The organism is Knoellia locipacati (genome assembly GCF_007992835.1).
Lineage (GTDB): Bacteria > Actinomycetota > Actinomycetes > Actinomycetales > Dermatophilaceae > Knoellia > Knoellia locipacati.
Genome location: NZ_BKBA01000012.1, coordinates 1 through 57,671 on the forward strand (window position 1 = coordinate 1; position 57,671 = coordinate 57,671).

Genomic DNA, 57,671 nt, shown 5'->3' on the forward strand with positions numbered 1-57,671 from the left:
ACCACCTGATTTCCCCCGAGGAGACTCTGCGTACCGCTGGTGTCGTCCGCGTGGGCCTGGGCGGAGAAGAGGATCCCCCCACCGACCACGAGGGAGATCTGGAGCCCTCGTCTCATGTATGCGTGCATGGTCGTTCCTTTCCTGGTTGATGCGTGGACGCCCGCAGGTGCGGGCACTGCTCGGACGGCGCCACGAGAGGCGCCGGAGCGGCATCAACCAGGTCGGGAACCCGGCTCCAGGACGGGGCCGGTCGGGAGTGAGAGCGCGCGCGACGGCGCTGCGGGACAACGGCTGTGGGGCAGAGCGAACACCTCAGGCGTCAGGGCGACATCCACGCCGCCGCCGGAGGACCGGGTGGACGCAGAGCCACCGGAGACACCCGTGAGTCCGGGAGCCGGCCCGGGCGCGAACGGCCCCGGGCCCGGGGCTCCGGCCGGCGCAGTCGACGGGGAGGCGTCGACCGCGCCGGCACGACTGGGCGTCGGCACGTCGCTGACCGCAGCTGACGCGTCCTCGACACCGACAGTCGACGAAGGCCCGGCGGCCACGCTGCCGCCCACGGTGGGCGCAGCCACGACACCCGGGAGGTCGGTCGCGACGACGACGTGCGGCGCCCACGGCTCGGCCGCAGCCACGGGGGCTGCGGGAACGGGCACCACCGGCGCCGCGGGAGCGATGACGTCGAGCACGTCGTCGACGACAGGGACCTCCAGGGACGTGTCGGCGTCCGACGTCCCGAGGACGGGAGCCACGACCGCGGCGACCGGCTCGAGCACCGGGCTCGTGACCGGGGCTGCCTGCTTCACGGTGCTGACGACGCGAGAAGTGGTGTGCGACAACGCTTTGCGGGTCGACGTCACCGCTGCCTGAGCAGTCACGTCGACCACTCGCGCGGGCTTCGCGACCACGGCCGCGACCTCGACGACGGGCTTCGTCACGACCTCGGCCACCGGAGATGCCGGCGTCGCGGCCGTCGTCCCGGCCACGGTCGTCGTCGCGGTCTCGAGCACCCGCTCGACCGTCGGGACCGACGTCGTCACCGCCCCCAGCAGCCCTCGGTCGTCGGCACGGGCACTCGTCCAGGACGCGAGGACGAAGCCGCAGGCGATGAAGCCGGCGCACAGCAACAGCCTGGTCAGGCTGACGCGACGGGACCACGCGATCATCGACTTCACCCCCCTACAGAACTAGTCCAAGACTGGTTCCTCCCCACTTCAGCGTAGTCAGGACCGCCGCGGCTATCCCCCGAACGGGTGGTTTCTCAGCACTCGGGTCATGATCCGCACCGTGAGCACCGCTCAACGAGAGACGCCGGTATGCCGTGGCTCACGGCATACCGGCGTCGTGGTCTGTGCGACGGGTCTCGCTACTTCACGAGCGACCGAAGGACGTACTGGAGGATGCCACCGTTGCGGTAGTAGTCGGCCTCACCGGGAGTGTCGATGCGCAGGACGGCGTCGAACGAGACGTCCTCACCACCCTCCTTGGACGCGACGACCTTGACCGTCTTGGGCGTGCGGCCCTCGTTGAGCTCGGTGACGCCGGTGACCGAGAAGGTCTCGGTGCCGTCGAGGCCGAGCGACTCGGCGTTCTGACCCTCCGGGAACTGCAGCGGCAGGACGCCCATGCCGATGAGGTTGGAGCGGTGGATGCGCTCGTAGCTCTCGGTGATGACCGCGCGCACGCCGAGGAGTGCGGTGCCCTTGGCGGCCCAGTCACGCGAGCTGCCCGAGCCGTACTCCTTGCCGGCCAGGATGACGAGCGGGATGCCCTCGGCCTGGTAGTTCGCCGACGCGTCGAAGATCGTGCTCTGCTCGCCGCCCTGGGTGAAGTCGCGGGTGAAGCCACCCTCGACCCCGTCGAGCAGGAGGTTCTTGAGGCGGATGTTGGCGAACGTGCCGCGGATCATGATCTCGTGGTTGCCGCGTCGCGAGCCGTAGGAGTTGAAGTCCTTGCGCTCGACGCCGTGGTCGGCGAGGTACTTGCCGGCGGGGCTGTCGGTCTTGATCGCGCCAGCAGGGCTGATGTGGTCGGTCGTGACCGAGTCGCCCAGCTTGGCGAGGACGCGGGCGCCCTCGATGTCGGTGACCGGCGTGGTCTCCATCTGCATGCCGTCGAAGTACGGAGGCTTGCGGACGTAGGTCGAGCCGGCGTCCCAGTCGAAGGTGTTGCCCTCGGGGGTGGGCAGGCCCTGCCAGCGCTCGTCACCGGCGAAGACGTCGGCGTAGTCGTCGGTGAACAGCTTCTGGCTGATCGCACCGGCGATGGTCGCCTCGACGTCGTTCGGGCTGGGCCAGATGTCCTTGAGGAAGACGTCGTTGCCGTCGGTGTCCTTGCCCAGCGAGTCGGTCTCGAAGTCGAAGTCCATCGTGCCGGCGAGGGCGTAGGCGATGACGAGCGGCGGCGACGCGAGGTAGTTCATCTTCACGTCGGGGTTGATGCGTCCCTCGAAGTTGCGGTTGCCCGAGAGGACCGAGACGACGGCGAGGTCGTTGTCGTTCACGGCCTTGCTCACCTCGTCGATGATCGGGCCCGAGTTGCCGATGCACGTCGTGCAGCCGTAGCCGACGAGGTGGAAGCCGAGCTTCTCGAGGTAGGGCCACATGCCGGCCTTCTCGTAGTAGCCCGTGACGACCTTGGAGCCCGGCGCCATCGACGTCTTGACCCACGGGGCCACCGACAGGCCGCGCTCGACGGCGTTCTTGGCGAGCATCGCAGCCGCCATCATCACCGACGGGTTGGACGTGTTGGTGCACGACGTGATCGAGGCGATCGCGACGATGCCGTGGTCGACCTCGGTCGCCTGGCCGTTGATCGTCAGCGCGACCTTCTTGGTCGGACGGTCGGAGCCGCTGCCCTGGTAGGCCGGCTTGTCCCCACCGTTCTGACCGTCGGGCGAGCCCTGCGGCGTGGGGTCGCTCGCGGGGAACGAGCTCGCCGTGCCGTCGTCACCCTCCTCGTGCGAGACGTAGGTCGGGAGGACCTTGCGGAAGGACTCCTTGGCGTCGGACAGCGCGATGCGGTCCTGGGGACGCTTCGGGCCGGCGATCGACGGGACGACCGTCGACAGGTCGAGCTCGAGACGCTCGGAGTAGCGCGCCTCGGGCTGGTCGGGGCCGGCGTTGAGCCACAGGCCCTGCTCCTTGGCGTAGGCCTCGACGAGGGCCACCGACTCCTCGGAGCGACCGGTGAGGCGGAGGTACTCGAGCGTCACGTCGTCGATCGGGAAGATCGCGCAGGTCGAGCCGAACTCGGGGCTCATGTTGCCGATCGTGGCGCGGTTGGCCAGCGGGACGGCGGAGACGCCCTCGCCGTAGAACTCGACGAACTTGCCGACGACGCCGTGCTTGCGCAGCATCTCGGTGATCGTGAGGACGACGTCGGTCGCCGTGGCGCCCTGGGGCACGGACCCGGAGAGCTTGAACCCGACGACGCGCGGGATGAGCATCGAGACGGGCTGGCCGAGCATGGCCGCCTCGGCCTCGATGCCGCCGACGCCCCAGCCGAGGACGCCGAGGCCGTTGACCATCGTCGTGTGGCTGTCGGTGCCGACGCAGGTGTCGGGGTAGGCGACGGTGCGACCGTCGACCTCGCGGGTCATGACCGTGCGCGCGAGGTGCTCGATGTTGACCTGGTGCACGATGCCGGTGCCCGGGGGGACGACCTTGAAGTCGTCGAACGCCGTCTGGCCCCAGCGCAGGAACTTGTAGCGCTCGTTGTTGCGCTGGTACTCGATCTCGACGTTGCGCTCGAAGGCGTCCGAGCGACCGAACACGTCGATGATCACCGAGTGGTCGATGACGAGCTCGGCCGGCGCGAGCGGGTTGATCTTCTCCGGGTTGCCGCCGAGGTCGGCGACGGCCTCACGCATGGTGGCGAGGTCGACGACGCAGGGGACGCCGGTGAAGTCCTGCATGATCACGCGACCCGGCGTGAACTGGATCTCGGTGTCGGGCTGGGCGTTCTCGTCCCAGCCGCCGAGGGCGCGGATGTGGTCGGCCGTGATGTTGGCGCCGTCCTCGGTGCGCAGGAGGTTCTCGAGGAGAACCTTGAGGCTGTAGGGAAGCGTCTCGCTCCCCTCGACCGCCGCGAGGCGGTAGATGTCGTAGGCCTTGTCGCCCACCTGGAGTTCGCCGTGTGCCTTGAAGCTGTCAGTGCTCGTCACGAGCCTGCTCCCTTCCGCGCGTCATCGCGTGTGTCGGTCCACCGAGTTATCTTGACGTCAAGATACTAGTCGAGGAGTCCTGCTGTCCAACCTTCCCACGCCGCATCCGGTAGTGGAGACGCAGTGCCCGCGCCCTCCCGACGCGCAGCTCGTGGTCGGTCCTCAGCTCGCCGCGGTCGTCGACGTGGACGACGAACTCCTCGTGGATCGGCACGCGGGCGGCCCAGGCCTCACCCCGTGACCCGTGGACGACGACGTAGGCACCGTCACGGCCGAACGCCCGGCTCGCGGACGACAGGACGAGGGCTCCGTCGGCCCGCACCTCGGGCCGCAGGAAGACCTGCACGTTGCCCTTCTCGAGCGGGAAGGTCACGTGCACGCTCGGGCGAGCGGCGCCGGGAAGCGAGCGGACGGCATACGCACCGCTGAAGAGGAACTGGCCAGTGCGGCGGAGGCGACGCAGCCACGCGGCCGAGACCTGGCGACCCTGTCCGTCGACGATCCCGACGATCTCGCTGTCGATCCCGTGGCTCACGTCCAGCGGCTGGACCGGCAGGGCGAGCTGCTGGAGCCGGCGCCCGAAGAGGTGCTCGACGAGCATGCCCCCGGGCTGGAACAGCGGAGACCAGCTCGACCACGCGTCCATCGTCCACGCGCCGGTCCGCTCGTAGAAGTCACGGACGTCCGGCGCGAGGTCGTCCGCCGAGAAGCCGGGTCCGTCGAGCGCCGCGAGGTCAGGAACGAGGCCTCTCTCGCCGCCGCGCTCGACCGTCCCGGACACCGCGGCGGCTGCCGCGTCGAGCCACGACGGCCCGATGACACCTGCCTCGGCGGCCGGGGCGCGCAGCCACGCGTGCTCACCGTCGAGGTCGACCCGGCGCCCCACCGTGCGCCACCACGCACGCGTGCCGGCGTCGAGGACGCGGTAGGCCCTGTCGGCGCTCACGCAGGCGCCGGCTCGAAGATCGCGACGCACTCGACGTGGTGCGTCATCGGGAACGCGTCGAAGGCTCGCAGCGAGGTGAGCGCGTAGCCCCGCTCCATGAGGTATGCCGTGTCCCGGGCGAGCGCTGCCGGGTCGCAGGCGACGTAGGCCAGGGCGCGCGGACGCAGGGCGACGACGGCGCCGACGACGGCCTTGCCGGCGCCGGTGCGCGGCGGGTCGAGGATGACGAGGTCGGCGCTGGGCGGGAGCTGGCCGTGCGGCCGCCGCGGCGCGCTGCGGCGCCGGCCCTTGCGCGAGCCTGCGACCCGACCGGTCGACTCGACGCCGAAGACGTGGTCGACCTGGCCCTGGATGTAGTGCACCCACGGGGTGCGCTCGACGTTGAGCCCGGCCTGTGCCACGGCGACCGCGTCGGACTCGACGGCGACGACCTGACCGGACGGGCCCACGGCCTCGGCCAGCGCGGAGGCAAACACGCCCACGCCGGCATAGAGGTCGAGGCAGCGCTCCCCCGGCTGAGGCTGGAGACCGTCGATGACGGCGTCGACGAAGGTCGCGGCGGCACCGGGGTGGACCTGCCAGAAGCCGCGCGCGCTGACGTCGAACTCGCGCGAGAGGTTCTGTGCCGCAACGGTCTCGGTGACGACAGGTGCGACCGCCTCGTCGGAGGGCACCCGCACGACGACCGCGGGACCGTCGGTGGGCGCGACGACGTCGACGGCCTTCTCCCCGGGCCAGTGGCCCTGCAGGACACCGGTGCCCACGACCTGCTCGTTCGCGATGAGGCAGTCGTCGACGGGGATGAGGTCGTGGCTGCGGTGCCGCCGCATGCCCGCGCGACCGGACTCGTCGACGGCGAACTCGGTGCGGGTGCGCCAGCGCAGGCCGTCGACGTCGCCCGGCACCGGCTCGACGACGACGTCACGCTCGACGTGGGCCAGGCGGCGCAGCTGCTCCTCGACGACGGCGGCCTTGAGCCGTCGCTGCTCCGGGACGGCGACGTGCTGGAAGTCGCAGCCACCGCAGAGGCCGGGACCGGCATACGGGCAGGGAGGTTCGACACGTGCGGGCGACGGCTCGAGGACCTCGACCGCGTCCGCACGCAGGAAGCGGTCGCCGGGACCGCCCTCGGTGACGCGGGCGCGGACCCGCTCCCCCGAGATGGCGTGCCGGACGAAGAGGACACGGCCCTCGTGGCGCGCGACGACGAAGCCGCCGTGCGCGATCGGCCCGGCCTCGACGACGACCTCGTTGCCCACGGAGAGCTCGTCCGCCGCGACCGGGGGCTGGGACTCGCTCATCCCTCGCCGCGCCGGACGTCGCCGGCCACCGGTCCGTCGAGGCGCTCCTCCATGCCCGCCGAGGACGCGAGCTGCCAGGGCACGCTCGACACCATGACGCCGGGCGTGAAGAGCAGGCGGCCCTTGAGGCGCAGCGCGCTCTGGTTGTGCAGGGCCTGCTCCCACCAGTGGCCGAGGACGTACTCGGGGATGTAGACGACGACGATGTCGCGCGGGCTGCCCGAGCGGATCGACTTGACGTAGTCGACGACCGGCCGGGTGATCTCGCGGTAGGGGCTGTCGAGGGCCTTGAGCGGGAGCGGGATCTGGCGGCGGTCCCACTCGGCCTGCAGCGCCTTGGTCTCCTCGGGGTCGACGTCGACGGTGAGGGCCTCGAGGATCGAGGGTCGCGTGGCCCGGGCGTAGGCGAGGGCGCGCAACGTCGGCTTGTGGATCTTGGACACGAGCACGATGGCGTGCACACGGGAGGGCAGCATCTGCTGCTTGGTGTCGGACTCCTCGACGCGCAGCTCGTCGCGGACGCGGTCGTAGTGCTTGCGGATGCGCGTCATGAGGAGGAAGAGCACGACCATGGCGGCGATGGCGTATCCGGCGCCGTGGGTGAACTTCGTGATGAGCACGACGACGAGGACGGTGCCGGACATCGTCGCGCCGACGGCGTTGATCGCCCGGCTGCGCATCATCCGGGCCCTGGCGACGGGCGACTTCTCGAGCCGCAGGTCGCGGTTCCAGTGCCGGACCATGCCGATCTGGCTCAGCGTGAACGAGACGAACACGCCGACGATGTAGAGCTGGATGAGCCGCGTGACCTCGGCGTCGTAGAGGACGACGAGGCCGGCGGCGGCCGCGGCCAGGATGATGATGCCGTTGGAGAAGGCCAGCCGGTCGCCACGGGTGTGCAGCTGGCGCGGGAGGAAGCCGTCGCGGGCGAGGATCGAGCCCAGCACCGGGAAGCCGTTGAACGCCGTGTTGGCGGCGAGCACGAGGATGAGGCCCGTCGTGATCGACACGAAGAGGATGCCGAGGTCGAAGCCGGAGAAGACCGCCTTGGACACCTGGCCCATGACCGTGTCCTGGACATAGCTGTCACCGACCGGCACCCCGTCGCGCAGCAGCTGGCGGGAGGGGTCCTCGGCGAAGTGGACGTCGGTCCAGCGGGACAGCGTGACCATCGAGATGAGCATCGTGATGGACATGGCGCCCATGAGGACGAGCGTCGTGGCGGCGTTGCGGCTCTTGGGCTTCTTGAACGCGGGGACGCCGTTGGAGATGGCCTCGACACCGGTGAGGGCGGCACACCCCGACGAGAAGGCGCGCAGCAGGAGGAAGACGAGGGCGATGCCGCCGATCGTCTCGTAGCCCGGCTCCGGGGCCAGCTCGAGCGGCGCGCTCTCGGCGCCGGGCAGCGTCCCGGTGAGCTGGCGGTAGAGCCCGACGAGCGCCATGCCGAGGACCGCCACCATGAAGAGGTAGACGGGGATCGCGAACGCGGCACCGGACTCGCGGACCCCGCGCAGGTTCATCGCCGTGAGCAGTCCGATGATGACGACGGCGACCACGGCCTCGTGCCCGCGGACGAACTCGAAGGCGGAGGCGGCGTTCTGGACCCCGGAGGAGACCGACACCGCGACCGTGAGGACGTAGTCGACGAGCAGGGCGCTGCCCACCGTGAGCCCCGCCTTGGGGCCGAGGTTGACGCTGGCCACCTCGTAGTCGCCACCGCCCGACGGGTAGGCGTGGACGTTCTGCCGGTAGCTGAGGATGACGACCACCATGACCGCGACGACGGCGAGGGCGATCTTCCACGAGCTGGTGAGCGCCAGGGCCCCACCTGCCATCCCGAGGGTGAGCAGGATCTCGTCCGGGGCGTAGGCGACGGACGAGAGCGCGTCGCTCGCGAAGACGGGGAGGGCGATGCGCTTGGGGAGAAGGGTCTCGCCCAGCCGGTCCGAGCGCATGGCCCGGCCGAGGATGACGCGTTTGACCACGCGGCCAGAGGAACTCACGGCGCCACTCTATGCACCCGCGCGCCCCCTCGCGGCCACGGTGAGCCGGTGTAGCGTCTGATCGTGCATTTCGTCATCATGGGCTGCGGCCGCGTCGGCGCCTCACTGGCCAGGGCTCTCGAGCGAGCCGGCCACGAGGTCGCCATCATCGACCAGGACGAGTCGGCGTTCCGCCGGCTCGGCGCCTCCTTCGAGGGACGCCGTGTCGTGGGGGTCGGCTTCGACCGCGACACCCTGCGCGAGGCCGGGATCTCCGGTGCGTACGCCTTCGCAGCGGTCTCGAGCGGTGACAACTCCAACATCCTCGCGGCCCGGGTGGCGCGCGAGAAGTTCGGCGTCGAGAACGTCGTCGCCCGCATCTACGACCCGGGCCGCGCCGAGATCTACCAGCGCCTCGGCATCCCCACCGTCGCCACGGTGAAGTGGACGAGCGACCAGGTCCTGCGCCGCCTGCTCCCCCAGGGCCACGTGCCCGAGTACACCGACCCCAGTGGTCGCGTCGTCATCGCCGAGATGCCGGTCAACCCCGCGTGGGTGGGTCGCCGCGTCATGGAGATCGAGGAGGTCGTGGGCGGACGCGTCGCCTACGTGAGCCGCCTCGGCGAGGGCATGATCCCCACCCGCGACACCGTCTACCAGGACGGTGACCTCATCCACTTCTCGCTCGACCGCGCCCGCCTCGCCGAGGCCGAGCGAACCCTCGACGCCGCTCCCCCGGCGCACTGACCTCACGACACCCAAGGACAAGCACATGCGCGTCGTCATCGCCGGGGCCGGGAGCGTGGGCCGCTCCATCGCCCGCGAGCTCATCCGCAACGGCCACCAGCTGCTCCTCATCGACCGCGAGGCCGACGGCGAGCGGGTCGCCAAGGTCCCCGACGCCGCCTGGCTCCAGGCCGACGCGTGCGAGCTCACGGCCCTCACCGAGGCCGGGGTCGCCGACTGCGACGTCGTCGTCGCCGCGACCGGTGACGACAAGGCCAACCTCGTCGTCTCGCTGCTCGCCAAGACCGAGTTCGGCGTGCCGCGCACCGTCGCCCGCGTCAACAACCCCAAGAACGAGTGGATGTTCGACGACGCGTGGGGTGTCGACGTCGCCGTCTCGACGCCGCGCCTCATGACGGCCCTCATCGAGGAGGCCGTCTCCGTGGGTGACCTCGTGCGGATCTTCGAGTTCCAGCAGGGTCGCGCCGCCATGGTCGAGATGACACTGCCGGCCGGGAGCCCGTATGCCGGCACCCGGGTCGGCGACATCGCCTTCCCTCCCGACACGGTACTCACCGGCATCATCCGCGGCGGGCACCCCATCGCGCCGAGCCGCGACGACGCCCTCGAGCCGCTCGACGAGCTGCTCTTCATCACGACGACGGACGGCGAGTCCGACCTCGAGTCGATGCTCAGCCCCGGCACCCGTCAGAAGCGCGAGATCGACGACTGATTGCCCCACCGGGAGGCCCCTGGCTCTGCAACTGATTGCCCCACCGGGAGGCTTCGCCTCCCGGTGGGGCAATCAGTTGGAGCGACCGGGCTCGCGGTGGGGCAATCAGTTGCGGCTGGTGGTCAGTCGGCGTCGGAGGCGCGAGCAGCCGTGTCGCGGACGGCCTCGAGCTCCTGGGGCGTGTTGCCGCGGACGAGCAGCCAGCCCATGACGGCCACGCCGCCGATCCACAGCGGCCAGCCGAGGACGATCTTGGCGACGCCGAGAGCCTCCACCTGGGCGGCGAGGTAGAGCGGGACCTGGATCGACAGGCGCACGGCATACAGCGCGACGAGGACCCAGGTGAGCCGCGAGCAGACCCGGACCATGCCGGAGTCGCGGCGCCAGCCGAACGGGTCCTCGGCGGCGCGGGGGTCACCGGCCCCGACGAGGAAGCCGACGACCGGCCAGCGCACGAGGATCGAGACGACCGTGCCGACGAGGTAGCCGCCCGAGAGCAGCATGCCCGGCAGGAAGGCGTCCTCGGCCTTGCCGCTGCGCATCGCGAAGAAGGCGGCCAGCGCGGTGGCGAAGACGGCTCCGAGCACGTGCTGCAGGCTCGAGCGCTGCACGAGGCGGGCGATGGCGAGCACGACGGCCACGCCGACCGCGCACCACACGGCGAGCTTGAGGTCCTGTCGCCACGACCAGACACCGATGAAGGCGATCGTGGGCAGGGCGGTCTCGACCGAGCCGCGCCACCCACCGAGCGCCGTCGACAGGCGGTGCCGGATGAGCTCCTCGACCGTCTCGTCGCTCGTGCGCTCGGTCGGCGTCACCTCGGGGGTCGCGTCGCGGCTCACTTGGTCGGGACGATCTGGTAGGTCGGGTTGAAGATCGTGGGCTGGCCCTTGACCTTGGCGATCCGGCCCTCGGCCGTGAGGAAGACACCGGGGTCGATACCAGCGATCCGGCGCCGGCCCACCCACACGAGGTTGACCGAGCGCTCACCATCGAAGAGCTCGGCCACGAGGACCGGCACGCTCTGCTTCGGCGGGATCGTGATGCAGCGGATGCACCCGGCGACCTTGGCGGGGCGACGCTCGACGAGCTCACCGGCACAGGCCACGGCGGCGTCGGGGTCCGACAGCGTGCGCTCGCGGATCTCGGCCGCCTCGAGCTGCGCGTCGGTCCGGGTCAGGTCGCGGATGCGCTCCTTGAGGCCCATCACCTCACCTCGGTGATCTCTGGTCCGCGTTCGAAGGGGTTGAGGTCGTCGGTCGACGTGGGACCGGCGTCCGGTGCGCCCGGCGCCTCGGGCATCGGGGTGGCCTCCTCCTGCGGCAGGCGCAGCGGGAGCAGCTCGCGCGGAGCCATCGGGTCGCTGCCGCGGACGACGACGGTCTCGCGGAACACCTCGAGCAGCGGGGCGGCGGCGTCGTCGTCGATCGCGCCGCGACCGGAGATGACACCGCGCAGGAACCAGCGCGGGCCATCGACACCGAGGAAGCGCGCCGGGGCGAAGACCGTGCGGCCGTCGGGGCCGGCGCTGGGCATGCGGGTGCGGAGCTCGGTGCCGAGCGGGCCGTCCTCGAGGTCGGCGGTGCCGCCCTGCGTCTCGATGGCGGCGCCGATCTCGGTGCGGATGTCGGCCCAGACGCCACCGGAGCGGGGTGCCGCGAAGGCCTGCAGCTGGAGGGCGGACTCGCCGAACACGGCGGTCGCGGCCACGACGTGCTGCTGCTCCTGGTCGATCTCGAGCCGGAGCTCCATGCCCTCGGCGCCGCGGATGCGCAGCGAACCCAGGTCGAGCCGGCCGTCGTCGTCCTCGACCTCGGTGGCGTCGTAGGGACCGGAGGTGCGGTCGACGGGCGCGTCCGGGGTCACCTCGGGCGCGTCGGTGTCGACGTCCTCGGCCCCGTCGACGACGTCGAGCTCGGTGTCGGTCCCGGCGTCTGCCGCGGTCTCCGCATCGGCCTTGCGCCGGCGAAAGATGCTCACTGCGTGGTCACTTCCTCAAAAGGGTCAAGTGGGGTACTCGTTCCGAATCCCCCGGTGGATCCATGTCCAGTGTCCCCCCGGACGCTCTCCGGGAGCGAGTCGGCCTCGGAGAACTCGGCGTGGAGGTATTCCTGCACGACGAGCTGGGCGATCCGGTCGCCCACCTCGACGGTGAAGTCCTCGCGCGGGTCGAGGTTGACGAGGTTGACGAGGATCTCTCCCCGGTAGCCCGAGTCCACCGTCCCCGGCGCGTTGACGACGGTGATCCCGTGCCGCGCCGCGAGGCCGGACCTCGGGTGGACGAGCCCGACGGTGCCCGCCGGCAGCGCGATCGCGATGCCGGTCGGGACGAGGGCCCGCTCCCCCGGGGCGAGCGTCACGCTCGCCACCGCGGTGAGGTCCGCCCCGGCGTCACCATCGGACGCGTATGCCGGGATGCGGGCTTCCGGAGTGAGCCTGCGGAAGGTCACCGGAATGCGAGAAGGGCCAGTCACGGGGACTGACCCTATCTCGGTCTCAGGCCCTCGCGGACCGCGTGTCTGCACCGCTCAGGCGGCGCACTCGCTGCAGATCATCTGGCCGTTCTTCTCGGACGCCAGCTGGCTGCGGTGATGCACGAGGAAGCACCGCGAACACGTGAACTCGTCGGCCTGACGCGGGATGACCCGCACCGACATCTCCTCGCCCGAGAGGTCGGCGCCCGGGAGCTCGAAGCCCTCGGCCTGCTCGGTCTCGTCGACATCCACGCTGGAGGATCGCTTGTCGTTGCGACGAGTCTTGAGCTCCTCGATGGAGTCCTCGGACAGCTCGTCGTCGGTCTTGCGTGGCGCGTCGTAGTCAGTCGCCATTGCGCTCCTTTCCAAAGTCCTGTGGTCAGTTCCGGAGGCAGTTCCGGGACACTGACGGTCCTGCTTCGCCCAGTCAACGCATGGACCGGCGATTTTGTGCCCGTGCGAGCGGCGATTGTGCACCATCGGCGAGTTTCCCGCCACGGCGGGGCTGAGACTAGCCCTCCAGGTGCCGCCGCGTCCCCGTTTCGACGACGTCCGGGAAGGCGTCGGCGAGCCCGGGGGCGCAGGCCCACGTGAGCGCCTCGCCCGGCCCGTCGAACCCGCCGACGTGGACGCCCGCCTCGAGGGCGACGAGCCACCCGGCGGCGAGGTCCCAGGGGTTGAGCCCGGTCTCGTAGTAGGCGTCGACCCGACCCGCGGCCACGGCGCACAGGTCGAGGGCGGCGCTGCCCGCCCGGCGGATGTCGCGGATCTGCGGGAGGAGGTCGAGCACGAGGCGACCCTGACGCTCACGGCGCTCCGCGGCATACCCGAACCCCGTGGCCACGAGGGCCTGGCCGAGCGAGTCGCAGGCGGTCGGCGCCAAGGGGCGCTGGCTCTCGCCGACGACGAGGCGTGCGCCGGCTCCCGCGCGGGCGCTGAAGAGCTCGTCGGTCACCGGGTTGAAGACCACGCCCGCGAAGGGACGCCACCCACCCGGGACGGACGGGTCGCCGACCACGGCGGCGACGGACACGGCATACGCAGGTATGCCGTAGAGGTAGTTGACGGTCCCGTCGATCGGGTCGATGACCCAGGTGATGCCGGAGGTGCCGGTCGCTCCCCCGTCCTCCTCGCCGAGGACCGCGTCGTCGGGGCGGGCCTCGCGCAACCGCGCCAGGAGGTGGTCCTGCGAGGCCTGGTCCATCGCGGTGACGACGTCGGTGGCGGTCGACTTGGTCGCCGCGACCTCGACGGCGTCGGGCCGTTCGTCGACCACGAGACGGCCGGCGGAGCGGGCGACGTCGGCGGCGAGGGCCTCGAGGGCGGCCGCGAGGGTGTCGTCGGGGAGCGTGAGGTCCATGTCAGTCCCGCCCGCAGAGCGCCGGCTTGGCGGCGCGCAGGTTCGGGCAGCAGCCGCCGGCGCAGATCGAGGGCCGCACGTCGCCGCCGTCGGCCTGGGCGGGCACCACGAGCTCGTCGCGGGCCTCGGCGGCCCGCTCGTGGACGAGGTCGACGAGCGCCTCGACGAAGAGCGGGTGGGTGCCGGCAGTGGGGACCCGGGCGAAGCGGACGTCCACGCGGTCGGCCGTCTCCTTGGCCTCGCGGTCGAGGTCGTTGACGACCTCCATGTGGTCGGAGACGAAGCCGATCGGTGCGACGACCACGGTCCGCACGCCCTCGGCGGCGAGCTCCTCGATGCGGTCGTTGACGTCGGGTTCGAGCCACGGCGTGCGCGGGCTGCCGGAGCGCGAGCAGAAGACGAGCTCGTGCTCGAGCGAGGTGCCCGTGCGCTCGGCCAGCCCCTGCGCGACGAGACGGCCGGTGCGCAGGTGCTGCTCGACGTAGAGGTTGCCGTCGCCGTCACCCGGGCCAGAGGTGTCGTCCATGGCGTTGGGGACCGAGTGCGTGACGAAGAGCAGCCGGGTCGTGGCGGGGTCGAGGTCGGGGATGGCCTCGACGGTCTCGACGAGGTGCTCGGTGTTGACGGCGACGAAGCCGGGGTGCAGCGCGTAGGGCCGGATCTTGTCGATGACGAGGTCGGCGGCGGCGATGCCGAGCTCGTCGGTCGCGGCGGCGAGGTCCTCGCGGTACTGACGGCAGCCGGAGTACGACGAGTAGGCCGACGTCACGACCACGCACAGGCGCAGCAGGCCCTCGGCCCGGGCCGCACGGAGCGTGTCGGTGACGAACGGGTCGCTGTTGCGGTTGCCCCAGAGGACCGGGACCGCCGAGCCGCGACCGGCGATCTCGGTCTCGAGCGCGGCGAGCAGGGCGCGGTTCTGGTCGTTGATCGGGCTGCGGCCACCGAAGTGGTGGTAGTGGGTGGCCACCTCCTCGAGGCGCTCCTCGGGGATGTCGCGCCCGGCGGTCACGCGACGCAGGAACGGCATGACCTCCTCGGGCGCCTCGGGGCCACCGAAGGAGAGCAGGAGGACGGCGTCATAGGGGGCGAGGGCGTCCTCGTCGGACTGGATCGGCATACCCACAACCTAACGAGCCCCGGATGAGGAGTGGCGCCCGGCGTGGGCTGCTTTGGAACAGGGGTCGAAGGTGGCACAGTCGAGGGTGTCCAGACCACAGCCCGGGAGATCACTGATGAAGGACCTTCGTCTCATCGGCGTCCACGAGGACGGCGACCACGTCCTCCTCTCCGACGTCGAGGGCCAGCGCTACCGGGCACCCCTCGACGAGGCCATGCGCGCGGCGGCCCGCCGCGACCGCCCCCGTCTGGGGCAGCTCCAGATCGAGATCGACGGCGGCCTGCGTCCCCGCGACGTCCAGTCCCTCATCCGCTCCGGCCTCTCGACCGAGGAGGTCGCCGACCGCGCCGGCTGGACGGTCGAGAAGGTGCAGCGGTTCGAGGGCCCTGTGCTCGCCGAGCGCGAGTACATCGCCAACCAGGCCCGCGCCTGCGTCATCGGCACGGTGCGCCTCACCTCGGGTCCGAGCGCAGGCACGGTCACCGAGCAGACGCTGGGCTCACGGGCCGACGAGCGCTTCAAGGAGCGCGGCGTCCCCGGCGAGCTCGTGCGCTGGGACTCGGCCCGGCTCGACGACGGTCGCTGGACCGTCACCGCGACCTTCCCCGCCGGTGGGCGTGAGCGCGCCGGCGCCTGGACCTTCGACCCCCGGCTCAAGTCGCTGCTGGCCACCAACGACGAGGCCCGCTGGCTCAGCGAGGAGGCACGGAGCGACTCGGCCATCCCGACGCCGCACATCGCGACGACCGCCAACCCGGCGAGTGCCGTCTTCGACGTCGAGGCCGAGGGTGGCGTCGACGACCCGCGCCCCGCCCGCAAGGACTCGGCACGCGAGCCGATCGACCTCATGGCGGCGATGCGCGAGCAGTCCAGCCGCTCGCGCCGTGGCCGTGGCCGCACCCGGTCCACCCCGACCCGCACCCCGGGCGACGAGGCTCCTCGCGAGGACGCCCTGCCGCTCGAGGAGCTCGTGGGCGACCCGGCCGAGGCTCCGGAGCCCCCTGCGGCCCGCGGCGCCCACCCCATCGCCGCCCACCTCGACGAGCGCGCCGGCACCGTCACCGAGGACGACCTCGTCCACCTGGCCCGCATGGACGCGCTGCACGACGTCGAGTCCGACGAGGACCTGCCCGAGGAGCCCGCCGACGAGGCGGAGGACGAGGTCGAGGACGAGGTCGAGGACTCCACGCCCGAGCCCACCCCGGCACCGGCCCCCGCTCGCAGGAGCACGGGACGCAAGAGCGGTCGCAAGAGCGTCCCGAGCTGGGACGACATCATGTTCGGCGGAGGACGCGGCGGCGCCTGAGCCACCCACCACCCACGGCTGACACGTGCGAGAGGGCCCACGCCCCAGCCGAGCTCAGCCGCGGGGCGGCACCGGGCAGACGTCGAGGTCGTCGAACGGCAGCACGTCCGGCGTGGTCGACGCCAGCCGTGCAGCGTGGCTGCTCATCCGCCGCATGTAGTGACGCCGGCAGAGCACCTCGTACTCGACGAGCGTGTCGCTCGCGGTGGCCGTGTCGCCGACGACGACCTGCTCGCCCTCGACCACCATGACGCCGTCGATGATGCGGGCGTTGTGGGTGGCGCGGTCACCGCACCAGCACAGGGCCGCGACCTGGAGCACCTGGACGCGGTCGGCGAGCTCGAACAGGCGCTTGGACCCGGGGAAGAGCTCGGTGCGGAAGTCGGCGGTGATGCCGAAGCAGTTCACGTCGATGCCGAGCTCGTCGACGATGCGGGCGAGCTGCTCGATCTGGGCGGCGGTGTAGAACTGCGCCTCGTCACAGATGAGGTAGTCGACCCGCTGGGCGTGGGTGAGGTGCTCGACGACAACGTCCCAGAAGTCGAGGTCGTCACCGACCTCGTGGGCCTGGGTGGAGAGGCCGAGCCGCGAGGACAGCACCGACTCGCCCATCCGGTCGAGCTTGGTGAAGATCAGCCCGACCCGGGAGCGCGCCCGGTGGTTGTGGTCCATCTGGAGGGCAAGGGTCGACTTGCCACAGTCCATCGTTCCCGAGAAGAAGACGAGCTCAGCCACGAGGCGACACCTTATGTCGACCGCGCCGCGACGTGGAACATCGGCACGGGCACCTCGTCGTCGGTGAGCGACCCGTGCAGCCCGATGAGGGCGAGGAGCTCGGGTCGGTGGTGGCGTGAGTCGACGACGGCGTGGTCGTCCCGCATCGCGACGACGACGTCGCCGATGCGTGCCAGGTGCTCGTCGTGCACCGCTCCGAACAGGCCTTCGGCCACGGCCTGCTCCCGGGACAGCACCCACGCGAAGCTCCCGATCCGCGCCTGCCACGTCGCGAGGACGTCGTCGGTGGCTCCGGGCTCGCAGTAGAGCTGCGGAGCCCGCGGCTCACCACCGGAGTGGCGCACCCCGGCGGCCAGCTCCGTGTCGTGGGCGAGGTCGAGGCGGTTGGCCATCGGCACGTCGACCATGCCGTGGTCGGCGGTGATCGTCAGCGAGCAGTCGTCGGGCAGGCCCTGGGCCAGCCGCGCCAGGGCCCGGTCGATCGTCTCGAGCTCGTCACCCCACTGCCACGACTGGCAGCCGTGGACGTGCCCGACCTTGTCGAGCTCGCCCCAGTAGAGGTAGGTCAGGGTGCGCTGCTTGGTGCGTGCGTGCGCCAGCGTGGCGTCGACCCGGGCGTCGAGCGACTGCGCCGCGACGAAGCGCCCACCGCGCAGGGCAGCCCGCGTCAGCCCGGACCCGTCGAAGAACCCCGGCCCGATGCGGACCACGTCGAGGCCCGCACCGGCGGCCCGCTCGAACCACGTCCTGCGCGGCTGCCAGCGCTCGGGCACGGGGCCGTCCTCCCAGGACAGCTCGTTGAGCAGCCGATCCTCGCCGGGGACGAGCACCTCGAACCCCACGAGCCCGTGAGAGCCCGGGGAAAGGCCTGTCCCGAACGACCCCATCGAGACCGGGGTCGTCGACGGGAAGCCCGACGCGATGCGCCGCCCCGCGCCGAACTGTCCCCGCAGCCACGGCGCATGCCCACCACGGCGCCGGAGCAGGTCGTAGCCCAGCCCGTCGACGAGCACGACGACGGCGCTCCTCGCCGGCGGCAGGACCCAGCGAGCCGGGAGCCCCTCGTCGCCGGCCGGCTCCCCCACGCCGAGCGCCGAGACGACCGAGGGCAGGACGTCGCCGAGACCGCCCTCGCCGTAGGCCGGCGCGGGCGCCGGCGCGCCCCCCGGCCCGCCCGCCGGCATGCCTGCCGTCACTCGCCGAGCGAGGCCGAGAGCGCATGCGCGAACGAGATCGCCTGCCGCAGGGCCGGGTCACCGTCGGCGGTGGCCGACACGCGCAGGGCGATGTCGTCGCTCGAGATCGTGCCGTCGTAGCCGTGGTCGGCGTCGCAGCCGGGCTCACCACACGTGGCGGGCAGCAGGTCGACGCGGCTCACCGCACCCCAGCCGAGGGTGAGCGTCAGCTCGCGGCCGAGGGAGCCGGGCACGTAGTTCTGGGGGTCGGGGACGACGTGGGTCAGCATGACGCCGCGGACCGCCGACAGCGGGATGCTCTCGGTCGTCGCGGTCGCGACCTCGCCCTCGGCGGTGCTGGCGCCACTCACCGCACCCTCGTCGGCGTGGTCGTCGGCGTGCGCGATGACGAGCCGTGAGGAGGTGAGCACGAGCACGGTGACGTGGCGACGGATGACGTCGCGGTCGAAGGTCGTCTCGAGGTGGACGAGGTGCGAGAGCACGTCCTCACCGGCCAGGGCCGCGGAGACCACGTCGGCGACGAGCGCCGGGTAGTAGCCGGCGCGCTCGATCGCATCGGTGAGGTCGCCCGGCAGGGTCGGGACGTCGAACGTGCGCTTCATGCCCCCATTCTGCCGCACCGGGCGACATCGGCCTCCCACGCCGGGGAACGGCTCAGGTGAGCGAGCGCCGCCCGGGGTCGGCCCGGCGCGCGACCGGTGCCACCGTGACCTCGGCGCCGAGCACCTGGACGCCGCCGGGATGGGCGTTGACCGGGTTGAGCTTGAGCGAGACCACCTCGGGCATGTCGTCGCTGATGACCGAGACCCGGGCGATGAGGTCCGCGAGCGCCGCCCGGTGGACGGGCGTCGACCCACGGTGGCCGTGGAGCACGGGAGCGGCCTTGACCGACGAGATGAGCTCGGAGACCGCGACGTCGGTGAGCGGCGGAATCCGGTGCGCGATGTCGTCGAGCAGCTCGGTCGGCAGCCCGGACACCCCGAAGCTCACGACCGGCCCGAACAGCGCGTCCTCGTCGGCGGTGACGACGCACGCCACGCCCGGGGTCGCCATCCGCTGGACCTCGAGCTGTCCCGCGGCCAGCGGCGACAGCCGCTCGTGCAGCGACGCCCACGCCTCGCGGACCGCCTGCTCTCCCCCGAGGTCCACGCGCACGCCCGTGACACCGCCCTGGTGCCGCAGCATCGGCGCCGTCGACTTGAGCACCACGGGGTAGCCGATGGCCTCGGCGGCGGCCACCGCCTCCTCGACGCTCGTCGCCTTGCGGGAGGGCCAGACCTCGATCCCGTATGCCGTGAGGAGCGCGGCGGTCTCGTCGGGGTCGAGCCGGCGCCCCTCGGGGCTCACCGAGAGCACCGTCTGGACGACGTCCTCCGCGACACGGCGGTTGATGCCGGCCGGGGCGACCGGGATCCCGTGGTCCTTCTTGCGCCACTCGGCGTACTTGGTGGCCTTGGCGAGAGCGTAGGCCGCGTCCTCCGGCATCGCGTAGATCGGGATGGCCTGCCCCGTGCCGCCCTCGTCCATCGAGGTCGACGAGTCCACGCCCCGCATGCCGAGGAACGTGGCGACACAGGTCTTGTCGGAGCCGCGCGCGGCCATCCGCACCGCCTCGGTGACGTCCTCGTCGTGCGCGACGATCGGCGGGATGAAGCAGGTGAGCACCGAGTCGACGTCGGGGTCGTCGAACGCGCGCGCGAGTGCCTCGCGGAACTCCTCGACCGTGGCCTCGGTCGGCAGGCTGACCGGGCCGTGCGTGACGGTGAGGCCCCGCCCGGCCACGGCGCCCGCGGACAGCGCCCCCAGCGCCGCCGAGTTGCCGACGATCGCGATCCGGCGCCCGGCTGGCAGCGGCTGGTGGACGAGCAGCTGGGCGACGTCGAACATCTGGTGCACGTTGGACACGCGGATCGTCCCGGCCTGACGGAGCATCGCGGCGAACACGGCCGGCCGGACCTTGGTCGAGCGGACCCGGTGCCCGGGCGGGACGCCGTAGGACGAGACACCGGACTGCACGACGATGACCGGCTTGATGAGCCCGAGGTTGCGCGCGATCCGCGAGAACTTGCGCGGGTTGCCCATCGACTCGAGGTAGAGCCCGACGGCGTGCGTCTCGTCGTCGTCGATCCAGTACTGCATGAGGTCGTTGCCGGACACGTCGACGCGGTTGCCCGCGGAGGCGAAGACCGAGATCCCGAGGTTGCGGCGGGCCGCCGAGGCGAGCACCGCGATGCCGAGCGCACCCGACTGCGCGAAGAGCCCGAGGTGCCCGTGCGGGGGCATCGACGGCGACAGCGAGACGTTGAGCGAGAAGTCCTTGTCGGTGTTGATGAGCCCGAACGAGTTGGGGCCGACGATCCGCATGCCCGAGCCGCGGACCCGGCGCACGAGCTCGGCCTGCAGCTCGTCGCCCTCTCCCCCGCCCTCACCGAAGCCGGAGCTGACGACGAGCAGCGCCCCCACGCCCGCCGCGGCGCAGTCGTCGACGACCTTGAGGACCTTCTCGGCCGGGACCGCGACCACGGCCAGGTCGACCGGGCCGGGGACGTCCGCGATCGTGTCGTATGCCGTCCGCCCCAGGATCTTGCGTGCCTTGGCGTTGACCGGGTGCGCCTCACCGGTGAACCCGGCGTCGAGGAGGTTCTTGAGGAAGTGGTGGCCCATCGACTTCTCGGAGCGCCCCGCACCGATGACGGCGACCGTGCGGGGCCGCAGGATCCGGCTCACGCTGATCGCCTCGGCGCGGTGCTCGCGCGACATCGCCACGGCCTTGGACCGGTCCGTCGGCTCGATGTCGAAGTGGAGGGCGACCACGCCGTCCTCGACCTTGCGGGTGACCTCGTAGCCGGCCTCCGAGAAGACGGTGAGCATCTTGCGGTTCTGCGGCAGCACCTCGGCGGTGAAGCGGGTGATGCCGAACTCCTGCGCGATGGCGGCGAGGTGCTCGAGGAGGACCGACCCGACGCCGCGGCCCTGGTAGTGGTCGCTGACGTTGAACGCGACCTCGGCCGAGCCCGGCTCGATCCGGTCGTAGCGACCGATCCCGATGATGTCCTCGCGCAGCGTGAGCACGAGCGCCACGCGGTCCTCGTAGTCCACGTGGGTGAAGCGGTGGACGTCCTTGTCGGACAGCCGCTTGAGCGGTGCGAAGAACCGGAGGTAGATCGACTCCTCGGACTGGCGCGAGTGGAACTCGTGGATCGCCGCCTCGTCCGACGGGCGGATCGGCCGCAGGTGGGCCACGCTCCCGTCGCGAAGCACGACGTCGGCCTCCCACTGCACCGGATAGCCCGGCGGGAGCTCGACGTGCTGGGTCATGCCGCAATCGTGTCACGAGACGATGGGGGCATGGATCTCATCGACGCGGTGTCGCGACGCCGGATGGTGCGGCGCTTCGACCCCGACCGCGCAGTCCCGCTCGACACGGTGACCCGGCTCGTCCGGCTCGCGCAGCACGCCCCGAGCGCCGGGCACACGCAGGGCTGGGACGTCCTCGCCCTCGTCGAGCCGGCCGACCGGGATCGGTTCTGGGAGGCGAGCCGCGAGGGCGAGGCGACGCCCGACGCGTGGCTGCGCGGCGTCTCCGCCGCCCCGGTGCTGCTGGTCATGCTCTCGGACCGGACGGCATACCTCGACCGCTACGCCGAGCCCGACAAGGGCTGGACGGACCGCTCGCCCGACCGCTGGCCCGTCCCCTACTGGGACACGGACACCGCCATGGCGGCGATGATCGTGCTGCTCGGGGCGATCGACGCCGGGCTCGGCGCGCTCTTCTTCGGCGTCCCGGGGCCGCGCCACGACGCGGTCAGGGCCGCGTATGCCGTCCCTCCCGACCGCCGGATCGTCGGCGTCATCGCGTTGGGTCACGAGGCGCAACGGGTCCGCAGCCCCTCGCTGCGGCGCGGGCGCAGGCCCCTGGGTGACGTGCTCCACCTCGGGAGGTTCGGCGCGTCGGGGTCGGGGCCGTCGGAGCCGTGAGGAAGGATGAGGCGATCGCTCGCAGCACCTCCGCGAGGCACCGACAGCACTGAGGACCAGCACCGCCCCATGGCCAAGCGCACCAGCAGCACTCCACCCGAAGAGATCGCCGAGAACATCGTCGACATCGACGTCGGGCTCGAGATGCAGAACGCCTTCCTCGAGTACTCCGTGTCGGTCATCCACTCGCGCGCCCTGCCCGACGTGCGTGACGGCCTCAAGCCGGTGCAGCGCCGCATCCTCTACTCGATGAGCGAGATGGGGCTGCGCCCCGACCGGGGCCACGTGAAGTCCTCGCGCGTCGTCGGCGACGTCATGGGCAAGTACCACCCGCACGGCGACACCGCGATCTACGACGCCCTCGTGCGGATGGCGCAGCCGTTCACGATGCGGTTGCCGCTCGTCGACGGCCACGGCAACTTCGGCTCGCTCGACGACGGCCCCGCGGCCTCGCGCTACACCGAGGCCCGGCTCGCCCCGGCCGCCCTGACGATGACGGCCAGCCTCGACGAGGACACGGTCGACTACGTCCCCAACTACGACGACCAGCTGCTCCAGCCCGGCGTCCTGCCCGCGGCCTACCCCAACCTCCTCGTCAACGGCGTGGCCGGCATCGCCGTCGGCTTCGCGACCAACATGGCGCCGCACAACCTCGTCGAGGTCGTCGGTGCCGCCCGCCACCTCATCGCGCACCCGGACTGCAGCCTCGACGACCTCATGAAGTTCGTCCCCGGCCCCGACCTTCCGCTCGGCGGCCGGATCGTCGGCCTCGACGGCATCCGCGACGCCTACCTCACCGGCAAGGGGACGTTCCGCACCCGCGCGACCGCACGCATCGAGAAGATCACACCGCGCAAGTCCGGCATCGTCGTCACCGAGCTGCCCTACCTCGTCGGCCCCGAGAAGGTCATCGAGCGGATGAAGACCCTCGTGCAGGGCAAGAAGCTCCAGGGCATCAGCGACGTCAAGGACCTCACCGACAGGAAGCACGGTCTCCGGCTCGTCATCGAGGTCAAGAACGGCTTCAACCCCGAGGCCGTGCTCGAGCAGCTCTACAAGCTCACGCCGATGGAGGACTCGTTCGGCATCAACAACGTCGCGCTCGTCGGCGGCCAGCCGCAGACCCTGGGCCTCAAGGACCTGCTGCGCCACTACGTCGAGTTCCGCATCGACGTCGTGCGGCGGCGCACGGCCTTCCGGCTGCGCAAGGCCCAGGACCAGCTCCACCTCGTCGAGGGCCTCCTCATCGCGATCCTCGACATCGACGAGGTCATCCAACTCATCCGCGGCAGCGAGGACACCGCCACCGCGCGGGCCCGCCTCATGGACGTCTTCGACCTCAGCGAGACCCAGGCCAACCACATCCTCGACCTCCAGCTGCGCCGGCTGACGAAGTTCTCGCGGCTCGAGCTCGAGCAGCGGCGCGACGAGCTGCAGAAGCAGATCGAGGAGCTCGAGGCCATCCTCGGCGACGAGAAGCTGCTCCACCGCACCGTCTCGAGCGAGCTCGCCGAGATCGCCAAGAAGTACGGCACCCCCCGGCGCACCGTGCTGCTCGAGTCCGCCGGCAACCCGGTAAGCACCGCGGCGCCGCTCGAGGTGAGTGACGACCCCTGCCACGTGCTGCTCTCCTCGACCGGGCTGCTCGCCCGCACCTCCAACGCCGAGCCGATCCCGGCCGAGGGGCCGCGCGCCAAGCACGACGCCGTCATCGCCGCCGTGCGCACCACCGCGCGCGGTGAGGTCGGACTCGTCACGAGCCGGGGCCGGATGATCCGGATCAGCGCGCTCGAGCTCCCGACCCTGCCGCCGCTCGGTGGCGCCCCGTCACTCTCGGGTGGCGCCCCGCTCGCGGCCTACGTCGACCTCCCCCGCGGCGAGGAGCCGGTCACGGTCGTCTCGCTCGACCCCGACGGTCCGGGGCTCGCCCTCGGCACCGCCCAGGGCGTCGTCAAGCGGGTCACGCCCGACCAGCCGAAGTCGCACGACTGGGAGGTCATCTCGCTCAAGGACGGGGACACCGTCGTCGGCGCCGGCCAGGTCGTCACCGGCGACGAGGACCTCGTCTTCGTCACGACCGACGCCCAGCTGCTCCGCTTCCCCGCGTCGGCGGTCCGGCCCCAGGGACGCACCGCCGGGGGCATGGCCGGGATCCGGGTCACCACGGGCCAGTCGGTCGCGTTCTTCGGTGTCGTCGACCCGAGCCGCGAGGGTGTCGTCGTCACCGCGAGCGGGTCGGCCGACGCGCTGCCGGGCACGCAGCCCGGTGCCATCAAGGCCACCCCCTACGCCGAGTACCCCGCCAAGGGCCGCGGCACCGGTGGCGTCCGGGCGCACCGCTTCCTCAAGGGCGAGGACACCCTCGTGCTCGCGTGGGTCGGCGCCACGCCCGCCCGCGCCAGCGGAGCCGGGGGCGTCGCCATCGAGCTGCCCGAGGCCAACGGTCGCCGCGACGGCTCGGGGATCCAGGGCTCCGCTGTCATCACCGGGATCGGCGCGCCTCCCGCGTGAGACGTGCACACGGCATACGCATGTATGCCGTCTCGGCGCCACGGAGTCGGCGCTCGCGTTACGGGATCGTGACCGGACAATCTCCAAGAACTGCTGACGGGCGCATGTAACCGCTTTTACACTGCGAGGCGGATCACCCTCAGCGCCGAGGTCCAAGCCATGGCCACGGCGCGTCCACCGCAAACAGATGGAGGCGGGCAATGGCCCTCAAATCAACGCGCCGTTCGGCGAAGGTCCTCGCGGCCCTCGCGACGGTCTCCCTCGGACTCGCCGCGTGCGGCGGGTCCGATGACGGTGGCAGCACCGACGCCGGCAAGGACTCGGGCGCCACGAAGATCGACTGTGCTCCCTACAAGACCTTCGGTGACCTCAAGGGCAAGACGGTGACGGTCTACACGACCATCGTCGCCCCCGAGGACGGGCCGCACATCGCGTCCTACAAGCCGTTCGAGGACTGCACCGGCGTCAAGATCAAGTACGAAGGCTCGCGCGAGATGGAGGCCCAGATCTCCGTGCGCGTCAAGGGTGGCAACGCCCCCGACATCGCCTACCTCCCGCAGCCCGGTCTGCTCAAGACCCTCGTGGCGACCGGCAAGGTCATCCCGGCCCCGCCGGAGACCGAGGCCAACGTCGACAAGAACATGCCCGACTGGAAGACCTACGGCACGGTCGACGGCAAGTTCTACGCCGCCCCGCTCGGCGCCAACGTCAAGTCCTACGTCTGGTACTCCCCCACGGCGTTCAAGGACAAGGGCTACGAGGTCCCCAAGACGTGGGACGACCTGCTCAAGCTCACCGACAAGATCGCGACCGACAACCCGGACGCCAAGCCGTGGTGCGCCGGCATCGAGTCCGGTGACGCCACCGGCTGGCCGGCCACCGACTGGGTCGAGGACGTCATGCTCCGCACCGCGGGCCCCGAGGTCTACGACAAGTGGGTCGCCCACGAGATCCCGTTCAACGACCCGGCCGTCGCCACGGCGCTCGCCGAGGTCGGCAAGATCCTCAAGAACCCGAAGTACGTCAACGGTGGCCAGGGCGACGTCAAGACCATCGCCTCGACGTCGTTCCAGGACGCGGGTCTCCCGATCCTCGACGGCAGCTGCTACATGCACCGTCAGGCCTCGTTCTACTCGGCGAACTTCCCCAAGGGCACCAAGGTCGCCGAGGACGGCGACGTCTGGGCCTTCTACCTGCCGGCCAAGGACGAGTCCACCAAGCCGGTGCTCGGCGCCGGTGAGGTCACCGCGGCCTTCCGCGACGCCCCCGAGGTCAAGGCGTTCCAGACCTACCTCTCCTCGACCGAGTGGGCCACGGAGCGTGCCAAGACCTGTGGCACCGGCGGCTGCCTCACGGCCAACATCAACGTCGACCCGGAGCTGCTCAAGAACCCGATCGACAACCTGTCCGCCAAGACCCTGACGGACAAGAGCGCGACCTTCCGGTTCGACGGCTCCGACCTCATGCCGGGCGCCGTCGGCGCGGGCACCTTCTGGAAGGGCATGGTCAACTGGATCACCGGGCAGGACGACAAGGCGACCCTCGACTACATCGAGAACTCCTGGCCCAAGTCCTGACCTGATCCGCACCGGGCCGCCGAGGCGGTCCGGTGCGACGGTCACACGCCGGGGTGGGGTGGGTTCCGCCCCACCCCGGCTTTCCTTCGTTGTGCACCCTCACCCCTGGAGGTGGAGTCATGGTCGCGACCCTGCTGAGTGCCGCGCCGTCCGGAATCCCGGAGCCCTTCCTGCGTGCCGAGAGCACGCTGGGCAAGTTCATGCTCATGTTCTTCGCGATCGCCTTCTTCGCCGCGGTGTTCGGGCTCGTGCTCTTCCTGGCGTCCCTGTTCAAGGGGCGCACGGGTGAGAAGGCCCAGGGCGCGATCTTCGCCGCCCCCGCCGTCCTGCTCCTCGCGGTCGGGCTCATGTACCCCGCGATCCTCACGATCATCCAGTCGCTGCGCGGCAAGTCCGGCGACGGCAGCTTCTCGTTCGCCAACTACTCGGCGATGTTCACCCAGCCCGAGCTCCTCACGGTGCTGCGCAACACGGCGCTCTGGGTCATCCTCGTGCCGTTCCTCGCCACCGCGATCGGCCTGCTCTACGCCATCCTCATCGACCGGGCCCGGGGCGAGGCGTTCGCCAAGGCGCTGATCTTCCTCCCCATGGCCATCTCGATGGTCGGGGCGAGCATCATCTGGAAGTTCGTCTACCAGTACAAGCAGACCGACCGCCCCCAGATCGGACTGCTCAACCAGATCCTCAAGGTGTTCGGGTTCGAGACGCGGCAGTTCCTGCTCGACGCACCCGTCAACACCCTCATGCTCATCATCGTCATGGTCTGGATCCAGGCCGGGTTCGCCATGACCATCCTGTCGGCGGCGATCAAGGCGATCCCGGACGACATCATCGAGGCCGCCCGTCTCGACGGGGTCTACGGCCTTCGGATGTTCCGCTACATCACGCTCCCGAGCATCCGCGCCGCCCTCGTCGTCGTCCTCACGACGATCGGCATCGGCACCCTCAAGGTCTTCGACATCGTCAGGACCATGACGGCCGGCCAGTTCGAGACCTCCGTCGTCGCCAACGAGTTCTACAACCAGAGCTTCCGCTACGACGCCCCGGGGCTGGGAGCCGCCATGGCCGTCCTGCTCTTCGTCCTCGTCATCCCGATCGTCACCTACAACATCGTCCAGATGCGCAAGGAGGCCTGAGTCGTGAGCACCCTGCAACCGGCAGCCACCCCCGAGTCGGTCTCCGACGAGGTGATCGCACCCCGCACCAAGGTCAAGAAGCCCAAGAAGTCCGCCGCCGGTGACGCTGCCGGTGCCCTCAACTCGCGGTGGGCCAGCTTCGTCGCGGTCGTCATCGCCGTCCTGTGGACCACCCCGACCGTGGGTCTCCTCGTCACGTCGTTCCGCTCCCAGATCGACATCAACAAGAGCGGGTGGTGGAACGCCTTCGCCAACCCGGGCGCGTTCACCCTCGACAACTACCGCCAGGCCCTCGAGCCCGGGAGCTCGGCGAGCTTCACCCAGTACTTCATCAACACGATCGTCATCACCGTCCCCGCGGTGCTCCTGCCGATCTTCCTGGCCTCCCTCGCGGCCTACGCGTTCGCGTGGATGCCGTTCCCGGGCCGCAACGTGCTCTTCGTCGCCGTCTTCGCGCTGCAGATCGTGCCGCTGCAGATCGCCCTCATCCCGCTGCTCGACATCTACACCAACAAGCTCGGGTTCGGTGCGTCCTACTGGAGCGTGTGGATCTCGCACACGATCTTCGCGCTACCGCTCGCGACGTTCCTCATCCACAACTTCATGCGCGAGCTCCCGGGCGAGCTCATGGAGGCCGCCCGCGTCGACGGTGCCGGGCACGTGACGATCTTCTTCAAGATCCTGCTGCCCCTGCTCACGCCGGCGATCGCGGCGTTCGGGATCTTCCAGTTCCTCTGGGTCTGGAACGACCTGCTCGTCTCGTTGATCTTCCTCGGTGGCACACCCGAGGTCGCACCGGTGACGGTGCGGGTGGCCGAGCTCGCCGGAACCCGAGGAAGCGCCTGGTACCTCCTGTCGGCCGGAGCGTTCATCTCGATGATCGTCCCCGTCATCGTGTTCCTCGCGCTGCAGCGGTTCTTCGTCCGCGGTCTCCTCGCAGGTGGCCTGAAGGGCTGACATGTCTGCTCCCGACCGCCGTCGGCGGATGAGCACGATCACGGATGTTGCGCGGGAGGCCGGGGTCTCCGTGGCCACGGTCTCCCGCGCGCTCCGTGGGCTCGACCGCGTGAGCCCGCGCACGCGCGAGCGGGTCTTCAAGGTCGCCACCGAGCTCGACTACGTCGCGAGCCCGACGGCCACCTCCCTCGCCTCCGGGCGGACCCAGGTCGTCGGTGTCGTCGCGCCGTTCCTCACCCGGTGGTTCTTCGCCACCCTCGTGAGCGCGATCGAGAAGACGCTGCGCCGCCACGGCCACCACGTCCTGCTGTTCGACCTCGAGGACGAGGCCTACGACCGGCGGCTCCCCCTCTCGCAGAACATGCTGTGGAAGCGCGTCGACGGCGTCATCACTCTCAACCTGCCGATGACCGACGAGGAGCTCGAGCTCGTCGACCGGCTCGGTCTGCCCCTCGTCGCGATCGGCACGCCGGTCGCCGACCGGCCCAACGTCCGCATCGACGACGCCCACGCGATGCGCCTCGCCACCGAGCACCTCGTCTCGCTGGGGCACGAGCGGATCGCCTACGTCGGTGCGGTCCCCTCCAACGTCGCCCACATCCAGACGCCCCAGGCCCGGCTCGACGCGTTCCGTGACGTCATGCGCAGCCACGGGCTGGCCGAGCACAAGCAGTGGATCCTCGGCTCCGACTGGACCGCCGACAGCGCTGCCCACGACACCCGCACGCTCCTCGCCGCCCCGGACCGGCCGACCGCCGTGGCCGCGGCCTCTGACGAGATGGCGATCGGGGTCATGGCGGCCGCGCGAGCGCTCGGGCTGCGGATCCCCGAGGACCTGTCCGTCATCGGGATCGACGACCACGCGCTGAGCAACGTCCTCGGGCTCACCACCGTGCGCCAGGACGTCGCGGCGCAGGGGCGGCAGGCCGCCGAGATCCTCCTGCAGGCCCTCGGCGTGGACGCCCCGGGCGGCACGGCGACCGAGGTCGTCGTCGACACCGAGCTCGTCGTTCGCCGCAGCACCGCGCCGCCCGGCTCCTGAGGAGCGGGGCGGCGCCGGAGTGCGTCGGTGGCCGCGGCTCGTCCCGCGGCGAGGCCGCGGACCGTCCCGCGGCGTGCCCACGGATCGTCCCGCGGCGTGGCCGCGGCTCGACCGCAGCCGGGACGCTCAGCCGTGGTGGGCGTGGTCGGGGTCGTCGAGCTCCTCGGGGTCACGCATGTAGGTCTTCTTGGCGAAGAAGAACCGGTTCGCGACCCAGGTGAGCGCCCAGAGCAGCACGCCGACGGCGAGCAGCCCACCGGCGATCTTGTACTGCTCCTGCTGCTCGTCGCTGCGCGCCCACGGACCGGCGAGGAACGCGCAGAACGCCGCTCCGAGGTAGGGCAGGATGCTCGGCGCCCTGAAGTGGCCGTGCTCGACGGGGTCACGGCGCAGGACGAGCACCGCGATGTTGACGACCGTGAAGACGCAGAGCAGCAGCAGGGCGGTCGTGCCGCCGAGGAGCGACACCGTGCTGGCGCCCTCCTCGCTGCCGTTGGCCCGCACGACATAGGTGATGAGACCGAAGGCGATCGCGGTCGTGAAGAGGATCGCTGCCCAAGGGGTGCGGCGGGAGCGGTGGACCTTGCCCAGGAACGGCGGCAGCACCTCCTGCTTGGCCATGCCGTAGAGGAGGCGGCTCGCCATGAGCATGTTGATGAGGGCCGAGTTGGCGACGGCGAACATCCCGATGAACGGGAAGATCTTGTCGAACGGGAAGTTCGGGGCCCCGGCCGCGACCACCTGTGTCAGCGCCGACCCCTCGTCGGGGTTGGACAGGGTGCCGACGGGCACGAGGGCCACCGCCGTGATCGAGACGAGGACGTAGATGAGCCCGGTGATCCCCAGTCCGGTGAGCATCATCTTCGGGAAGTTCTTGGCGGGCTCGTGGGTCTCCTCGGCCATGTTGACCGAGTCCTCGAAGCCGACCATCGCGAAGAACGCGAGCGAGGTCGCCGCCGTGATGGCGAAGAACGTGCTCTTGTCGCTCGGGGAGTCGAAGACCACGGTCCGGGAGAAGTCCGCCTTGCCCTGGGTCACGGCATACAGGCCGATGAAGATCACGAGGAGCAGGCCGGACAGCTCCACGAGGGTGAGCACGACGTTGGCCTTGACGCTCTCGCCGACGCCGCGGAAGTTCACCGCGGCCACGAGCGCCATGAAGGCGAGGGCGATGACGAGCAGCGGCGTCGAGCCGTCCGGCCACTCGTCGGTCATCCCGAAGCCGTCACGCAGGAAGCCGGCGAAGGCGTTGGACGCGGTCGACGCGGACGTGATCCCCGAGCACATGACCGCGAAGCAGACGATGAAGGTGAAGAAGTGGATGCCGAACGCCTTGTGCGTGTAGAGCGCCGCACCGGCCGCCTGCGGGTACTTCGTCACGAGCTCGAGGTAGGAGAAGGCCGTGATCGTCGCGACGATGAACGCCACGAGGAACGGCGCCCAGGCCGCGCCGCCGACCTCGCCGGCCACCGACCCCGTGAGGGCGTAGACACCGGTGCCGAGGATGTCCCCGACGATGAACAGGAGCAGGAGCTTGGGCCCCATGACCCGCTTGAGCTCGGTCTGGCCCTCCGCGGGCGAGTCGAGAACCTCGGTGCCTCCGTGATCGCCCGTGTGGCCACTCATGTGTTGCCCTCCCGCATCAGCGGCCCCGGTGTGCCGACGCCTGTTCCGGCCCACTGTGTCCCACATCACCGCCGAGGGCAACGACAGACGCGCCCGTATGCCGTGGCGCCCGGTCGGCCTCCACGGCGGCGAAACGCGTGGTCAGGCGTCGATGCGCTCCCGGTCGAGCTTGGCCGACCCCGCGACGATGAAGTCGCGACGGGGGGCGACCTCGTTGCCCATGAGGAGCTCGAAGATCCGCTCGGCGTTCTCGGCGTCGGCCATCGTCACCTTGCGCAGGGTGCGGTGGTGCGGGTCCATCGTCGTCTCGGCGAGCTGGTCGGCGTCCATCTCGCCCAAGCCCTTGTAGCGCTGCATCGGCTGCTTGATGTTGCGGCCGCGCCGGGTGAGCGAGGCGACGGTCTTGCGCATCTCGCCCTCGGAGTAGGTGTAGATGAGCTCGCTCTTACGGGCACCCGCGCCGGCCACCTCGATGCGGTGCAGCGGCGGCACGGCGGCGTAGACCTTGCCCGCCTCGACGAGGGGCCGCATGTAGCGGAAGAAGAGGGTGAGCAGCAGCGTGCGGATGTGGGCGCCGTCGACGTCGGCGTCGGTCATGATGATGACCTTGCCGTAGCGGGCGGCGTCGACGTCGAACGTGCGACCGGACCCGGCCCCGATGACCTGGATGATGGCGGCGCACTCGGCGTTGCCGAGCATGTCGGTGAGCGAGGCCTTCTGGACGTTGAGGATCTTGCCGCGGATGGGCAGGAGCGCCTGGACGTCGGAGTCGCGGGCGAGCTTGGCGGTGCCGAGGGCGCTGTCGCCCTCGACGATGAACAGCTCGGTGCGCTCGATGTCGTTGCTGCGGCAGTCGGCGAGCTTGGCCGGCAGCGACGAGGTCTCGAGCGCGTTCTTCTTGCGCTGGGTCTCCTTGTGCAGCCGCGCGCTGATCCGCGACTTCATCTCGGCGGTGACCTTCTCGAGCAGCTGGGCGGCCTGCTGCTTCTCGCCGCGCTTGGTCGAGGTGAGGGTGCTCGTGAGCTCGCGCTCGACGACCTTGGCGACGATGGCGCGCACGGCGTTGGTGCCGAGCACCTCCTTGGTCTGGCCCTCGAACTGCGGCTCGGCCAGACGCACGGTCACCACGGCCGTGAGCCCGGCGAGGATGTCGTCCTTGTCGACCTTGTCGCTGCCGACCTTGAGGCGGCGGGCATTGACCTCGAGCTGCTTGCGGAACACCTTGAGCAGCGCCTGCTCGAAGCCGGCGAGGTGGGTGCCGCCCTTGGGCGTGGCGATGATGTTGACGAACGAGCTCACCTTGGCGTCGTAGCCGGTGCCCCACCGGACCGCGATGTCGACCTCGCACTCGCGCTCGACGTCCTGCGGGGTCATGTGCCCCTTGGAGTCGAGCACGGGGACGGTCTCGGTGAAGCTGCCGGTGCCCTGGAGCCGCCACACGTCGGTGACCGAGGGGTCGGGTGCGAGGAACTCGGCGAACTCGCTGATGCCGCCGTCGTGGACGAAGACCTCCTCGTGCGGGCCGCTCTCCCCCGCGGTGCCCGGCAGCCCGCGTTCGTCGCGGATGACGAGGGTGAGGCCGGGCACGAGGAAGGACGTCTGGCGGGCACGGGCGACGAGCCCGTCGTAGTCGAACTCGGCGTCCTTGAGGAAGATCTGCGGGTCGGCCCAGTAGCGGACCCGGGTGCCGGTGGCGCCGCGCTTGGCCTTGCCGATGACGGCCAGCTCGCTCGTGCGCTCGTAGGGGGTGAACTCGTGGTCGGGGCTCTTGTCGGCGCTCGCCACGTCGGGGAAGTAGCCGGGCTCACCTCGCCGGAAGCTCATCGCGTAGGTCTTGCCCGCGCGGTCCACTTCGACGTCGAGCCGGGACGACAGCGCGTTGACGACGGACGCGCCGACGCCGTGGAGGCCACCGGACGCGGTGTAGGAGCCGCCACCGAACTTGCCGCCGGCGTGCAGCTTGGTGAAGACGACCTCGACGCCGGTGAGGCCGGTGCGTGGCTCGATGTCGACGGGGATGCCTCGAGCGGTGTCGCGCACCTCGACCGACCCGTCCTTGTGCAGGATGACGTCGATGCGGTCACCGTGACCACCGAGGGCCTCGTCGACGGCGTTGTCGATGATCTCCCAGAGGCAGTGCATGAGCCCGCGGCTGTCGGTGGACCCGATGTACATGCCGGGCCGCTTGCGGACCGCCTCGAGCCCCTCGAGGACCTGCAGGTGGTGCGCGCTGTAGTCGGACGTCGACTTGCTCGTCGCGGCCTTCTTGGCGGTGGAGGTGGGGCTCATGCGTTCCTATCCGAGATCGTGCCGTCGGTGCCGGGTGACGACGACGTATGCCGTGTGCCGGCTGCCGCCTTCGCGTCGCCCGGGCGTCCGCCTCAGGCTAGCTCCGCCCTCCGACAGCCCCGACGAGGCGCGCTGTCAGGGTCGTGGGCAATGATGGCGCTGTGCATCGGAAAGGTCACATCACGGTCGCCTCCCACCCGGGAAGAGTCCGGCGTGTTTGACTGTTGCATCGCTTGACGCCCACGCAACCGCGTGGGCCCACTGACGAGATCAGCCGAGGAGGCCGATGTGACCACCGCACTGGCACCCACCCTGACTGCCGCGGATCGCTGCGACCGCTGTGGTGCCCAGGCCTATGTTCGCGCGACTCTCCACGTCGGCGGTGAGCTGCTCTTCTGCGCCCACCACGGCCGAGAGCACCTCCCCAAGCTCCGCGACCACGCGGAAATCGTGGACGAGAGCGACCGACTCACGGAGCCGCCCGCCGTGGCTGACATCGACGTCTGACGTCCCGTCCGTGAACCTCCTGCCGGAGGGCACCGACGTCTGGGTGCCGGCGATCCTCATCATCGTGGGGATCGTCGGCATCGTCGTTCCGGTCATCCCCGGGCTGTTCGTCGCCGTGCTCGGCGTGCTCCTGTGGGCCTACGAGACCGGCGGGTCCACCGCCTGGACCTTCTTCTTCCTCTGCCTGGCGATCTATGTCGCGGGCGTGGCCATCCAGTTCCTCGTGCCCGGCAGACGGCTGCGCCAGCAGGGGGTCAAGACCTCGACCCTGCTCCTGGCCGTCGTGCTCGGCGTCATCGGCATGTTCATCATCCCGGTGGTCGGCTTCTTCGTCGGCTTCGTGCTCGGGATCTACCTCGTCGAGCACGGGCGCAGCCGGGACCGGGTGCAGGCGTGGACCCGCACCAAGCACGCCCTCAGAGCGATCGCCATGAGCATGGGGATCGAGCTCTGCGCCGGTCTGCTCATCGCGACGACCTGGGTCATCGGCGTCCTCGCCACGCGCTGAGCGCCGCCGCATTATCGGGTGACCCGATAAAGTCGCGCTCCACCCGGGGAGGCGACCAGGGTCGAGAGCCGCATTATCGGGTCACCCGATAAAGTCGCGGCCCACCTGACAAGGCGCGTGCCCGCCCGAGAAGCTCGCGGCGGAGGGTTCGAAGGTGGTGGAGGTCAGCTCCAGTTGTCGCGGCCGCGACGATCCCAGCGGTCGTCGAGCTTGTCCATGAAGCCGGAGCCGCTCTTCTGCTTGCGTCCGGAGCCGGCCGGGCCGGTGGTGCCGTCGTCACGCACGACGGCGAGCTTGCCACCGCCACGACGCGGCGGGGTGAGGGCGAACGCCACGGAGGCCACCATGACGGCGAAGCCGGCCGCGCCGACCCACATGGTCGTGTTGATGCCCACGAGGACGAGCCCGAGCCCGACGAGCCCACCGACGATGCCGATGATCCATCGCAGCCGGGTGGGACCGCCCCGTCGGGACCCCTCCATGCTGGAGGCGAACTTCGGGTCCTCGGCAGCGAGGGCCTGCTCCAACTGCTCGAGCATCCTCTGCTCGTGCTCTGACAGCGGCACGGCGTCCTCCAGGTGTGCGGCGCGTGACCTGCGCCCTCGTTGATGATCTTCCACCAATGACAACGCTCGGCGCTGCGGTTTCGTTGCTTCGCCAGCGAATGTGCTGGTTCTCTCAGGATAGGTCGCGATCGTCCCGGGCGGTAGATCGGCCTCGGTCGATCAGACTGGCGGGCCGGACCGACCCCGCACCGAAGCGTGCACTGGCCCGGTCGACAGCGCGGTCCGCCTCGCGCCAGCCGTTGTCGGCCTCGCCCAGCATCCCCTGGATCGGGGCCGCCTCGACCGCGACGAGCTTCTCGAGGCGCACGCCGACGAGCCGGATGCGGGCGCGCTGGAGGCCGAGGGCGTCGAACAACGACGTCGCCGTCTCGTAGATCTCGCGGCTGGTGTCGGTGGGCTCGCGCAGGGTGCGGGCCCGGGTGATCGTCGTGAAGTCCGAGAAGCGCACCTTGATCGAGACGGTCCGCCCGGTCATCCGGGCCCCGCGCAGCCGGGCGGCGACCCGGTCGCTGAGCTTGAGGAGGTGGCGGTGGATCTCACGCGGGTCGTCGATGTCGTACTCGAAGGTCTCGTCGGCGCCGATGCTCTTCTCGCGGTGCTCGCGCTGCACCGACCTCGGGTCGCGACCCCAGGCGAGCTGGTGGAGGTGGTTGCCCGTGGCCTCGCCGAGTCCGCGGACGAGCGTGGGCAGTGGCGTGTGGGCGATGTCGGCGACGGTCCGCAGCCCGAGCCGGAGCAGCTGCTCCTCGGTCTTCTCCCCCACGCCCCACAGCGCACCGACCGGCAGCTGCTGGACGAACGGGATGATCTCGTCGCGTGGGACGACGACCATGCCGTCGGGCTTGGCCAGGCCGGACGCGATCTTGGCGACGAACTTCGTGGAGGCCACGCCGACCGAGCACGTGATGCCCTGCTCGTCGTGGACCGTGTCGCGGATCTGCGCACCGATCGCGGCCGGCGAGCCGAGGCGACGCACCGCACCCGAGACGTCGAGGAAGGCCTCGTCGAGCGAGAGCGGCTCGATGTCGGGGGTCACCGCCCGGAAGGTCTCCATCACCGCAGCCGAGATCGCGGCATACAGGCGGTGGTCGGGCGCGAGGACCGTCGCCTGCGGGCAGAGGCGACGGGCCCGGGTCATCGGCATCGCCGAGGCGACCCCGAACCGGCGCGCCTCGTAGGTCGCCGAGAGCACCACCCCACGGTTGCCACCGCCGATGATCACGGGCGTCCCGACGAGCTCGGGGTGCGAGAGCAGGGTCGCCGAGGCATAGAACGCGTCCATGTCGACATGAAGGATGGTGCACCCGGTGTCGTCGGGCGGCTCGCTCGACGAGCGCTCGGGGAGGCTGAACTGGCGACGGCTCATGGCCGCTCTCAGGTGCGGGTGGCGATGACGTGCAGGGACGTGCCGAGGTCGGCGAGCACGGCGAACTCGGGATGCGTCGCCACCGCCCGCTCGAGGTCGATCAGAGCGGCCCTGTCGGCGTCGGAGTCGACGAGCGCCGACGGCACGAGGTCGCTGAAGATCCGTATGCCGTGTGCTCCCGTCGTCGTGAGGCCGGCGGCCTCGACGAGGGCGAGCACGGCGCTGCGGTCGAAGCGGCGCGGCACCGGGTCGGCGTCGCCCCAGCGTCCGTCGGCGCGGTCGAGGGCGGCCCTGGCCTGGGCGAACTGCCCGGCGAGGGCGCGGGCGATGACGGCGGCGGAGCGCTGCGGCACGACGAGGCTGAGGACACCGCCGGGAGCGAGCACGCCGGCGATGAGGGCGAGGGTGGCCCCGGGGTCGTCGACGTACTCGAGGGTGCCGTGGCAGAGGACGAGGTCGGGCCGGTCGCGCCCGACGAGCGACTCGAGCGTCTCGGCGTCACCCTGCACGGCGCTGACGCGCGAGGACGCCTGGGCCTCGGCCGCGCGACGGCGCAGGGAGGCGAGCGCGTCGGGGCTGGGGTCGACGACGGTGACGTCGTGCCCGGCGAGGGCGAGCGGGACGGCGAGCCCTCCGGTGCCACCACCGAGGTCGATGACACGCAGCGGGCGCCCGAGCTCGGCGGTGCGGGTCCGCACGACCTCGTCGACGACCGCCCACATGGCGGCGGTGCGGGGGGAGGCCGAGACGCCGGTGCGGCGCGCGGTCGTCGCGTCCTGGCTCACGGGTGCACCTCGTTGTCGTCGGGGCCGTCTCGTCGCGGCCGGGGCGTCGCGCGGACCATGCCCTCGCGTCCCGCAAGTCTAGTTGCCGCGCACGACAACGCCCTCAGCCGACCGCCTTGGTGACGAGTGTCGCGATGAGCTTCTCGTCGGCCTTGCCCAGCGTGGTGATCGCGTAGGCCGTGGGCCACATCGAGCCGTCGTCGAGCCGGGCCTGCTCGTTGAACCCGAGCTCGGCGTAGCGGGCGCCGAACTTCGAGGCCGCCTTGAAGAAGCAGACGGCCTTGCCGTCGGCGTCGGCGTAGGCCGGCATGCCGTACCAGGTCTTGGGCATGAGCTGGGGTGCGTGCTCGGTGACGATGGCGTGGATGGCCTCGGCGAGGACCTTGTCGGCCTCGGGCATCTCGTCGATCTTGGCGAGGAGGTCGGCCTCGCCCTTCTCGCGGTCCTTGGCGCCCTTGGCCTCGGCACGCAGCTCCTTGGCGCGCTCCTTCATGGCGGCGCGCTCGTCGGCGCTGAACCCGTCGGCGGACGCCTTCGCTGCGGTCTTCTTCGCTGCGGTCTTCTTCGTGGGGGTTGCCTTCGTGGCAGTGCTCTTGGTGGTCATGGCTTCACGGTAGGACCGCGGACGGAGCCGTGCTTCTCGATTCCTGACCGGCTTCGTGTGACGCGACCTGCCGCGCAGGAGGTGTCGTGGTCACAGCACCTCCTGCGCGGTGGGTCCTGCTGCTGGTGACGCTCCGGCGGCGGTCAGTGGCCCGAGCTGCCGGGGCTGGAGTGCCACAGTTTGCGCGGCGACGTGCCGTGCTCGGGGACGACGACCGACGCGACCCGGTGCCCGTCCTGCGTCGGCGAGCCGGCCGGCTTGATGTCGGCGTAGGGCGACTGCTTGAAGCCCGACGCGTGGACGAGCACCCGGCGCCTGCCCCCGGTGTCGGCCTCGCGCTCCCCCGCCTCCGCCCGGGCCACCGCCTCGGCGTCCGCGGTCTCGAGGGCCCGCACCACCGCGGAGTGGCCGCCGTCGCGCCAGGCCTCCCAGAGCCCGGCGAGCTCCCACGCACCCGTCGCCCGCACCGAGATCCCCCGGGGCCCGGTGCGCCGGACGACACCGCGCACGAGGAGGAGCCACGAGTGGAAGACCGTGGCGGCATACGGGCCCTGGACGTCCTCGAAGAAGGTCGCGTCGACCGGACCGGTCGCGTCGTCGAGGGTGAGGAAGACGACGCGGCGACCGGAGCGGATCGGCGGGGTCTGGGTCGCGACCTTGACCCCGGCGACCCACACCTCGCTGCGGCTGCGCGCCCCGAGCAGGTCACGGCTGCGGACCACCCCGAGCGCGTCGAGCATCGGGCCGTAGAACTCGACGACGTGGGCCGAGGCGTCGAGCCCGAGGACGTCGAGCTCGGCCCGGACCCGCTCGGTGCCGGTCATCTCGGGCAGACCGGTTCCGGGAGTGAGCTCTGGCCGGTCGCCGAGGTCGAGGGTGAGCTGGACCGACTGCTCGGCGGCGGCGACCACGGGACGGGCGGCCTGCGACTGGGCCGCGGCCCGCTCGCGCACGAGGTCTGGGCCCAGGCGCGGTGGCGGGACCCTGCGTCGTGAGGACCGCCCGGTGCTGGCCCGCTCCCACCGGTCGAGCTCACCGACGTGGAGCAGGAGGTCGCGGCGGGTGATGCGACCACGACGGCCCAGCCCGGAGCCGGTGGCGCCGATGCCGTGCATCGCGTCGAACGCGCCGGCGAGGACGAGCCGCTCGACGACCGGACGGCTCACCGTGGCCCGTGACCAGAAGTCTCCGAGGTCCGAGAACGGCTGTCCTGCGACGATGCTCGCGACCTCGGCGTCGCTGATGCCCTTGACGTCGGTGAGCGAGAGGCGGATGCCGTAGTCACTCGCGTCGGGCAGGTCGGGGTGCACCGGGCTGAAGTCGGCGCCACCGCCCTCGAGCCGCTCGATGCGGTAGGTGTCGCCCGAGCCGTTGACGTCGAGGCCGAGCACCGCGATGCCGAGCGAGCGGGCGTCGTCGAGGATGAGCCGCTTGGGATACATGCCCGGGTCGTGGGTGAGCACGCCGGAGAGGAACGCCGCCGGGTGGTGGGTCTTGAGCCAGGCCGAGTGGTAGGTCGGGAGGGCGAAGGCGGCCGCGTGCGCCTTGCAGAAGCCGAACGACGCGAACGACTTGAGGACTTCCCAGATCCGGTCGACGTCGTCGGGGGCGTAGCCGCGGGCCCGGGCGGCGGGTCGCCACCACGCCTCGATGTCGAGCTGCCCCTGCGGCGTGCCCATCGTGCGCCTCACCTCGTCGGCCTGGGCGAGGGTCACCCCGGTCGTCTCGGCGACGATCCGCAGCACCTGCTCGTGGAAGACGACGACGCCCTCGGTCTCGGCGAGCGCGGGCTCGAGCGTCGGGTGGAGCAGCCGCCGCTTGGACCAGCCGTGACGGCTCTCGAGGAAAGGCGTGATCATGTCGGACTTCACCGGCCCGGGGCGGAACAGCGAGATGTCGATGATGAGGTCGCCGAAGCGCTCGGGCCCGAACTTGCCGATGAGCTCACGCTGCCCGGGACTCTCGATCTGGAAGCAGCCCAGGGTGCGCGAGGTGCGGATGAGCCGGAAGGTCGCCTCGTCGTCGAGCGGCACCTGAGCCTCGTCGTCGAGGTCCACCTCGACCCCGTCGACCCGGCGCACCTCGGCGACGGCGTGGGCCATCGCCGACTGCATCCGGATGCCGAGGACGTCGAGCTTGAGCAGCCCGAGGGTCTCGACGTCGTCCTTGTCGAACTGGCTCATCGGGAAGCCCAGCCAGCTCGCCTCGACCGGGGTCCGGTCGAGCAGCCCGGCGTTCGAGAGCACGACCCCGCAGGGGTGCAGGGCGATGTGCCGGGGCAGCCCGTCGAGGCGCTCGACGAGCTCGAAGAAGGTGTCGAGCCGGGGCGCGTCCAGCCCGCGGGAGCGCAGCTCGGGCAGGTCGGCGATCGCGCTGCGAGCATCGCGTGCCCGGATGTGCGGGAACGCCTTGGCGATCTCGTCGACCTCGATGGGCGGCATGCCGAGCGCGGCACCGACGTCGCGGATCGCGTGGCGCACCTTGTAGGTGTCCATCATCGACACGCACGTCACCCGGTCACCGCCGAACCGGTCGAGGATCGCTTGGTAGATCTCGGTCCGTCGCGCCGACTCGACGTCGACGTCGATGTCGGGCAGCTCGGCCCGCAGCGGTGAGCAGAACCGCTCCATGAGCAGGTCGTGCCGGATCGGGTCGACCCCGCTGATGCCGAGGAGGTAGTTGACGAGCGACCCTGCGCCGGAGCCGCGGGCCGCGACCCGCACTCCCCTGGCCTTGATGAGGTCGGTCACCTCGGCGACGGTGAGGAAGTAGGTCGGGTACCCGAGGTCGGCGATGACGCGCAGCTCGTCGTCGAGACGGGAGAGCACCGTATGCCGTGCCCCGTCACCGATCCCGGGGTAGCGGCCGCCGACGGCGGCACGGCACCGCTGCGTCAGCACCTGCTGGGGGTCCACGCCGGCGTCGATGCCGAGGATGCCCGGCTCGGGCAGGTGGACGGCGCCGATGCCGAGGTCGGCCCGGGGGTCCTGGACGCACTCGTCGGCGAGCGCGAGGGTGGCACCGACGAGCTGAGCGGCGCGACCGTTGTCGCCGGTGACCTCGTGGGCCCGGACCCACATCTCCTCGCTGCTCGCGAGGTGCCCGGCGTCGGTGACCCGGTCGAGGTGGCGCGAGTCGAGCACAACGAGCCGTCGGGCCGCGTCGAGGACGTCGACGGTGCGCACGCCGTCGCGGTCGGCGTGCCGGACCGCCGCGGTGAGGACGGCCGGAACCCGGGCATCGTCGGCGAGGGCGAGCATCCGGCGGGCATGGACCCTCGACCCCGGGGTGCCCTCGGGCCCGCCGTTGCCGACGATCTCGAGCGCGAGCGCCTCGGGTGGCAGGAGCGCGCGCCAGGCCTCGAGCCGGGCCCGGGCCTCGCTGGTGCGACGCGCGAGGACCGCACGACCCACGTCGGAGTCGGGTCCGAGCAGCACCCTGAGCCGGCTCGGCTCGGGGTGGCGGTCCCAGTCCTCTCGCCGCTCTCCCCCACGGCACCACCGGGCGAGCAGCTCCGGCAGCGTGACAGGGGTGCCGCGCTCACCGCGCAGGTGGGTGTCGGTGACGAGGCGGCACAGGGCCGCCCACCCCAGACCGCGGTCGACCCCCGCGCCCCGACCCCGGGCGAGCACCGTGACCCGCGGCAGGCGGAGGTCGACGACCGCTCCACCACGCACCGGGGTGCGGACCCGGGCCGGGGGACGCCCCGGCCTCGGCTCCTCACCGACGGCGAGGTCGACGCCGAGGACCGGGTCGATGCCGGCCCGCCCGCAGGCCATCGCGAACCGGACCGCGCCGTAGAGCCCGTCACGGTCGGTGAGGGCGAGGGCCGGCTGCCCGTGCGCCGCAGCGCGCTCGACGAGGTCCTCGGCGGTCGAGGCCCCGAAGCGCATCGAGAAGCCGGAGGCGACGTGGAGGTGGACGAAGTCGGGGCTGGTGCTGGTCATGAGCCGGGTCCTAGTCGTGGTGGTCCTCCCGCAACGTCAGCGTGGGTGGTCGCTCTGGCGACCGTTCACGCTGACGTTGCGAAGATGGGGTCAGGCGGTCTCGCGGGCGGCGGCGAGGCGGTGCACGACCGGCTCGGCGGACGGCATACCGAGGGCCGAGGTGACGTGACCGACGAAGGTCTCGGCGGCCCGCAGGAGGTCGTCGGCCTCGCGCACCGACACCCGTCGCGAGTGCGACTCGACCTCCCGGCGGTGCACGGCGGCGAGGGCGAAGAAGTCGGCCCACTCACCGAGCTCGGGAGCGTGGACGGCGAGGAGGGGCCAGAGGTCCTGCGGACCGGTGCGACCCTGCCTCGCGACGAGGGCGGCCGCGGCACGCATCGAGGCGTCCTGGGAGGCGACGAAGCGGGCGGCAGCCAGCTCCGCGGCATACGCCTCCGCAAGGCTCTGGCGGGACTGCTCGAGGAGCGCGAGCGCGGGACCGGCACCCATGGCGCTCAGTCCTGCGCCCGGAGCAGGACCCACGGGTCGCTGCAGCCGTCGGCGGCGTCGGAGGCGAGGTCGTAGACACCGGTGCCCGCCGCACTGCCGGCCTCGACCCGCCACACGTGGCGCTCGGGACGCTCACCGAGGTCACCGAGGTCGCGCCACCACGAGCGGCGCTCGCTCCAGTCGTCGAGGACGTCACGGATGACGAGGATGCGACCGCGCCAGACGAACGCGCGCGGCCTCGGACGGAGGGCGAGCGTGCCGTCGACGGTGGGCAGCGCCGCCTCGACGCGCACCTCGACGGGTTCTTCGTACCGGCGCACCACGACATGGCCTCCTCAGGGCAGGATGGGATGGAGTCGGATGCTCTCGGACATCCGCTGCGTGTCGAACACCTGTTCGAACAACTCCACTGTACAACCGTCGGACGCGGGGCCGTCAAGCCCCTACGCTGACGCCATGACCGAGCCCGGCGACCCCGTGTCGGAGCGTGACCTCAGCGAGCACCCGTCCGTGGCGGTCGTGCTGAGCACGCTTGCCGCACACCACGTCCGGCCCGTCGTGCGCTACCTCCCCGACGCGGTGCGCACGGCCCGCGCCGCGGCCGACGCCCTCGGCGTCACCCCCGGCGAGATCGCCAACTCGCTCGTCTTCGCCGGGCGACGCCACGACGGGAGCACCGAGCCCCTCCTCGTCCTCGCCTCGGGCGGTCACCGCGTCGACCAGGACCGGATCGCCGGGCTGCTCGACCTCGCCGCCGTCGACAAGGCGACGCCCGAGGAGGTGCGCGAGTGGACCGGCTTCGCGATCGGCGGCGTCGCCCCGGTCGGGCACCCCGCTCCCCTGCGCACCGTCGTCGACGTCACGCTCGGCAGCTTCGACCGCGTGTGGGCGGCGGCCGGGCACAGCCACTCGGTCTTCCAGACGACCTACGACGAGCTGCTGCGCATCACGAGCGGCAAGGCCATCGAGGTCGACTGACGCGAGACGGCCGCGTCGCCGGGATGACGAGCGCCCCTCCACCCTCATCGTCCCGGCCACGCGGCCGCAGGGCTACTCTCCCGAACCGCGGGTGGCGCCGGGATCCGTACACATACTCAGATCCGTCCGCCCGGGATACTCAGACGTCGCGGACGGCCGCTCAGCGCGCGCCCGTCGACAGCCCGAGGTTCTCGTGGACCTCGAGCGTCGCGGTGGAGCGGTTCATGGTGATGAAGTGCAGGCCGGGCGCACCCTCGGAGAGCATCCGCTGGGCCAGCTCGGTCGCGATCTGCACCCCGACCGAACGCACCGCGTCGGCGTCGCCGGCCACGGCCTCGAGCCGGTCGACGACCGCACGCGGCAGGGGCGTGCCCATGAGCTGGGCCATCCGGGTGATCTGCTTGAGGTTGGTCACGGGCATGAGCCCCGGCGTGATCGGCAGGTCGCGGTGCTGCGCCACCCGGTCGCGCAGCCGGAGGTAGGTGTCGGCGTCGAACACCATCTGGGTGATCGCAAAGCTCGCACCGGCGTCGGCCTTGCGGACCATCACCTCGACGTCGTGGTCGAGGTCGGGCGAGGCGGGGTGGACGTCGGGGAACGCGGCGACGCCGATGGTGAAGTCGCCCAGCGTGCGGATGAGGTCGACGAGGTCGGTCGCGTGGTCAAGCCCCTCGGGGTGGGCCACCCACTCCCCGCCGGGGTTGCCCGGCGGGTCGCCGCGCAGGGCGAGGATGTTGCGGACGCCGGCTGCGGCGTACTGGCCGACGACCCGGCGGATGTCCCCCACCGACGCACCGACGCACGTGAGGTGGGCCAGCGGGGTGAGCGTGGTCTCGCGGGCGATGCGCTCGGTGACGCGGACGGTGCGGTCCTGGGTGGTGCCGCCGGCGCCGTAGGTCACCGACACGAAGTCCGGGTGCACCCGCTCGAGCCGCCGGATGGCGTCCCAGAGCGCCGCCTCGGACGCGTCGTCCTTGGGCGGGAAGAACTCGAAGCTCACCGAGGGTCGCTGACCGGCGAGGAGCTCTGGGATCGACCGGGCTGGCATAGGGGTGAGATTAGTCGAGCAGGCAGGCCGTAGGCTCGTGATCCACACACCGTGAGATGGCAAGGAGCGTTCGTGACCAGCCCGTTGGACGAGCTCGCTCGTGACGAGGACACAGCGCGACCCGAGGGAGCGACGATGACCAGCCCGCTGGACGAGATGGACCTGCGCGCCCGCGTGCAGGCCTGCATCGACCAGGAGCTTCGCACCCAGGCGACCGTCCTCGACGAGCTGGGCCCGGACGTCACCGACCTCCTCGACCGGATCGGCTCGCTCCTCGTCGGTGGCAAGCGCCTGCGCGCCGCCTTCCTCTACTGGGGCCACCGCGCCGCCGGCCGTCCGGACTCCGACGCGCTCGTGCGCCTCGCCACGGCCATGGAGTTCTTCCAGGCCGCCGCCCTCATCCACGACGACGTCATGGACGACTCGGACACACGACGCGGTATGCCGGCCGCCCACCGCGCGCTCGCAGCCGTCCACACCGAGCGTGGCTGGGGCGGGGACGACGAGCGCTTCGGTGTCGCCGGCGCCATCCTCGCCGGCAACCTCTGCCTCACCTGGACCGACGAGCTCGTCGCCACGAGCGGCCTCCCCGTCGACGACCTCGCCCGGGGGCGTGAGGTCTTCGACCGGATGCGGACCCAGCTCATGGCCGGGCAGTTCCTCGACGTCGTCGACTCGGTGCGCCCGTGGGACGACCTGCCCTCGGCCGAGCGGATCGAGCGGGCGCAGCGGGTCATCCGCTACAAGAGCGCCAAGTACACCGTCGAGCACCCGCTGCTCATCGGCGCCACGGCCGGCGGCCTGCCCGACTCCGACCTCGCCCACCTGTCGTCGTACGGCCTCGACCTCGGTCACGCCTTCCAGCTGCGCGACGACCTCCTCGGCGTCTTCGGCGACCCGGAGTCCACCGGCAAGCCCGCGGGCGACGACCTGCGCGAGGGCAAGCGCACCGTCCTCATCGCGCACACGCTGAGTGGCACCGACGACGCAGGCCGCCAGCTCCTGCGCACCCACCTGGGCGACCCGGACCTCGCCCCCGCCACGGTCGACGACCTGCGCGACGTCATCACGGCGTCCGGTGCCGTCGACGCCGTCGAGGACGAGATCTCGACCCTCGCCTCCCACGCCCGCGCCTCCCTCGAGGCCGCCACCGGCATCGCCCCCGACGCCAGGCCCGTCCTCGACGCCCTCGTGGAGATCAGCACAGCCCGCACCGCCTGACCCCAAGGCGAGCCGCAAAAAGCCTGGACGGAGCCGAAAGGTGACCGGTCCGGGAGAGCGCGGTTGTGCCGATTCGCCGCTGGCTGGGCCTGGCGGCGGGTCCCACGCTCTGCGTGGGCGCGCGGAGCGCGCTCAGCGCGCGGAGGGCGGATGGGACTGCGGCGAACCGAGACAACCGCGCGACTCAGCGGACCCAGCCGAACGGCATACGAAGAAGGACTAGAAGGCGAGCTCCATGGCCCGCCGGCGCACCTCGGTCTTGAACCCGCCGCGCAGCGCGTCGATCGGCGCACCCTCGACGGGGAGGGTGGCGTCGGGGGTGAAGAGCCAGCGCAGGATCTCGTCGTCCTTCATGCCGCCGTCACCGAGCACGGTGAAGGTGCCCTTGAGTGCGGAGAGGACGCCCTCGTCGTCGAAGAACTTGGCGGGGACGGCGACGACGTGGCGCTCACCGATGCGTGCGGCGAGGATCTCGCGGTCGTCGATGAGCCGTCGCACGTCGGCCAGTCGGACGCCCAGGCGCTCGGCGATGTCGGGGACGGTCAGCCACTCGCCGACGAGGGTCTGGAGCGGGGTCTCCTCAGTGTTCACGGAGGTCAGCGTGCCACAAGTCTCGCGCGTACTAGTCACAGCCGCTACTCTGTCATCGCCTGCCACAGGAGACCCACAGACAACACGGCGTCGACCCCGTCGTCGCGGAAAGGACGGCCTTCCATGGTCATCGCCCTCCCCCCGGCGACCGTGCCGCCGACCGCAGTCATCCCGACGCACGCGGTCAGCCACAGCTCCCCCGCCCCGCACGGCTGGACGACCTACACGGTGCGCAGCGGCGACACGCTCACCGGTCTGGCTGCGACGTTCCGCACCACGCCGCGCTCGATCGCGGTCAAGAACGGCATCACCGACGGTCGCCGCCTCTGGGCCGGCTCGACCATCCAGGTGCCGGCGCGCGCGAGCGCCACGGCGAAGGCCGCGCCCCGCAGCACCGGCCGCCACCTGGCCTCGCACCGGGTCCGCAGCGGCGAGACGCTCTACGACATCGCCGCCCGCTACGGCACGACCGTCTCCGCGATCGCGAAGGCCAGCGGCATCTCCCCGCGCTCGTTCATCCAGCCGGGCCAGACGGTCCGCGTCCTCGTCCGCGGCGGTACGTCCGGCGTGAAGGCCACGTCCTCCGGCGGCACGACGTCGCGCGGAACCGGCTACCGCGTCCAGCCCGGCGACACCCTGCTGGGGATCGCCGCCACGCACGGCCGCACGGTCTCCTCCCTCGTCAAGGCCAACGGGCTGCGCGGCACGACGATCTATGCCGGCCAGCGCCTCGTCCTGCCCGGCACCGCGGCCCGCAGGTCGAGCCCGAGCTCGCTGCCGAACACCTTCGCGGGCCGGACCTACCCCGCCAAGGTCGTGCTCAACGCCGCGCGCAACCGGCAGATCCTCGCCAAGCGCCACACGCCCACCCGCGCGCAGACCAAGGCCCTCGTCGCGGCAACCGCCCGCCGCCACGGCGTCGACCCGAGGCTGGCCCTCGCGATCTCGATGCAGGAGTCCGGCTGGAACCAGAAGCAGGTCTCGGTGGCCAACGCCGTCGGCATCATGCAGGTCATCCCGTCCGGTGGCGACTGGGCCTCCTCGCTCGTCGGCCGCAAGCTCGACCTCCTCGACCCGCAGGACAACGTCACCGCCGGCGTCGTCATGCTGCGCGCCCTGACCCGGATGGCCGCGACCGAGGACCAGGCCATCGCCGGCTACTACCAGGGGCTCGCGTCCGTCCGCTCGCGCGGCATGTTCACCGACACCAAGGGCTACGTCACCAACATCAAGTCGCTCAAGGGCCGTATGTGACACCCGCGGGGTCGAGCGCCGGGGTCCACGGGCTGCCCTCGGGCAGTCCGTACACTCGTCGGGTGTCCACCGCCCCCTCCGACGACCTCGTCGGCGAGACCCTCGACGGTCGCTACCGCGTCCTCGAGCGGCTGGCCGACGGTGGCATGGCGACGGTCTTCCTCGCGCTGGACACCCGCCTCGACCGTGAGGTCGCGCTCAAGGTCATGCGGCCCCACCTGGCCCAGGACGAGTCGTTCCGCTCACGCTTCCACCGTGAGGCCCGCTCCGCCGCACGCCTGTCGCACCCCGGTGTCGTCGCCGTCTTCGACCAGGGCGAGGACGCCGGCCGGATGTTCCTGGCGATGGAGTACGTCCCCGGGCAGACCCTGCGCGACGTCATCCGTGCCGAGGGCTCGCTGACGCCCCGGGCCGCGATCGACATCATGCTCCCGGTGCTCGACGCGCTCGCCGCCGCGCACCGCGCCGGCATCATCCACCGCGACGTCAAGCCCGAGAACGTCATCCTCCGGGAGGACGGCGCCGTCAAGGTGGCCGACTTCGGGCTGGCCCGTGCGGTGACCTCCCACACGGTGACGTCCTCCTCGGGCCTGCTGCTCGGCACGGTCGCCTACCTCTCGCCCGAGCAGGTCGAGCGCGGGATCGCCGATGCCCGCAGCGACGTCTACGCCGCGGGGCTCCTGCTCTTCGAGATGCTCACCGGCTCCAAGGCCTTCGACGGCGACACGGCGATCAACGTCGCCTACCAGCACGTGCACGCGGGGGCGCCCCGGCTGCGCGACCGCGACCCGCACGCGCCGGAGGTCCTCGACGAGCTCGTCGCGACGGCGACGGCTCGCGACCCCGACGGGCGCCCGGTCGACGCCGCGGCGTTCGCGACCCTCCTGCGCACCGCGCGACGTGAGCTGACGCCGGACGAGCTCGACGACCGACCCGACGCGGCCGACGCCGCTGCCGCCGCAGCGGTCACGACCCGCACCACCGCGCTCCCCGTCGAGCGTCCCGCGACGCGCGGGTCCCACGCCCAGCCCTCGGCGTCGCTGCGTGACCAGGTGCGCGGCGCTCCCCCGGCCACCGCCGGAGGTGTGGCGGTGCGCACGTCCGGGCCGCGCGGACCTCGCGGTCGCCGCCGCGCCGTCTGGCCCTGGATCCTCGTCGTCGTCTCTGCGGCCATCGCCTCGGCGACCGCGTGGTTCTTCATCGCCGGGCCGGGCGCCCCGACGATCGTGCCGGCCGTGGTGGGCAAGCCGGTCGTGGCGGCCGAGTCGTCCATGCGTGCACAGCACCTCGACCCCTCACGGCGCGACGGCTTCAGCGAGACGGTGGCCAAGGGCGTCGTCATCTCGACCACCCCCAAGGCCAATGACGAGGTCCGCCGCGGCACGACGGTGACGCTCGTCGTCTCCAAGGGCCCGGAGCGCTACTCCGTCCCCACCCTCGCGGGCGCAAGCCTCGCCGAGGCGACCAACCAGATCACCGGGGCCAACCTCGCCCTCGGCAAGGTGACCGAGGCCTTCGACGAGGAGGTCCCCGAGGGCCAGGTCGTCGCGAGCAGCCCCAAGGCCGGCACGTCCCTCAAGCGGGGCAGCGTCGTCGCCCTCACCGTGAGCAAGGGCCGCCAGCCGGTCAAGGTCGAGAACTTCACCGGCAAGCCGCTCACCGGCGCGCGCAACACGCTCGGCAAGGCCGGTCTCGTCGTCGAGGTCTCCGGCGAGGAGAACAGCGACACCGTCCCGGCCGGCTCCATCATCAGCCAGGACCCTGCCGGCGGCACGCTCTTCAAGGGCGACAAGGTCACCATGGTCGTCTCCAAGGGACCCGTCCTCGTGACGGTGCCCGGAGGCCTGATCGGCAAGCAGTTCACCGTCGTGCGGCAGATCCTCACGACGGCCGGTTTCAAGGTCACCGAGAAGCAGGCCATCCCCGGCATCAACTTCGGCACCGTGCAGGGACTGAGCCTGCCCGAGGGGTCGCAGCAGCCCAAGGGCTCCGAGATCGTCGTGACGACGGTCTGAGGTGGACACACCTCCCTCCCCCGTCCACGACGGGCGGGCCCGCCTCGCCGTCCTGCTCCTGCTCGCGGTCACCGCTGTCTGGGGCTCGACGTTCTTCCTCATCCGCGACCTCGTCGAGCACGTCCCCTCGGCCGACTTCCTCGCGGTCCGCTTCGGGATCGCCGCGATCCTCATGTTCGCGCTCTTCTCCCGACAGACGCTGTCCCTGACGCGTCGTGAGCTCACGCTGGGTGTCGGTCTCGGTGTCCTGTATGCCGTGGCTCAGCTCCTCCAGACCGTCGGACTCGAGACCACGGCGGCCTCGGTGTCGGGGTTCCTCACCGGCACCTACATCGTCCTCACCCCCGTCCTCGGGGCGCTGCTCCTGCGCGACCACGTCCCGCGGGTCGCGTGGGTCGCGGCGGTCATCGCCATGGCTGGGATCGGGGTCCTCTCGCTCCAGGGACTGGCGATGGGCTTCGGCGAGTCGCTCACCCTGGGCTCGGCGGCGATCTACGCCCTGCACATCCTCGCGCTGGGCCGCTGGTCCACCGCCTCGACCGCGCTGGGCCTGTCGACCGTGCAGGCCGCGGTCATCGCCTTGGTCTGTCTCGTCGCGGCCGTCCCGGACGGCGTGACCCTCCCCGCGACCGGGGGCCAGTGGGTCTCCCTGCTCTACATGGCCGTCGTCGCGGGCGCCGGCGCGCTCCTCGCTCAGACGTGGGCGCAGGCGCACCTCACCGCGACCCGGGCGGCGATCGTCATGGCGATGGAGCCCGTGTTCGCGGCGGTCTTCGCGGTGCTCTTCGGCGACGAGGCGGTCACCTGGCGGCTCCTCGTCGGCGGCGGGCTCGTTCTCGGCGCGATGTACCTCGTCGAGCTCCGGGGAGTCACCCACGACGCGGGCGTCTCGGCCCTCGAGGACCCACCCGCCGAGATCCTCCACCACGACGTCTGACCCCGACCGGTCGCCCCGGCCGAGCACTCAGGGGTGGAGCTCAGCGAGAGAGCAGGTCGACGAAGACCTCGGTCGCGGCATCGGTCCCGGCGTCGTCGACGTCGAGGTGCCAGACCAGGCGCACGCCCTGAGGCCCTGCGGCATACGTGCGTATGCCGCGCGCACCGGCGGCGTCGACGAGCTCGGCAGGTGCCCAGGAGGTCTCGGACAGGTCGAGCATGACGATGTTGGTCTCGACGCGCTGCGGGCCGACGACGGACGGCGCCACGGCACCGACGGCCTTGGCGAACCGGGCCGCGCGTGCGTGGTCGTCGGCCAGGCGGTCGACGTGGTGGTCGAGGGCGTGCAGACCGGCCGCGGCGAGGATGCCGACCTGTCGCATGCCGCCACCGAAACGCTTGCGCCAGATGCGTGCTCGCGCCATCTGCTCGGCCGAGCCGACGAGCACCGAGCCGACCGGAGCGCCGAGGCCCTTGGACAGGCAGACGCTCACGGTGTCGAACTCGCGGCCGTAGTCGGCGAGCGGTATGCCGGTCGCGACGTGGGCGTTCCAGAGACGGGCACCGTCGAGGTGCATCGCGACGCCGGCCTCGCGGCTGGCCGCCCGCACCTCGCGGATCGCCTCGAGCGGCTGGATCGTTCCACCGCCGAAGTTGTGGGTGTTCTCGACGACGATGAGGGCCGTGCCCACCTGGTAGGGCCCGGCGCCGGTGCTCATGAGGCCCAGCGGTGCCGACGGCTCGAGCCGCCCGCGCTCGGCGGCCCAGGAGCGCGAGGAGATGCCCGAGAGCACCGCGGCCGCACCGAGCTCGGCGCGCAGCACGTGCGCGAGCGAGTCGGCGATGACCTCCTCGCCGGCCTCGACGTGCAGCCGCATGCCGAGCTGGTTGGCCATCGACCCGGTGGGCGTGAAGAGGGCGTCCTCGTGCCCGAGGAGCTCTGCGACGCGTCTCTGGAGCTCGGTGACCGTCGGGTCCTCACCGAAGACGTCGTCGCCGACGGGGGCCTGCGCCATCGCCGAGCGCATCGCCCGGGTCGGCTGGGTCAGCGTGTCCGAGAGCAGGTCCGCGACCCAGCGACGCGGCATACCGGATTCGTCGTCCGTCACGTCAGTCGCGACTGAGCATCTCGGCGACGAGGAACGCGAGCTCGAGCGACTGCTGGTGGTTGAGCCGCGGGTCGCACACCGTCTCGTAACGCTTGTTGAGGTCGGCGTCGAGGATCTTCTCGGAGCCACCGATGCACTCGGTGACGTCGTTGCCGGTGAGCTCGACGTGGATGCCGCCGGGCACGGTGCCCAGGCCCTGGTGGACCTCGAAGAAGCCGCGCACCTCCTCGACGACGTCCTCGAAGTCGCGCGTCTTGTAGCCGGACGCCGACTCGAAGGTGTTGCCGTGCATCGGGTCGCAGATCCACGTGACCGCGGCACCGCTGGCCGTGACCTTCTCGACGATCGGCGCAAGCGCCTCGCGCACCTGCCCGGCGCCCATGCGGGTGATGAAGGTGAGGCGGCCGGGAGTGCGCTCCGGGTCGACGAGGTCGATCATCCGCAGGAGGTCGTCGACCTGCGCCTTGGCCGAGACCTTGACGCCGATCGGGTTGTGGATGCGGCTCACGAAGTCGAGGTGGGCACCGCCGAGGTCGCGGGTGCGCTCACCGATCCAGATGAAGTGCCCCGACGTGTCGTAGAGGTTGCCGGTGCGCGAGTCGACACGGGTCAGCGGGCGCTCGTAGTCGAGGATGAGCGCCTCGTGGGCGGCGAAGAACTCGGTCGTGCGCATCGCCTCGAAGTCGGCGCCACAGGCCGCCATGAACTTCATCGCCTTGTCGATGTCGCGGGCGAGCTTCTCGTAGCGCTGGTTGGCGGCGTTGGCGACGAACCCGCGGTTCCAGTCGTGGACGTGGCGCAGGTCGGCGAAACCACCGGTGGTGAACGCGCGCACGAGGTTCAGGGTCGCGCTGCTCGCGTGGTAGGCACGCACCAGCCGCTGCGGGTTGGGGTGGCGCGCCTCGGGCGTGAACTCGAAGTCGTTGACCATGTCGCCGCGGTAGGCCGGCAGCGTCACGTCCTCGCGCGTCTCGCTGTTGCTGCTGCGGGGCTTGGCGAACTGGCCCGCCATGCGACCGACCTTGACGACCGGGACCGACGCGCCGTAGGTGAGGACCGCCGCCATCTGCAGGATCGTCTTGATCCGGTTCTTGATGTTGTCGGCGGTCGCGCCGGCGAAGGTCTCGGCGCAGTCGCCGCCCTGGAGGACGAACGCCTCACCGGCGCCCGCCGAGGCCATCCGGTCGCGCAGCACGTCGCACTCACCGGCGAAGACGAGCGGCGGATAGGTCGAGAGCTCGGCGACGGCCGACTCGAGCGCCGCAGGGTCCGGCCAGACCGGCTGCTGCGCAGCGGGCAGGTCGGGGGTCGCTTCGAGGAAGGTGCTGAGGTCGGGGCCGATGGTCGTGCTCACGCGACCAAGGATAGGCGCGTCTCGTGATGTGGCCTGCGGCGCCCGTATGCCGGTCAGCCGCCGGTGCCGCCCGGCGCGTCCTCGAGCCCTCGCGCGAGCGCGAAGCGGACGAGCTCGACGCGGTTGTGGAGGTGCAGCTTGCCGAGCGTGTTCTGGACGTGGTTCTGGACGGTGCGGTGCGACAGGACGAGCTCGGCGGCGATCTCCTTGTAGGACATGCCGGTCGCGACGAGGCGCAGGACCTCGGTCTCGCGGTCGGTGAGCTCGGGGATCGGCCGGTTCGCCGGGGCCGGCGCCACCTCGCCCCCGTCGTCGCCGGTGGCCATCCGCCGGAACTCCCCCAGCACGAGGCCGGCGAGGCCGGGCGTGAAGACCGCCTCGCCCCGCGCGGTCGCGGCCACGGCGTCGACGATCTCCTGGCCCGAGGCCGACTTCACGAGGTAGCCGGTGGCTCCCGCCTTGATGGCGGCGAGCACGTCGAGCTGCTCACCACTGGCCGAGAGGATGAGCACCCGCGTCTCGAGGTCGCCGAGCGCCCGGCAGACCTCGTCGCCGCGCAGCCCGGGGAGGTTGAGGTCGAGCACGAGGACGTCGGGCCGCGTGGCCCGGGCCCGGCGCACGGTCGACGGCCCGTCGGCGGCGGTCGCGACGACGTCGAGCCCGGCCCGCGCGAGGTCGCGCTCGAGCGCACCCAGCCAGAGCGGGTGGTCGTCGGCGACGAGCACCCGCGTCCGTGGGGACGGCGCCGGGGTGGGGTGGTCGGTCATGCGGACTCCTCGCGGGGCACGGTGATGACGACCCGGCAGCCTGCGCCGGGTCGGGTGATGACGTCTGTGGTTCCGCCGAGGTCGCGCACGCGCCCGACGATCGACTGGCTCATGCCGAGGCGTCCTCGCTCGGAGGCCGAGAGCAGGTGCGCCGGCTCGACCCCGACGCCGTTGTCGCGCACGGTGACCGTGACCGTGTCGCCGTGGTCCTCGAGGAGCAGCCACGCCTTGGCGTCCTCCCCCGCGTGGCGGATGACGTTGTCGAGGGCGGCGAGGACGGCGGCGTCGAGCTCCTCGGCGCGGGTCTGCTCGAGCGGGACCGGACCTCCGGGGAGCGAGACGCTCACCCGCTCGCCCTCGTGGGCGCCGAGGAGCAATCGCAGGTCGCGCCGGATCTCGCCCTCGACCGACGCGGCGAGCCGCGGTCCGAGGACGTCCTGCGACACGAGACGTCGCAGCGCCCGCTCCTGGTCGGCGGCCAGCGCCCCGAGCTCGGCGCCCTGCCCACCGATCTCGTCGCCCCGCCGGTGGATGAAGGCGAGCGTCTGGAGCACCCCGTCGTGCACGACCCGGGCGAGCCGCTCGCGCTCTCGCAGGCGCTCGCGCTCGGCGACGACCTGCTCGTAGCGCTGCAGCCCGCCACGACCGAGGTCGACGGCGAGCCCGATGAGCCCGCCGAGCAGGAAGAGCAGGAGGATGTTGTGCCAGGTGCCGCCGTTCGGGGTGCCGATCTCGACGAGGTCGGCGGCGGAGATGATGCCCGCGACGACGATCCCGCCGAGGCGTCCATGGAGGACCGCGGCGCCGACGACGCCACCAGCGGCCCACATCGTCGGGAGCGTCAGGGTGCCGGCGGCGACGTCCTCGGGGTGGTCGGCCAGCAGCGTGGCGAAGATGCCGCCCACGGCCAGCCCCACCTCGACGGCCAGCAGCCAGGTCGTGCGGCGCCGGAAGGCGAGCACCAGCAGGCTGAACCCCATGAGCACGGCGATGACCGTGAACGCGACCCAGGGACGCAGCATCGTCTCGTGGCGGCCCCAGACGAGGATCCCGGCATACAGGGCGGCCATGGGGCGGAACCAGTCGAGACCGCGCGAGAACGCCTCGACGATGACCGGCTCGGTCCGGCCGGTGCGCACCGACGTGTCGACCACGCCGAAGAGCGCCCCCCGGCGCCCCGAGGGCTCAGCCGGCACGCTGCTCGTCGGCACCCCGGGTCCCGTCGGTGCGACCGGTCCCATCGGCGTCCTCGGCCGCATTCTCGGCGGCGTCGAGCTCGCGCTCGAGCTCGTCGACGGCACGGCCGGGTTTGGCGGCCTCGTCCTGCTCGCGCTGGAGGATCCGCTTGGCCCGGGTCATCCGGTCCTTCATCGAGCCGGCATACATGTCGACGTACTCCTGGCCGGAGAGCTCCATGAGGGCGTACATCACCTCGTCGGTGATCGACCGGAGGACGAACCGGTCGTCCTCCATGCCCTTGTAGCGGGAGAAGTCGAGCGGCTTGCCGATGCGCACCCCGACCCGCATGACCTTGGGGATGACCTTGCCGGTGGGCTGGGCCTTGTCGGTGTCGATCATCGCGACCGGGATGACGGGGACCCCCGCCTCGAGCGCCATCCGGGCCACACCGGTCTTGCCCTTGTAGAGGCGGCCGTCGGGCGACCGGGTGCCTTCGGGATAGAGGCCGAGGAGCTCACCGCGGCGCAGGATGCGCAGACCGGAGTTGAGGGCGGCCTCGCTGGCCTTGCCGCCGGAGCGGTCGACGGGGACCTGCCCGACGCCCTTGAAGAACGCCGCCGTGAGCCGGCCCTTGAGACCCACCCCGGTGAAGTAGTCGGCCTTGGCCAGGAAGGTCATGCGACGGGGCACGACGAGCGGCAGGAAGATCGAGTCGGAGAACGAGAGGTGGTTGCTCGCGAAGATCGCCGCGCCGTCCTCGGGGATGTTCTCCTCGCCGTCGACCCAGGGCCGGAAGAGGATCCGCAGGATCGGTCCCAGGAACACGGTCTTGAGCACCCAGTAGAACACCAATGTCCCTTCCGTCGAGTCGGGCACGACTCTAGTGCACACCGTGCCTGCGCCCGCCGGACTAAACCCGACACCGGACGCGTTGCCGATGTCGTTCGGGTCACCGGCGACTCCTGTCGTGGGACCATGTGTGCAGTTCGTCCCAGAGACCCGTGAGGCCACCATGAACGACCGTGACATCGATGCGGAGTTCGACGCGATCGTCGCCCACTGGGACGACGACGCCGCGACACCGCCACCGCCGCGGACCGTCCAGGACATCACTGCGGCGTATGCCGCCCTCTCCCGTCCCGAGACCGACCCGGCGGCTCCCGGGGACGAGCCTCCGGCAGCCGAGGCACCCGGGGTCGAGCCGCCGGCGGATGCCGCAGCCGACAGCGAGGCCACGGCCGGCACCGACGCCCCCGCTGCCCCCGCCGCGCGCCCGCCCGCCCCGAAGGCACCGCCGCGAGCCTGGTCGATGACACCTCCGACCGCGCCTGTGCAGCCCCGGCCCGCGCAGGCGCCGGACGCCGAGGCGGACGCGGAGCCCGAGGCGGAGGCCTGGCGCCAGGGCCCGAGCACCGACGACGAGGACGACCACTTCGAGCCGCCCGAGGTCCAGCTGCCACCCGGCGAGGACCTCGGCTACTGGGGCGCGCTGTTCGGCCTCATCGGTGGGCCCCTGCTCCTGCTGTGGGTCGTCGTGACCAAGCCGTTCTACGGCGGGTGGTGGACGCTCGGCGCGATCCTCATGTTCTTCGGCGGGTTCGCCCTCCTCGTCATGCGCGACCCGCACGACGGCGACCCCTGGAGCGGCGACGACGGCGCTCGCGTCTGACCCGCACCTTTCCCACCCGAAGTGGGTTCGGGTCACATCGCAGGGGAACCGCGGTGCTGCGCAGTCACTCCTTCCCCTGCTCAGTGGCCCCGATCTCCGCGGCCTTGGCCTCGGCGTCGCGCACCATCTCGTCCGTCACCGACTCGCTCGCCCGGGCCGAGGCCTCGTCGGCGCGCTCCTGGACGGGGGTCGGCTCGCCGAGCCGGATGTCCACCCAGGTCGGACGGTGGTCGCTGCCCGCGACGAGGTCGGCCTCGGGCAGGTCGAGGTCGGCGTGCGGCTCCACCTGGAGGCCGGCCGACGCGAAGATCACGTCGAGCACCTTGCGCGGCCGGGTCGCCGGGAAGGTCGGCGTCATCGGCGAGACCGGGCGCATGACACCGGCGAACGCCTTCCACGCCTGACCCGACTCGTTCTCGTTGAGGTCACCCGCGAGGACGACCTCACCGCCGACGTTGACTGCGCGCAGGATGACCTGCGCGTGCGCGGCGCGCTCACGCGCGTCGAGGCTGAGGTGCACGCTGGCCACCGCGATCGGCTCACGACCCGGTGCCGCGACACGGGCGAGCGCGAACCCGCGGGTCCGCTGGAGGAAGGCCACCCGCAGCCGCTGGTGGCGCGACTCGACGACGTCGACGCGCAGCGAGGTGAAGATCGTCGTCCCGCCGCTGCCCCGGTGGCGTCCGGACCAGAACATCCCGCAGTCACGGGCGAAGTTCGCGACCCGCTGGGTCGAGAACAGCCGTCGTGGCACCTCCTGGAGGCAGAGCACGTCGGGGTCGATGGCACGCACGACGCGCGCCGCGGCATACGGGTCCTCCAGGAAGTCGCGGGTGTTGTAGCTCGCGATCCTGATGGTCGTCATGCGCGGGCCACCTCGGACGACCTCACTCGGACGCTTCGTTGCGAGCGAGGTCCGCGGCACCGATGAGCCCGGCCTCGTTGCCCAGCCGGGCCGCGACGATCTGCGCCTCGGGCCGGTAGCCGCGACCGGTGAGCCGGCGCCGGAAGGTCTCGCGCGCGGGGCCGAGCAGCAGCTCGCCGGCGGCGGAGACGCCGCCACCGATGACGAACGTGCCCGGGTCGAAGGCGGCCGCGAGGTTGGCGATGCCGATGCCGAGCCAGTGCCCGATCTCGGCGAGCAGCTCGGTCGACGTCGCGTCGCCGTCGCGGGCGGCCTCGGTGACGATCGGGCCGGTGAGCTCGTCGGCGCGGCCGTCGACGCGCGCGGCGAGGTCGGTCGCGACCGGCGAGTTGGCGAGGATCATCGCCCGGGCCTCACGCACGAGGGCGTTGCCGGAGGCGTACTGCTCCCAGCAGCCCCGGTTGCCGCACTCGCAGCGCTGGCCCTCGGGCACGACCTGCATGTGCCCGAACTCGCCCGCGATGCCGTAGCGCCCGCGGATGAGCTCGCCGTGCATGAGGATCGCACCGCCGATGCCGGTGCCGAGGTTGACCATGACGACGTCGGACTCGCCCTGGGCGGCACCGAAGCGCCACTCGGCCCAGCACGCGGCGTTGGCGTCGTTCTCGACGAGGATCGGCGCGTCGATGCGCTTGCTCAGCGCGTCACGCAGCGGCTCGTGGCGCCACGACAGGTGGGGCGCGAAGA

At 71.5% G+C, this 57,671-nt stretch carries 51 protein-coding genes (1 of these 51 running past the window's edge); 17 read left to right on the top strand and 34 right to left on the bottom strand.

Annotated elements, in window-relative coordinates; all coding sequences use genetic code 11:
• Nucleotides 1-212 precede the first annotated feature (212 nt).
• From KLO01_RS15255 to KLO01_RS15275, 5 genes are all read right to left on the bottom strand, one after another.
• Nucleotides 213-1,175, bottom strand: coding sequence for a hypothetical protein (locus KLO01_RS15255; protein WP_147066731.1), 963 nt, complete (start codon nt 1,173-1,175; stop codon nt 213-215).
• A 191-nt stretch (nt 1,176-1,366) separates the two neighbouring features.
• A complete protein-coding gene (acnA, locus tag KLO01_RS15260; protein WP_147066734.1) occupies nt 1,367-4,165 on the bottom strand; it encodes an aconitate hydratase AcnA in 2,799 nt (932 codons plus the stop codon).
• A gap of 46 nt (nt 4,166-4,211) precedes the next feature.
• The gene (locus tag KLO01_RS15265) at nt 4,212-5,111 is read right to left on the bottom strand and encodes a hypothetical protein (RefSeq protein ID WP_147066736.1); all 900 of its coding nucleotides are present in this window, start codon (nt 5,109-5,111) and stop codon (nt 4,212-4,214) included.
• Nucleotides 5,108-6,412, bottom strand: a complete 1,305-nt coding sequence (locus tag KLO01_RS15270) for a class I SAM-dependent RNA methyltransferase (protein ID WP_147066738.1) — start codon at nt 6,410-6,412, stop codon at nt 5,108-5,110. Before KLO01_RS15270 ends, KLO01_RS15265 begins: the two co-directional genes overlap by 4 nt.
• Nucleotides 6,409-8,418, bottom strand: coding sequence for an APC family permease (locus KLO01_RS15275; RefSeq protein WP_371860280.1), 2,010 nt, complete (start codon nt 8,416-8,418; stop codon nt 6,409-6,411). The genes KLO01_RS15270 and KLO01_RS15275 overlap by 4 nt, the downstream gene beginning before the upstream one ends.
• 63 nt (nt 8,419-8,481) lie before the next feature.
• Here KLO01_RS15275 and KLO01_RS15280 point away from each other — a divergent pair, with 63 nt between their 5' ends.
• Together KLO01_RS15280 and KLO01_RS15285 are read left to right on the top strand one after the other, a co-directional pair.
• Nucleotides 8,482-9,144, top strand: a complete 663-nt coding sequence (locus KLO01_RS15280; protein WP_147066740.1) for a potassium channel family protein — start codon at nt 8,482-8,484, stop codon at nt 9,142-9,144.
• 25 nt (nt 9,145-9,169) lie between these two features.
• The gene (locus tag KLO01_RS15285) at nt 9,170-9,856 is read left to right on the top strand and encodes a potassium channel family protein (protein WP_147066742.1); all 687 of its coding nucleotides are present in this window, start codon (nt 9,170-9,172) and stop codon (nt 9,854-9,856) included.
• Between the two features lie 122 nt (nt 9,857-9,978).
• On the opposite strand, the gene KLO01_RS15290 is transcribed toward KLO01_RS15285, so the two are convergent.
• From KLO01_RS15290 to KLO01_RS15320, 7 genes are all read right to left on the bottom strand, one after another.
• Entirely contained in the window at nt 9,979-10,698 is a 720-nt protein-coding gene (locus KLO01_RS15290; RefSeq protein ID WP_147066744.1) for a DUF3159 domain-containing protein, read from the bottom strand.
• Nucleotides 10,695-11,063, bottom strand: coding sequence for an OB-fold nucleic acid binding domain-containing protein (locus KLO01_RS15295; RefSeq protein ID WP_147066746.1), 369 nt, complete (start codon nt 11,061-11,063; stop codon nt 10,695-10,697). Before KLO01_RS15295 ends, KLO01_RS15290 begins: the two co-directional genes overlap by 4 nt.
• On the bottom strand, nt 11,063-11,836 hold the full coding sequence (locus tag KLO01_RS15300) for a DUF3710 domain-containing protein (protein ID WP_222611999.1): 774 nt from the start codon (nt 11,834-11,836) through the stop codon (nt 11,063-11,065). Before KLO01_RS15300 ends, KLO01_RS15295 begins: the two co-directional genes overlap by 1 nt.
• Nucleotides 11,833-12,330 carry a dUTP diphosphatase gene (dut, locus tag KLO01_RS15305; protein ID WP_147066748.1) on the bottom strand — a complete coding sequence of 166 codons (498 nt, stop codon included), beginning with the start codon at nt 12,328-12,330 and terminating at the stop codon, nt 11,833-11,835. The genes KLO01_RS15300 and dut overlap by 4 nt, the downstream gene beginning before the upstream one ends.
• A 54-nt stretch (nt 12,331-12,384) precedes the next feature.
• A complete protein-coding gene (locus KLO01_RS15310) occupies nt 12,385-12,684 on the bottom strand; it encodes a DUF4193 domain-containing protein (RefSeq protein ID WP_035914068.1) in 300 nt (99 codons plus the stop codon).
• A gap of 157 nt (nt 12,685-12,841) precedes the next feature.
• Nucleotides 12,842-13,690, bottom strand: coding sequence for an inositol monophosphatase family protein (locus KLO01_RS15315; protein WP_147066750.1), 849 nt, complete (start codon nt 13,688-13,690; stop codon nt 12,842-12,844).
• Between the two features lies 1 nt (nt 13,691).
• Nucleotides 13,692-14,810, bottom strand: coding sequence for a ferrochelatase (locus KLO01_RS15320; RefSeq protein ID WP_147066752.1), 1,119 nt, complete (start codon nt 14,808-14,810; stop codon nt 13,692-13,694).
• Between the two features lie 115 nt (nt 14,811-14,925).
• Here KLO01_RS15320 and sepH point away from each other — a divergent pair, with 115 nt between their 5' ends.
• Nucleotides 14,926-16,116 carry a septation protein SepH gene (sepH, locus tag KLO01_RS15325; RefSeq protein ID WP_147066754.1) on the top strand — a complete coding sequence of 397 codons (1,191 nt, stop codon included), beginning with the start codon at nt 14,926-14,928 and terminating at the stop codon, nt 16,114-16,116.
• A gap of 54 nt (nt 16,117-16,170) precedes the next feature.
• Here sepH and KLO01_RS15330 read toward each other — a convergent pair whose 3' ends face one another.
• Genes KLO01_RS15330 through KLO01_RS15345 form a run of 4 tightly spaced genes read right to left on the bottom strand, consistent with a single transcriptional unit; the run spans nt 16,171 to nt 21,365 of the window.
• Nucleotides 16,171-16,851, bottom strand: a complete 681-nt coding sequence (locus tag KLO01_RS15330; protein ID WP_147066756.1) for a thymidine kinase — start codon at nt 16,849-16,851, stop codon at nt 16,171-16,173.
• 11 nt (nt 16,852-16,862) lie between these two features.
• Nucleotides 16,863-18,035, bottom strand: coding sequence for an alkaline phosphatase family protein (locus KLO01_RS15335; RefSeq protein ID WP_147066952.1), 1,173 nt, complete (start codon nt 18,033-18,035; stop codon nt 16,863-16,865).
• Nucleotides 18,036-18,043: 8 nt separating this feature from the next.
• Entirely contained in the window at nt 18,044-18,649 is a 606-nt protein-coding gene (locus KLO01_RS15340) for a DUF5998 family protein (RefSeq protein ID WP_147066759.1), read from the bottom strand.
• Between the two features lie 52 nt (nt 18,650-18,701).
• Nucleotides 18,702-21,365, bottom strand: a complete 2,664-nt coding sequence (locus tag KLO01_RS15345; protein WP_147066761.1) for a bifunctional acetate--CoA ligase family protein/GNAT family N-acetyltransferase — start codon at nt 21,363-21,365, stop codon at nt 18,702-18,704.
• A gap of 30 nt (nt 21,366-21,395) precedes the next feature.
• Here KLO01_RS15345 and KLO01_RS15350 point away from each other — a divergent pair, with 30 nt between their 5' ends.
• The 6 genes from KLO01_RS15350 to KLO01_RS15375 all read left to right on the top strand — a co-directional run bounded on the left by KLO01_RS15350 (nt 21,396) and on the right by KLO01_RS15375 (nt 29,248).
• Nucleotides 21,396-22,025: a nitroreductase family protein gene (locus KLO01_RS15350; RefSeq protein ID WP_147066763.1), complete on the top strand. Its 630-nt coding sequence runs from the start codon at nt 21,396-21,398 to the stop codon at nt 22,023-22,025.
• A 69-nt stretch (nt 22,026-22,094) separates the two neighbouring features.
• A complete protein-coding gene (locus tag KLO01_RS15355; protein WP_147066765.1) occupies nt 22,095-24,536 on the top strand; it encodes a DNA gyrase/topoisomerase IV subunit A in 2,442 nt (813 codons plus the stop codon).
• A gap of 200 nt (nt 24,537-24,736) precedes the next feature.
• Nucleotides 24,737-26,113: an ABC transporter substrate-binding protein gene (locus KLO01_RS15360; protein ID WP_147066766.1), complete on the top strand. Its 1,377-nt coding sequence runs from the start codon at nt 24,737-24,739 to the stop codon at nt 26,111-26,113.
• Nucleotides 26,114-26,232: 119 nt separating this feature from the next.
• Complete coding sequence (locus tag KLO01_RS15365; protein WP_147066768.1) at nt 26,233-27,249, top strand: carbohydrate ABC transporter permease; 1,017 nt, start codon at nt 26,233-26,235, stop codon at nt 27,247-27,249.
• Nucleotides 27,250-27,252: 3 nt separating this feature from the next.
• Nucleotides 27,253-28,206 carry a carbohydrate ABC transporter permease gene (locus KLO01_RS15370; RefSeq protein WP_147066770.1) on the top strand — a complete coding sequence of 318 codons (954 nt, stop codon included), beginning with the start codon at nt 27,253-27,255 and terminating at the stop codon, nt 28,204-28,206.
• A gap of 28 nt (nt 28,207-28,234) precedes the next feature.
• The gene (locus KLO01_RS15375) at nt 28,235-29,248 is read left to right on the top strand and encodes a LacI family DNA-binding transcriptional regulator (protein WP_147066772.1); all 1,014 of its coding nucleotides are present in this window, start codon (nt 28,235-28,237) and stop codon (nt 29,246-29,248) included.
• Nucleotides 29,249-29,374: 126 nt separating this feature from the next.
• On the opposite strand, the gene KLO01_RS15380 is transcribed toward KLO01_RS15375, so the two are convergent.
• Both KLO01_RS15380 and KLO01_RS15385 read right to left on the bottom strand, forming a co-directional pair.
• On the bottom strand, nt 29,375-30,874 hold the full coding sequence (locus tag KLO01_RS15380; RefSeq protein ID WP_147066774.1) for an APC family permease: 1,500 nt from the start codon (nt 30,872-30,874) through the stop codon (nt 29,375-29,377).
• A 141-nt stretch (nt 30,875-31,015) separates the two neighbouring features.
• On the bottom strand, nt 31,016-33,163 hold the full coding sequence (locus KLO01_RS15385; RefSeq protein ID WP_147066775.1) for a DNA gyrase/topoisomerase IV subunit B: 2,148 nt from the start codon (nt 33,161-33,163) through the stop codon (nt 31,016-31,018).
• 288 nt (nt 33,164-33,451) lie between these two features.
• Between KLO01_RS15385 and KLO01_RS15390 the strand changes: the two genes are divergently transcribed.
• Nucleotides 33,452-33,670: a DUF7455 domain-containing protein gene (locus KLO01_RS15390; protein WP_147066777.1), complete on the top strand. Its 219-nt coding sequence runs from the start codon at nt 33,452-33,454 to the stop codon at nt 33,668-33,670.
• Between the two features lie 10 nt (nt 33,671-33,680).
• The gene (locus KLO01_RS15395; protein WP_147066780.1) at nt 33,681-34,178 is read left to right on the top strand and encodes a DUF456 domain-containing protein; all 498 of its coding nucleotides are present in this window, start codon (nt 33,681-33,683) and stop codon (nt 34,176-34,178) included.
• Between the two features lie 164 nt (nt 34,179-34,342).
• Here KLO01_RS15395 and KLO01_RS15400 read toward each other — a convergent pair whose 3' ends face one another.
• From KLO01_RS15400 to KLO01_RS15430, 7 genes are all read right to left on the bottom strand, one after another.
• The gene (locus tag KLO01_RS15400; RefSeq protein ID WP_307725682.1) at nt 34,343-34,798 is read right to left on the bottom strand and encodes an SCO2097 family morphological protein; all 456 of its coding nucleotides are present in this window, start codon (nt 34,796-34,798) and stop codon (nt 34,343-34,345) included.
• Between the two features lie 58 nt (nt 34,799-34,856).
• Nucleotides 34,857-36,110: a DNA polymerase IV gene (dinB, locus tag KLO01_RS15405; RefSeq protein ID WP_147066784.1), complete on the bottom strand. Its 1,254-nt coding sequence runs from the start codon at nt 36,108-36,110 to the stop codon at nt 34,857-34,859.
• 8 nt (nt 36,111-36,118) lie between these two features.
• Nucleotides 36,119-36,895, bottom strand: coding sequence for a methyltransferase domain-containing protein (locus KLO01_RS15410; RefSeq protein ID WP_147066786.1), 777 nt, complete (start codon nt 36,893-36,895; stop codon nt 36,119-36,121).
• Between the two features lie 103 nt (nt 36,896-36,998).
• The gene (locus KLO01_RS15415; RefSeq protein WP_147066788.1) at nt 36,999-37,499 is read right to left on the bottom strand and encodes an iron chaperone; all 501 of its coding nucleotides are present in this window, start codon (nt 37,497-37,499) and stop codon (nt 36,999-37,001) included.
• A gap of 143 nt (nt 37,500-37,642) precedes the next feature.
• Nucleotides 37,643-41,446, bottom strand: coding sequence for a DNA polymerase III subunit alpha (locus KLO01_RS15420; protein WP_147066789.1), 3,804 nt, complete (start codon nt 41,444-41,446; stop codon nt 37,643-37,645).
• Nucleotides 41,447-41,536: 90 nt separating this feature from the next.
• On the bottom strand, nt 41,537-41,938 hold the full coding sequence (locus tag KLO01_RS15425; protein ID WP_147066791.1) for an SAV_6107 family HEPN domain-containing protein: 402 nt from the start codon (nt 41,936-41,938) through the stop codon (nt 41,537-41,539).
• Between the two features lie 5 nt (nt 41,939-41,943).
• Nucleotides 41,944-42,261: a DUF6504 family protein gene (locus tag KLO01_RS15430; protein WP_246136251.1), complete on the bottom strand. Its 318-nt coding sequence runs from the start codon at nt 42,259-42,261 to the stop codon at nt 41,944-41,946.
• 133 nt (nt 42,262-42,394) lie between these two features.
• Between KLO01_RS15430 and KLO01_RS15435 the strand changes: the two genes are divergently transcribed.
• Nucleotides 42,395-42,916, top strand: coding sequence for a YbaK/EbsC family protein (locus tag KLO01_RS15435; RefSeq protein WP_147066793.1), 522 nt, complete (start codon nt 42,395-42,397; stop codon nt 42,914-42,916).
• 160 nt (nt 42,917-43,076) lie between these two features.
• Here the strand turns inward: KLO01_RS15435 and metF are convergent, their stop codons facing one another.
• Nucleotides 43,077-43,964: a methylenetetrahydrofolate reductase [NAD(P)H] gene (metF, locus tag KLO01_RS15440; protein WP_147066795.1), complete on the bottom strand. Its 888-nt coding sequence runs from the start codon at nt 43,962-43,964 to the stop codon at nt 43,077-43,079.
• Nucleotides 43,965-44,099: 135 nt separating this feature from the next.
• Here metF and KLO01_RS15445 point away from each other — a divergent pair, with 135 nt between their 5' ends.
• Nucleotides 44,100-45,185, top strand: coding sequence for a polyprenyl synthetase family protein (locus tag KLO01_RS15445; RefSeq protein WP_147066956.1), 1,086 nt, complete (start codon nt 44,100-44,102; stop codon nt 45,183-45,185).
• A gap of 219 nt (nt 45,186-45,404) precedes the next feature.
• Here KLO01_RS15445 and KLO01_RS15450 read toward each other — a convergent pair whose 3' ends face one another.
• Nucleotides 45,405-45,776 (bottom strand): Rv2175c family DNA-binding protein, encoded by a 372-nt coding sequence (locus tag KLO01_RS15450; RefSeq protein ID WP_246136252.1) that lies wholly within the window; start codon nt 45,774-45,776, stop codon nt 45,405-45,407.
• 123 nt (nt 45,777-45,899) lie between these two features.
• Here KLO01_RS15450 and KLO01_RS15455 point away from each other — a divergent pair, with 123 nt between their 5' ends.
• The 3 genes from KLO01_RS15455 to KLO01_RS15465 all read left to right on the top strand — a co-directional run bounded on the left by KLO01_RS15455 (nt 45,900) and on the right by KLO01_RS15465 (nt 49,982).
• On the top strand, nt 45,900-47,030 hold the full coding sequence (locus tag KLO01_RS15455) for a LysM peptidoglycan-binding domain-containing protein (protein ID WP_147066797.1): 1,131 nt from the start codon (nt 45,900-45,902) through the stop codon (nt 47,028-47,030).
• Nucleotides 47,031-47,092: 62 nt separating this feature from the next.
• Nucleotides 47,093-49,045 carry a Stk1 family PASTA domain-containing Ser/Thr kinase gene (gene pknB / locus KLO01_RS15460; protein WP_147066799.1) on the top strand — a complete coding sequence of 651 codons (1,953 nt, stop codon included), beginning with the start codon at nt 47,093-47,095 and terminating at the stop codon, nt 49,043-49,045.
• Nucleotide 49,046: 1 nt separating this feature from the next.
• Nucleotides 49,047-49,982, top strand: a complete 936-nt coding sequence (locus KLO01_RS15465; protein WP_147066801.1) for a DMT family transporter — start codon at nt 49,047-49,049, stop codon at nt 49,980-49,982.
• A 40-nt stretch (nt 49,983-50,022) separates the two neighbouring features.
• On the opposite strand, the gene KLO01_RS15470 is transcribed toward KLO01_RS15465, so the two are convergent.
• The 5 genes from KLO01_RS15470 to KLO01_RS15490 are packed head-to-tail and all read right to left on the bottom strand — an operon-like array spanning nt 50,023 to nt 55,239.
• Nucleotides 50,023-51,090: a threonine aldolase family protein gene (locus KLO01_RS15470; RefSeq protein WP_246136253.1), complete on the bottom strand. Its 1,068-nt coding sequence runs from the start codon at nt 51,088-51,090 to the stop codon at nt 50,023-50,025.
• Nucleotide 51,091: 1 nt separating this feature from the next.
• Nucleotides 51,092-52,444, bottom strand: a complete 1,353-nt coding sequence (locus KLO01_RS15475) for a class II 3-deoxy-7-phosphoheptulonate synthase (protein WP_147066804.1) — start codon at nt 52,442-52,444, stop codon at nt 51,092-51,094.
• A gap of 53 nt (nt 52,445-52,497) precedes the next feature.
• Nucleotides 52,498-53,211: a response regulator gene (locus KLO01_RS15480; RefSeq protein ID WP_147066806.1), complete on the bottom strand. Its 714-nt coding sequence runs from the start codon at nt 53,209-53,211 to the stop codon at nt 52,498-52,500.
• Nucleotides 53,208-54,407, bottom strand: coding sequence for a MacS family sensor histidine kinase (gene macS / locus KLO01_RS15485; RefSeq protein ID WP_147066807.1), 1,200 nt, complete (start codon nt 54,405-54,407; stop codon nt 53,208-53,210). Before macS ends, KLO01_RS15480 begins: the two co-directional genes overlap by 4 nt.
• Nucleotides 54,397-55,239: a lysophospholipid acyltransferase family protein gene (locus tag KLO01_RS15490; RefSeq protein WP_147066961.1), complete on the bottom strand. Its 843-nt coding sequence runs from the start codon at nt 55,237-55,239 to the stop codon at nt 54,397-54,399. The genes macS and KLO01_RS15490 overlap by 11 nt, the downstream gene beginning before the upstream one ends.
• A 163-nt stretch (nt 55,240-55,402) precedes the next feature.
• On the opposite strand from KLO01_RS15490, the gene KLO01_RS15495 reads away from it, so the two are divergent.
• Nucleotides 55,403-56,059 (top strand): hypothetical protein, encoded by a 657-nt coding sequence (locus KLO01_RS15495; RefSeq protein ID WP_147066809.1) that lies wholly within the window; start codon nt 55,403-55,405, stop codon nt 56,057-56,059.
• Nucleotides 56,060-56,123: 64 nt separating this feature from the next.
• Here KLO01_RS15495 and KLO01_RS15500 read toward each other — a convergent pair whose 3' ends face one another.
• Nucleotides 56,124-56,924 (bottom strand): endonuclease/exonuclease/phosphatase family protein, encoded by an 801-nt coding sequence (locus KLO01_RS15500; RefSeq protein WP_147066811.1) that lies wholly within the window; start codon nt 56,922-56,924, stop codon nt 56,124-56,126.
• Between the two features lie 22 nt (nt 56,925-56,946).
• Nucleotides 56,947-57,671 carry the 3' portion of an ROK family glucokinase gene (locus tag KLO01_RS15505; protein ID WP_147066813.1) on the bottom strand. The gene runs 238 nt beyond the window's last position, so only the last 725 of its 963 coding nucleotides appear in the window; its start codon lies beyond the right edge, outside the window; the stop codon is at nt 56,947-56,949.

Coding starts and splice junctions, on each gene's coding strand:
- KLO01_RS15285 (WP_147066742.1), top strand. CDS start 9,170: ATGCGCGTCGTCATCGCCGGGGCCGGGAGCGTGGGCCGCTCCATCGCC.
- KLO01_RS15350 (WP_147066763.1), top strand. CDS start 21,396: ATGGATCTCATCGACGCGGTGTCGCGACGCCGGATGGTGCGGCGCTTC.
- KLO01_RS15415 (WP_147066788.1), bottom strand. CDS start 37,499: ATGACCACCAAGAGCACTGCCACGAAGGCAACCCCCACGAAGAAGACC.
- dinB (WP_147066784.1), bottom strand. CDS start 36,110: ATGAGCCGTCGCCAGTTCAGCCTCCCCGAGCGCTCGTCGAGCGAGCCG.
- KLO01_RS15375 (WP_147066772.1), top strand. CDS start 28,235: ATGAGCACGATCACGGATGTTGCGCGGGAGGCCGGGGTCTCCGTGGCC.
- KLO01_RS15500 (WP_147066811.1), bottom strand. CDS start 56,924: ATGACGACCATCAGGATCGCGAGCTACAACACCCGCGACTTCCTGGAG.
- KLO01_RS15360 (WP_147066766.1), top strand. CDS start 24,737: ATGGCCCTCAAATCAACGCGCCGTTCGGCGAAGGTCCTCGCGGCCCTC.
- KLO01_RS15445 (WP_147066956.1), top strand. CDS start 44,100: ATGACCAGCCCGCTGGACGAGATGGACCTGCGCGCCCGCGTGCAGGCC.
- KLO01_RS15340 (WP_147066759.1), bottom strand. CDS start 18,649: ATGAAGCGCACGTTCGACGTCCCGACCCTGCCGGGCGACCTCACCGAT.
- KLO01_RS15420 (WP_147066789.1), bottom strand. CDS start 41,446: ATGACCAGCACCAGCCCCGACTTCGTCCACCTCCACGTCGCCTCCGGC.
- KLO01_RS15310 (WP_035914068.1), bottom strand. CDS start 12,684: ATGGCGACTGACTACGACGCGCCACGCAAGACCGACGACGAGCTGTCC.
- KLO01_RS15315 (WP_147066750.1), bottom strand. CDS start 13,690: ATGGACCTCACGCTCCCCGACGACACCCTCGCGGCCGCCCTCGAGGCC.
- KLO01_RS15270 (WP_147066738.1), bottom strand. CDS start 6,412: ATGAGCGAGTCCCAGCCCCCGGTCGCGGCGGACGAGCTCTCCGTGGGC.
- KLO01_RS15335 (WP_147066952.1), bottom strand. CDS start 18,035: ATGCCGGCGGGCGGGCCGGGGGGCGCGCCGGCGCCCGCGCCGGCCTAC.
- KLO01_RS15435 (WP_147066793.1), top strand. CDS start 42,395: ATGACCGAGCCCGGCGACCCCGTGTCGGAGCGTGACCTCAGCGAGCAC.
- sepH (WP_147066754.1), top strand. CDS start 14,926: ATGAAGGACCTTCGTCTCATCGGCGTCCACGAGGACGGCGACCACGTC.
- KLO01_RS15425 (WP_147066791.1), bottom strand. CDS start 41,938: ATGGGTGCCGGTCCCGCGCTCGCGCTCCTCGAGCAGTCCCGCCAGAGC.
- KLO01_RS15380 (WP_147066774.1), bottom strand. CDS start 30,874: ATGAGTGGCCACACGGGCGATCACGGAGGCACCGAGGTTCTCGACTCG.
- metF (WP_147066795.1), bottom strand. CDS start 43,964: ATGCCAGCCCGGTCGATCCCAGAGCTCCTCGCCGGTCAGCGACCCTCG.
- KLO01_RS15480 (WP_147066806.1), bottom strand. CDS start 53,211: ATGACCGACCACCCCACCCCGGCGCCGTCCCCACGGACGCGGGTGCTC.
- KLO01_RS15385 (WP_147066775.1), bottom strand. CDS start 33,163: ATGAGCCCCACCTCCACCGCCAAGAAGGCCGCGACGAGCAAGTCGACG.
- KLO01_RS15295 (WP_147066746.1), bottom strand. CDS start 11,063: ATGGGCCTCAAGGAGCGCATCCGCGACCTGACCCGGACCGACGCGCAG.
- KLO01_RS15320 (WP_147066752.1), bottom strand. CDS start 14,810: ATGCCGATCCAGTCCGACGAGGACGCCCTCGCCCCCTATGACGCCGTC.
- KLO01_RS15345 (WP_147066761.1), bottom strand. CDS start 21,365: ATGACCCAGCACGTCGAGCTCCCGCCGGGCTATCCGGTGCAGTGGGAG.
- KLO01_RS15495 (WP_147066809.1), top strand. CDS start 55,403: ATGAACGACCGTGACATCGATGCGGAGTTCGACGCGATCGTCGCCCAC.
- KLO01_RS15455 (WP_147066797.1), top strand. CDS start 45,900: ATGGTCATCGCCCTCCCCCCGGCGACCGTGCCGCCGACCGCAGTCATC.
- KLO01_RS15365 (WP_147066768.1), top strand. CDS start 26,233: ATGGTCGCGACCCTGCTGAGTGCCGCGCCGTCCGGAATCCCGGAGCCC.
- KLO01_RS15355 (WP_147066765.1), top strand. CDS start 22,095: ATGGCCAAGCGCACCAGCAGCACTCCACCCGAAGAGATCGCCGAGAAC.